General features: G+C 74.4%; 52 protein-coding genes, 1 pseudogene and 1 riboswitch (1 of these 54 only partly in view). Of the genes and pseudogenes, 24 read left to right on the forward strand and 29 right to left on the reverse strand.

From position 1 onward, the window contains the following. From ABWU78_RS07925 to ABWU78_RS07940, 4 genes and pseudogenes are all read right to left on the reverse strand, one after another. Positions 1-163 (reverse strand): annotated as a pseudogene (locus tag ABWU78_RS07925) (hypothetical protein); the annotation flags it as partial. A 212-nt stretch (positions 164-375) separates the two neighbouring features. Further along, entirely contained in the window at positions 376-936 is a 561-nt protein-coding gene (locus tag ABWU78_RS07930; protein WP_353706929.1) for a hypothetical protein, read from the reverse strand. A 918-nt stretch (positions 937-1854) separates the two neighbouring features. Continuing rightward, positions 1855-2610 (reverse strand): SAM-dependent methyltransferase, encoded by a 756-nt coding sequence (locus ABWU78_RS07935; RefSeq protein ID WP_353706928.1) that lies wholly within the window; start codon positions 2608-2610, stop codon positions 1855-1857. A 326-nt stretch (positions 2611-2936) separates the two neighbouring features. Next, positions 2937-3461 carry a DUF1992 domain-containing protein gene (locus tag ABWU78_RS07940; protein WP_353706927.1) on the reverse strand — a complete coding sequence of 175 codons (525 nt, stop codon included), beginning with the start codon at positions 3459-3461 and terminating at the stop codon, positions 2937-2939. Positions 3462-3533: 72 nt separating this feature from the next. On the opposite strand from ABWU78_RS07940, the gene ABWU78_RS07945 reads away from it, so the two are divergent. After that, entirely contained in the window at positions 3534-4136 is a 603-nt protein-coding gene (locus ABWU78_RS07945) for a TetR/AcrR family transcriptional regulator (RefSeq protein WP_439158056.1), read from the forward strand. Between the two features lie 198 nt (positions 4137-4334). Next, positions 4335-6263: a glucoamylase family protein gene (locus tag ABWU78_RS07950; protein ID WP_439158057.1), complete on the forward strand. Its 1929-nt coding sequence runs from the start codon at positions 4335-4337 to the stop codon at positions 6261-6263. 126 nt (positions 6264-6389) lie between these two features. Here the strand turns inward: ABWU78_RS07950 and ABWU78_RS07955 are convergent, their stop codons facing one another. From ABWU78_RS07955 to ABWU78_RS07965, 3 genes are read right to left on the reverse strand one after another with little or no spacing between them, the layout of a single operon-like run. Beyond that, positions 6390-7406, reverse strand: a complete 1017-nt coding sequence (locus ABWU78_RS07955; protein ID WP_439158058.1) for a LacI family DNA-binding transcriptional regulator — start codon at positions 7404-7406, stop codon at positions 6390-6392. Further along, positions 7403-8065: a hypothetical protein gene (locus tag ABWU78_RS07960; RefSeq protein WP_439158059.1), complete on the reverse strand. Its 663-nt coding sequence runs from the start codon at positions 8063-8065 to the stop codon at positions 7403-7405. The genes ABWU78_RS07955 and ABWU78_RS07960 overlap by 4 nt, the downstream gene beginning before the upstream one ends. Then, positions 8062-9012: a sugar-binding transcriptional regulator gene (locus ABWU78_RS07965; protein WP_439158060.1), complete on the reverse strand. Its 951-nt coding sequence runs from the start codon at positions 9010-9012 to the stop codon at positions 8062-8064. Before ABWU78_RS07965 ends, ABWU78_RS07960 begins: the two co-directional genes overlap by 4 nt. 151 nt (positions 9013-9163) lie before the next feature. Here ABWU78_RS07965 and ABWU78_RS07970 point away from each other — a divergent pair, with 151 nt between their 5' ends. Genes ABWU78_RS07970 through ABWU78_RS07995 form a run of 6 tightly spaced genes read left to right on the forward strand, consistent with a single transcriptional unit; the run spans position 9164 to position 15599 of the window. Continuing rightward, a complete protein-coding gene (locus ABWU78_RS07970) occupies positions 9164-10168 on the forward strand; it encodes an ABC transporter permease (RefSeq protein WP_087470399.1) in 1005 nt (334 codons plus the stop codon). Between the two features lie 26 nt (positions 10169-10194). Beyond that, positions 10195-11199, forward strand: coding sequence for a substrate-binding domain-containing protein (locus ABWU78_RS07975; RefSeq protein WP_439158061.1), 1005 nt, complete (start codon positions 10195-10197; stop codon positions 11197-11199). Position 11200: 1 nt separating this feature from the next. Next, a complete protein-coding gene (locus ABWU78_RS07980) occupies positions 11201-12760 on the forward strand; it encodes a sugar ABC transporter ATP-binding protein (protein ID WP_253051560.1) in 1560 nt (519 codons plus the stop codon). 32 nt (positions 12761-12792) lie between these two features. Further along, positions 12793-13452, forward strand: coding sequence for a KpsF/GutQ family sugar-phosphate isomerase (locus tag ABWU78_RS07985; RefSeq protein ID WP_253051559.1), 660 nt, complete (start codon positions 12793-12795; stop codon positions 13450-13452). Positions 13453-13454: 2 nt separating this feature from the next. After that, on the forward strand, positions 13455-14930 hold the full coding sequence (locus ABWU78_RS07990; RefSeq protein ID WP_439158062.1) for a xylulokinase: 1476 nt from the start codon (positions 13455-13457) through the stop codon (positions 14928-14930). A gap of 21 nt (positions 14931-14951) precedes the next feature. Continuing rightward, positions 14952-15599: a transaldolase family protein gene (locus tag ABWU78_RS07995; protein WP_439158063.1), complete on the forward strand. Its 648-nt coding sequence runs from the start codon at positions 14952-14954 to the stop codon at positions 15597-15599. Positions 15600-15697: 98 nt separating this feature from the next. On the opposite strand, the gene ABWU78_RS08000 is transcribed toward ABWU78_RS07995, so the two are convergent. The 4 genes from ABWU78_RS08000 to ABWU78_RS08015 are packed head-to-tail and all read right to left on the reverse strand — an operon-like array spanning position 15698 to position 20014. After that, a complete protein-coding gene (locus ABWU78_RS08000; RefSeq protein WP_353706917.1) occupies positions 15698-16867 on the reverse strand; it encodes a glycoside hydrolase family 1 protein in 1170 nt (389 codons plus the stop codon). Positions 16868-16890: 23 nt separating this feature from the next. Then, positions 16891-17784, reverse strand: a complete 894-nt coding sequence (locus ABWU78_RS08005) for a carbohydrate ABC transporter permease (protein ID WP_439158064.1) — start codon at positions 17782-17784, stop codon at positions 16891-16893. A gap of 1 nt (position 17785) precedes the next feature. After that, the gene (locus ABWU78_RS08010; RefSeq protein ID WP_253051555.1) at positions 17786-18709 is read right to left on the reverse strand and encodes a carbohydrate ABC transporter permease; all 924 of its coding nucleotides are present in this window, start codon (positions 18707-18709) and stop codon (positions 17786-17788) included. A gap of 15 nt (positions 18710-18724) precedes the next feature. Next, positions 18725-20014, reverse strand: coding sequence for an extracellular solute-binding protein (locus ABWU78_RS08015; RefSeq protein WP_253051554.1), 1290 nt, complete (start codon positions 20012-20014; stop codon positions 18725-18727). 142 nt (positions 20015-20156) lie between these two features. Here ABWU78_RS08015 and ABWU78_RS08020 point away from each other — a divergent pair, with 142 nt between their 5' ends. The 3 genes from ABWU78_RS08020 to ABWU78_RS08030 all read left to right on the forward strand — a co-directional run bounded on the left by ABWU78_RS08020 (position 20157) and on the right by ABWU78_RS08030 (position 25016). Further along, a complete protein-coding gene (locus tag ABWU78_RS08020) occupies positions 20157-20900 on the forward strand; it encodes a TetR/AcrR family transcriptional regulator (protein WP_439158065.1) in 744 nt (247 codons plus the stop codon). After that, a complete protein-coding gene (locus ABWU78_RS08025; protein ID WP_439158066.1) occupies positions 20897-24334 on the forward strand; it encodes a GH36-type glycosyl hydrolase domain-containing protein in 3438 nt (1145 codons plus the stop codon). The genes ABWU78_RS08020 and ABWU78_RS08025 overlap by 4 nt, the downstream gene beginning before the upstream one ends. Positions 24335-24443: 109 nt before the next feature. Further along, the gene (locus tag ABWU78_RS08030; RefSeq protein ID WP_439158067.1) at positions 24444-25016 is read left to right on the forward strand and encodes a hypothetical protein; all 573 of its coding nucleotides are present in this window, start codon (positions 24444-24446) and stop codon (positions 25014-25016) included. 15 nt (positions 25017-25031) lie between these two features. Here ABWU78_RS08030 and ABWU78_RS08035 read toward each other — a convergent pair whose 3' ends face one another. Further along, positions 25032-26150, reverse strand: a complete 1119-nt coding sequence (locus ABWU78_RS08035; RefSeq protein ID WP_439158068.1) for a 3-keto-disaccharide hydrolase — start codon at positions 26148-26150, stop codon at positions 25032-25034. A 144-nt stretch (positions 26151-26294) separates the two neighbouring features. On the opposite strand from ABWU78_RS08035, the gene ABWU78_RS08040 reads away from it, so the two are divergent. Continuing rightward, positions 26295-26951, forward strand: coding sequence for a GntR family transcriptional regulator (locus ABWU78_RS08040; RefSeq protein ID WP_253051550.1), 657 nt, complete (start codon positions 26295-26297; stop codon positions 26949-26951). A 37-nt stretch (positions 26952-26988) separates the two neighbouring features. Here the strand turns inward: ABWU78_RS08040 and ABWU78_RS08045 are convergent, their stop codons facing one another. Continuing rightward, positions 26989-27426, reverse strand: coding sequence for a hypothetical protein (locus tag ABWU78_RS08045; RefSeq protein ID WP_253051549.1), 438 nt, complete (start codon positions 27424-27426; stop codon positions 26989-26991). A gap of 198 nt (positions 27427-27624) precedes the next feature. Continuing rightward, a complete protein-coding gene (locus tag ABWU78_RS08050) occupies positions 27625-28515 on the reverse strand; it encodes a S1 family peptidase (protein WP_253051548.1) in 891 nt (296 codons plus the stop codon). A 134-nt stretch (positions 28516-28649) separates the two neighbouring features. Between ABWU78_RS08050 and ABWU78_RS08055 the strand changes: the two genes are divergently transcribed. From ABWU78_RS08055 to ABWU78_RS08070, 4 genes are all read left to right on the forward strand, one after another. Then, a complete protein-coding gene (locus ABWU78_RS08055) occupies positions 28650-29945 on the forward strand; it encodes a hypothetical protein (RefSeq protein ID WP_353706911.1) in 1296 nt (431 codons plus the stop codon). A 24-nt stretch (positions 29946-29969) separates the two neighbouring features. After that, a riboswitch (Fluoride riboswitch) is annotated at positions 29970-30044 on the forward strand. 42 nt (positions 30045-30086) lie between these two features. Continuing rightward, entirely contained in the window at positions 30087-30635 is a 549-nt protein-coding gene (locus tag ABWU78_RS08060) for a universal stress protein (RefSeq protein ID WP_353706910.1), read from the forward strand. After that, positions 30632-31069, forward strand: a complete 438-nt coding sequence (locus ABWU78_RS08065; RefSeq protein ID WP_353706909.1) for a FluC/FEX family fluoride channel — start codon at positions 30632-30634, stop codon at positions 31067-31069. The genes ABWU78_RS08060 and ABWU78_RS08065 overlap by 4 nt, the downstream gene beginning before the upstream one ends. Beyond that, a complete protein-coding gene (locus ABWU78_RS08070; RefSeq protein ID WP_353706908.1) occupies positions 31066-31443 on the forward strand; it encodes a fluoride efflux transporter FluC in 378 nt (125 codons plus the stop codon). Before ABWU78_RS08065 ends, ABWU78_RS08070 begins: the two co-directional genes overlap by 4 nt. Positions 31444-31515: 72 nt before the next feature. Here the strand turns inward: ABWU78_RS08070 and ABWU78_RS08075 are convergent, their stop codons facing one another. From ABWU78_RS08075 to ABWU78_RS08105, 7 genes are all read right to left on the reverse strand, one after another. Next, a complete protein-coding gene (locus ABWU78_RS08075; RefSeq protein WP_353706907.1) occupies positions 31516-32121 on the reverse strand; it encodes a flavodoxin family protein in 606 nt (201 codons plus the stop codon). 207 nt (positions 32122-32328) lie between these two features. Further along, positions 32329-32742, reverse strand: a complete 414-nt coding sequence (locus ABWU78_RS08080; protein WP_253051542.1) for a PRC-barrel domain containing protein — start codon at positions 32740-32742, stop codon at positions 32329-32331. After that, positions 32739-33167 (reverse strand): hypothetical protein, encoded by a 429-nt coding sequence (locus ABWU78_RS08085; protein WP_253051541.1) that lies wholly within the window; start codon positions 33165-33167, stop codon positions 32739-32741. Before ABWU78_RS08085 ends, ABWU78_RS08080 begins: the two co-directional genes overlap by 4 nt. Beyond that, on the reverse strand, positions 33164-34393 hold the full coding sequence (locus ABWU78_RS08090) for an NRAMP family divalent metal transporter (RefSeq protein WP_353706906.1): 1230 nt from the start codon (positions 34391-34393) through the stop codon (positions 33164-33166). The genes ABWU78_RS08085 and ABWU78_RS08090 overlap by 4 nt, the downstream gene beginning before the upstream one ends. Continuing rightward, positions 34390-34914 carry a hypothetical protein gene (locus ABWU78_RS08095; RefSeq protein WP_353706905.1) on the reverse strand — a complete coding sequence of 175 codons (525 nt, stop codon included), beginning with the start codon at positions 34912-34914 and terminating at the stop codon, positions 34390-34392. Before ABWU78_RS08095 ends, ABWU78_RS08090 begins: the two co-directional genes overlap by 4 nt. A gap of 77 nt (positions 34915-34991) precedes the next feature. Further along, positions 34992-36008 (reverse strand): zinc-binding dehydrogenase, encoded by a 1017-nt coding sequence (locus ABWU78_RS08100; RefSeq protein WP_353706904.1) that lies wholly within the window; start codon positions 36006-36008, stop codon positions 34992-34994. A gap of 75 nt (positions 36009-36083) precedes the next feature. After that, on the reverse strand, positions 36084-36818 hold the full coding sequence (locus ABWU78_RS08105; RefSeq protein WP_353706903.1) for an ANTAR domain-containing protein: 735 nt from the start codon (positions 36816-36818) through the stop codon (positions 36084-36086). Positions 36819-36980: 162 nt separating this feature from the next. On the opposite strand from ABWU78_RS08105, the gene ABWU78_RS08110 reads away from it, so the two are divergent. After that, the gene (locus ABWU78_RS08110) at positions 36981-37610 is read left to right on the forward strand and encodes a PAS and ANTAR domain-containing protein (RefSeq protein ID WP_353706902.1); all 630 of its coding nucleotides are present in this window, start codon (positions 36981-36983) and stop codon (positions 37608-37610) included. A gap of 75 nt (positions 37611-37685) precedes the next feature. Continuing rightward, on the forward strand, positions 37686-38351 hold the full coding sequence (locus tag ABWU78_RS08115) for a flavin reductase family protein (protein ID WP_439158069.1): 666 nt from the start codon (positions 37686-37688) through the stop codon (positions 38349-38351). A 142-nt stretch (positions 38352-38493) separates the two neighbouring features. On the opposite strand, the gene ABWU78_RS08120 is transcribed toward ABWU78_RS08115, so the two are convergent. After that, positions 38494-39366: an alpha/beta fold hydrolase gene (locus tag ABWU78_RS08120; protein WP_439158070.1), complete on the reverse strand. Its 873-nt coding sequence runs from the start codon at positions 39364-39366 to the stop codon at positions 38494-38496. Positions 39367-39531: 165 nt separating this feature from the next. On the opposite strand from ABWU78_RS08120, the gene ABWU78_RS08125 reads away from it, so the two are divergent. From ABWU78_RS08125 to ABWU78_RS08135, 3 genes are all read left to right on the forward strand, one after another. Beyond that, the gene (locus tag ABWU78_RS08125) at positions 39532-41544 is read left to right on the forward strand and encodes a BTAD domain-containing putative transcriptional regulator (protein WP_439158071.1); all 2013 of its coding nucleotides are present in this window, start codon (positions 39532-39534) and stop codon (positions 41542-41544) included. A 132-nt stretch (positions 41545-41676) separates the two neighbouring features. After that, entirely contained in the window at positions 41677-46803 is a 5127-nt protein-coding gene (locus ABWU78_RS08130) for a glycoside hydrolase domain-containing protein (protein WP_439158072.1), read from the forward strand. 200 nt (positions 46804-47003) lie between these two features. Beyond that, on the forward strand, positions 47004-47711 hold the full coding sequence (locus tag ABWU78_RS08135; protein WP_439158073.1) for a hypothetical protein: 708 nt from the start codon (positions 47004-47006) through the stop codon (positions 47709-47711). Positions 47712-47718: 7 nt separating this feature from the next. Here ABWU78_RS08135 and ABWU78_RS08140 read toward each other — a convergent pair whose 3' ends face one another. From ABWU78_RS08140 to ABWU78_RS08150, 3 genes are all read right to left on the reverse strand, one after another. Next, positions 47719-49401 (reverse strand): ATP-dependent DNA ligase, encoded by a 1683-nt coding sequence (locus tag ABWU78_RS08140; protein ID WP_353706896.1) that lies wholly within the window; start codon positions 49399-49401, stop codon positions 47719-47721. 172 nt (positions 49402-49573) lie between these two features. Then, positions 49574-50593 carry a cation diffusion facilitator family transporter gene (locus ABWU78_RS08145; RefSeq protein ID WP_439158074.1) on the reverse strand — a complete coding sequence of 340 codons (1020 nt, stop codon included), beginning with the start codon at positions 50591-50593 and terminating at the stop codon, positions 49574-49576. Continuing rightward, on the reverse strand, positions 50590-51006 hold the full coding sequence (locus ABWU78_RS08150; protein ID WP_353706894.1) for an ArsR/SmtB family transcription factor: 417 nt from the start codon (positions 51004-51006) through the stop codon (positions 50590-50592). The genes ABWU78_RS08145 and ABWU78_RS08150 overlap by 4 nt, the downstream gene beginning before the upstream one ends. A 147-nt stretch (positions 51007-51153) precedes the next feature. On the opposite strand from ABWU78_RS08150, the gene ABWU78_RS08155 reads away from it, so the two are divergent. Beyond that, positions 51154-52338, forward strand: coding sequence for an SLC13 family permease (locus tag ABWU78_RS08155; RefSeq protein WP_253051525.1), 1185 nt, complete (start codon positions 51154-51156; stop codon positions 52336-52338). 65 nt (positions 52339-52403) lie between these two features. Here the strand turns inward: ABWU78_RS08155 and ABWU78_RS08160 are convergent, their stop codons facing one another. Beyond that, positions 52404-52949 (reverse strand): GNAT family N-acetyltransferase, encoded by a 546-nt coding sequence (locus ABWU78_RS08160; protein ID WP_253051524.1) that lies wholly within the window; start codon positions 52947-52949, stop codon positions 52404-52406. Between the two features lie 179 nt (positions 52950-53128). On the opposite strand from ABWU78_RS08160, the gene ABWU78_RS08165 reads away from it, so the two are divergent. After that, positions 53129-53614 (forward strand): hypothetical protein, encoded by a 486-nt coding sequence (locus ABWU78_RS08165; protein WP_353706891.1) that lies wholly within the window; start codon positions 53129-53131, stop codon positions 53612-53614. A 36-nt stretch (positions 53615-53650) separates the two neighbouring features. Here ABWU78_RS08165 and ABWU78_RS08170 read toward each other — a convergent pair whose 3' ends face one another. Together ABWU78_RS08170 and dapA are read right to left on the reverse strand one after the other, a co-directional pair. Further along, positions 53651-53977 carry a hypothetical protein gene (locus tag ABWU78_RS08170; RefSeq protein ID WP_353706890.1) on the reverse strand — a complete coding sequence of 109 codons (327 nt, stop codon included), beginning with the start codon at positions 53975-53977 and terminating at the stop codon, positions 53651-53653. A gap of 185 nt (positions 53978-54162) precedes the next feature. Then, a complete protein-coding gene (gene dapA, locus ABWU78_RS08175) occupies positions 54163-55143 on the reverse strand; it encodes a 4-hydroxy-tetrahydrodipicolinate synthase (RefSeq protein WP_353706889.1) in 981 nt (326 codons plus the stop codon). A 72-nt stretch (positions 55144-55215) separates the two neighbouring features. Between dapA and ABWU78_RS08180 the strand changes: the two genes are divergently transcribed. Beyond that, a complete protein-coding gene (locus ABWU78_RS08180; protein WP_353706888.1) occupies positions 55216-56106 on the forward strand; it encodes a LysR family transcriptional regulator in 891 nt (296 codons plus the stop codon). A gap of 49 nt (positions 56107-56155) precedes the next feature. On the opposite strand, the gene ABWU78_RS08185 is transcribed toward ABWU78_RS08180, so the two are convergent. Continuing rightward, positions 56156-56292, reverse strand: the final stretch of a protein-coding gene (locus ABWU78_RS08185) for a YciI family protein (protein WP_253051520.1). Its footprint extends 205 nt past the window's final position; 137 of the gene's 342 nt are visible here — the last part of the coding sequence; its start codon lies beyond the right edge, outside the window — the gene reads right to left on this strand; it ends in the stop codon at positions 56156-56158.

Genomic DNA, 56292 nt, shown 5'->3' on the forward strand with positions numbered 1-56292 from the left:
GGACCGCGATGGCGGCGGGGGCGGCGGCGGTGATCTCGAAGGTCTCCTCGAAGGCCTTCACGAACTCGTTGAGCTCGATGAGGTTCAAGCCCCGAAACTGCTCGATGAGGTCGCGTGCACTCAGCTTCACATGACCACGTTCGAGGAGCGGGCCCCTACGCATAGGGCTGGGGCCGTCTGGGGGACGCCACGGAGTCTTTGCGGGTTCGGGATCGGCGCTCGGGGTTGGCGACGGCGTCTGGGTGGGGGACGGATCGGAGGCAGGTTCCGTGGCAGGGGACGGGGATGGGTCCTGGGTCGGTTCACCGCTCGCGTCGTCGCGATGGCGCTTGTCAGGCACTCAGCTCCTCGATTCTGCTGATTGATCGGGCGAACTTATCCCCTCAGCCACGCCAGCACGACCCAGACGCTCAGTTGCACGAAGCCGAGTACGACGAAGGTCGAGAAGGAGCGGTGCAGTGATTGTAGCGACGACTCGTTGGATTCGTAGGCTTCGTCGTTCAAGAGGGTGAGGGCGCGGATGTAGTCGACTTCGTTCGGGGCGCCGACCTGTGGCTCGATCCACTCGACCAAGCGTTTTCCGGACATCGCGAACGACCATTGGAATCGTGGCAGGCCCCAGCGGAGCGCGGCGAGCAGGAGAATGTGCGCGGCGAGAACGACCGATGCGATGGCGATGAGTGTCCCCAGCGCGGCGACGATGAAGAAAAGGGTGTCACGGGTCGAGCCGCTGAGGCTGGTACCGACCAGGAAAGCCGTGGCTGTCCCGACGAATGCGAGGTATTGCACGGTGCGCTGCCGCACACCCTCGAGTTGCTTCAGCTGGAACTCGAGCGCACGCGAACTCTCGGCGTAGGCGAGTTTGTACAGCTCCAGCCGTTCAGGCCGGGCCTCGCCCTGCGACCGTTCGGAACTGCCTTCCCGGGCAACAGGCACGCTCACAATCTAGTGCCTGCACGACCGTCGTGCTATGTCGTCGTCGGTGGACGCGCCGAGGTACGGCGGCCAGGACGCCTACCGGTGCCACGGGGGTGGGCCGTCGCCGTCGTTGCGGGCGCCGGCAGCCACGTCAGGGCGCTGGCTACGGATTGCCACGGTGCGCTGTGGGCCCAACGCGGTGCGCGAGTCCGTGTGCACCATTACGCCGGTGTGTGCCTTCTTCGCGCAGCAGCGGGAGTACGAGGCATCGATGCTTCGCCGCTACAACTGGTTGGGCTTCTTCGTCGCGGTTGCGTGGTCGCGTCGTTGATCGCGCTGATCGTCGCCGCCGCTGACTCCCGTGGGGGCCTCGGCGACAGCGATCGGCACGATCGTCTCGGGCGGGGCGATGAGGTTCGTACTCGATCAGAAGCGCGAGCAGCAACGACGCATCACCAGTGGATCACAACGATCAGCAAGCACGGCTGCGACTGAGAAGACACCGCCGGGTATGCGCGGGAAGGCCCAGTGTGGCGGTCGCCCCCTGCCCGGGGATCGGGCGGGCGCACTCATTGGGGTACCGGTTCTGCGCTGGGTAGGTCGAACTGCAGGTCGGCACCCCGACAATGGTGCGCGTCGCGGCTCGGGTCGCCCCCTCGTGCTCGCGCGAAGCTTCCGGCGCTGACCAGGCATGATGCAACCTACTTCGCGCACGACCCGCGCTACGCACGGGATCGTGCAAGGTAGGGCGGCGTGTCCGTGCAATCTGCGTGGCACGTCGACAGACGTGCAGCCTAGATTGCAGAGTCCTGCACACATGCTGCATGGGGAGTGCTTTGCCTGAGCAACCACAGGCGTACGCGCGACGTGTGTGGCGGCGTCCGGCAGTACGGAAGTACCGCGGCAGTCATCACGTGGCAGCGACGTGCACGCCGGTCAGTCACGCGTGCTGACGGCGACGTCGTGCAGGACGAAGGTGGCAAACCCTAGTTCGCGTCGTGCGCCGCTCAGCCAGGCATCGCGATTCTCACGTGCAGCGGCAAGTGCCTGGTCGCGATCCTCGGTCGTCGGGGCCTCCCGCACGGCCCAGTCGACGAGCGACCCGGTCCAGCTGAACTGGTAGTCGTCCCACTCGGCCAACGTGCTGACGTGCCCGTACGACGGCTCGAAGCCGTGCTCGTGGACGGCCCGCACGAAGCCGGCGAGGTCGGGATAGGCGTCGACGGAAACATCGAGCGCTGCCAGCGCAGAAGCCGACGGAGCGCCCTCCCAGATGCTGTCACCGATCAGCGCTTGGCCACCGGGGCGCAGCTGCCGCCGGACAGCGGCCAGCATGTCCTCCAGCCTGCCGAAGGCGTGGCTTGCGCCGATGCACAGCACCACGTCGAAGACCCCGTCGTCCCAGGTGGCGGCATCCGTCTCGATCCAGCGCACCCGGTCGCTCAGCTTCCGCTCCTCGGCACGCCGGGCGGCAGAGGCCGGGAGCATGTGGTCGATCCCCACGCCGGTGATTCCGGGGTGGGCGAGCAGCAGCTCCTGCAGCCACTCGCCCTCGCCGCACCCGAGGTCGACGGCGCGGGCACCGTCGCTCGGGCTCAGCCAGCCGACCAGTTCGCGTAGCCGCTCGGGCGCCACCGGCGCCCCGATCGGATGGCGCAGGTGGGCGATGTCGAAGATCTCGGAGCGTTCCATCTCGGCGACGCTACAGGCCACCGCCTACCCGCGCCGATGCCGTCTGACGAGCCATCGCCCCATGGCTCACGCGGCCACGAGACACACCCTCTTCCGCCGCCGTGGGACCGCTGAGTGCAACCAACCCTGCGCGACCCGACCGACACGCCCGAGGTCGTACGCGGCACAGCGGCGGGTCCGCGCGATCTGCGCTGCACGTCAACAGCGGCGGCCGTCTGGCGCAGGGAATCCTCGTCGCCGAGGGCGAATCCAGTGCGATGGAGCCGGCGCGTCAAGACGGGCCAGGCACGTGCGCCGAGGTGGTTGGACACGGTCGGCGACGGCGCCTACTCGGACCGTCGACGGGAGCGTCGACGGCGGGGACGCTTCGTCTCGGTCGTCTCCGCGGCTGCTGCCGCCCGTGCCTCCGCGGCGCGCGACGCGCGGCGCTGTGCCCATGCGGCGACGGTCTGGTCGACGTCCCGCGGCATGGTGACGAGGGGTGGGCCGGCGGGTGCTTGGTAGCGGCCGCGGAGGACGCGGCGGTTGAACTCCTCGACCTCGTGGCGCACGTCGTCCTCGACCCAGAGCTCGTCGAGGCGTTCGTCGAGCGCGGCGTCTTCTCTGCGCAGCTCGATGGAGGGTGGCAGCACCACGAGCCGCTCGCGCTTGACGAGGTTCTTGAGCCACCAGTCGGGGTCGTAGCGGTCGGGGATGGGGAGCGGCTTGCCGCTGCCGGGGAGGTCGTCGAACTCGCCGCGTTCGATGGCCTTGCGGATCTGCAGGTCGGCCAGCAGGGCGATCGCCACCTCCTGGTCGATGGCGACGGCGTACGGGTTGAAGAGCGCGGGGGACGGGTGCGGGTCGGCCATCGTCTCTCCCTCCCAGGGTTTGCCATACAACTGTATTGTGTCACGGGTGCTGCCAGAGGAAGGGAGTCCGGGGTGCCGAAGCTGGTGGACCACCAGGAACGCCGGGAGGCGCTCGCGCGGGCGCTGTGGCGGGTCGTCGACCAGCACGGCTGGACGAAGGCCACGATGCGCGAGGTCGCGAGCGAGGCCGGGGTCTCGCTCGGGCACGTGCAGCACTACTTCGCGTCGCGCGCCGGGATGCTGACCTTCGCGATGGAGTTCGCCGCCGAGCAGACCGCGGGCCGGGTCGCGCGGGGGCTGGCCGCGCTCGACCAGCCTCCGCACCCGCGGGACGTGCTCCGGCTGGTTCTCGTCGAGATGCTGCCCCTGGGGCCCGACGCGCGGGCGTCGAGCCGCATGAGCGCCGCGTACGTCCTGGAGGCGTTGCACGACCCGGCGCTGCGCGAGCGGGCGCGCCTCGGGCTCCGTGACGGCCGCGCCATGGTGGCGCAGCTCGTGCGCGATGCGATCACCCACGGACAGATCGCACCGGACCGCGACCCGGACGTCGAGACCGACCTGCTCCTGGCGCTGACCGGGTTCACCCCGCTGCTCGAGCTCGAGGTGATCGAGCCGCGGGCCGCGCTGGCCGCCATCGACCAGCACCTGGATCACCTCTTCCCCCGAGCCGCCTGACCGCGGCCGCCGCGAAGCCGCAGGGGGAGAGGCTCGCGTGGTGCGCGCACGGCCGCCCGTCGCGGCGGCGTCGCTCGTCGCGGCGTCGTCGCCCGACGTGGGTTCCGTTGACCCCACCCGGCACCCGGGCTACTCTCTGCGCCCCCATTCGGAAAGTGCGCCCGAAATTTCGGGGGTCGCGACACGAAGGAGTGCCTGATGGATGGAACGACCACGACCGCACGGAGCGGCGTGCAGCGCCGTCGCGGAGCCGCGCTCGTCGCGGGCGGACTCGTCGGCGGGCTGGCCCTGGCGGCCGGCCTCGCCGCTCCCGCCGCGGCGGAGAGCGTCCCGGCGGCGGGGAGCGTCCCCGCGACGGCGACGCCCGGCGTCGGGCCTGACGGCCTGACCGGCGCGCAGCGCGCGACGCTGGAGACGTACCTGGAGGACACGTACACCTCGCTGGAGGCCATGACGGACGAGGGGACCGGCCTGCCCGCGGACAACATCGAGGGTGACCTGGACCCGGCGTCGAGCAGCGCGTACACGTCGCCGACGAACATCGGCGGCTGGCTCTGGTCCACCGTCGTGGCGCGCGACCTCGGCCTGGTCGACGCCGCCGAGGCGCACGACCGCCTCGCGACGACGCTCGACACCGTCGCGTCCCTCGACCGGCACGACGCGAGCGGGATGTTCTACAACTGGTACGACCCGGCGACCGGCGACCGGGTCGAGACGTGGCCGGACAGCGGCGACGTCGTCCACCAGTTCCTCAGCTCGGTGGACAACGGCTGGCTGGCCGCGGGGCTGCGCGTCGTCGCGGAGGCGGAGCCGAGCCTCGCGGACGAGGCGCGCGCGATCTACGACGACATGCACTTCGGCGCCTTCTACAACCCGGACGCGCGTCCGGACCTCGGCGTCGGGCTGCTGCGCGGCGGGTTCTGGGACGAGGAGCCGCCCGGCTGCTCCGTGGCGGGCGACTACCTCGGCACGGGCACCGACGTCTACTACACGTGCCACCACTACGACACGACGGTCTCGGAGACGCGCATCGCGACCTACCTCGGCATCGCCGAGGGCGAGGTGCCGCCCGAGGCGTACTACGCGAGCTACCGGACGTTCCCGGACACGTGCGACTGGTCGTGGCAGGAGCAGAAGCCGATCGGCGAGACGCGCGAGTACCTGGGCGTCCCCGTCTTCGAGGGCGCGTACCGGTACCGCGACCTCGCGGTCGTCCCGGGCTGGGGAGGCTCGATGTTCGAGGCGCTCATGCCGGACATGCTGGTGCCCGAGGCGGAGTGGGGCCCGACGTCGTGGGGCGTCAACCACCCGCTCGTGGTGCGCGCGCACAAGGAGCACGGCCTCGACGAGGCCGGCTACGGCGCCTGGGGCTTCTCGCCCGCGAGCAACCCCTTCGGCGGGTACGCGGAGTACGGCGTCGACGCGATCGGCCTGCGCTCCGACGGCTACCTGTCCGACGGCGAGACCGACGTCGACCTCGGGTTCGAGGGCTGCCGCGAGGCGACGAACCCCGCGCCGGAGTTCGGCGACGGCGTCGTGACGCCGCACGCGTCGTTCCTCGGGCTCGCGTACGACACCGAGGGCGTGCTCGACAACCTCGCCCACCTCGCCGACGACCTCGGCGCGTACGGGCCGGGCGGGTTCTACGACGCGGTCGCCGTCCGCTCGGGCACGGTCGCCGAGCGCTACCTGTCGCTCGACCAGGCGATGATCGTCGCCGCGATCGGCAACGTCCTCGACGACTCGCGCCTCAAGGACTACTTCGTCGACGACCAGCTCGAGCAGCGGCTGCGCCCGCTCATGGCGGCCGAGACGTTCTCCGCCACGGCCGACCTCACGCCCGGCGTGGGCGCCGACGTCCAGGTCCAGGCGCGCTGCCTCGGCCACCGGGCGGCCGTCGCCGTCCGGGCGACGAGCACGGGGGACGGCCGCGCGGACGTCACGCTCGCCACGCCCTACGGGTCGCGGTCGTTCGACGACGTCGTCCCGCACCGCAGCACCTACCAGTCGTTCGCGGCGCGCACGGCGGAGATCCCGTCCGGCACCGCGACGGTGACGGTCACGTCCGACGACGGGTCGACGACCCAGGAGCTGTCCTACCGCTACGCGAGCGTCTCCTGCGGCTGACCGGCCGCCTGCTCGCCGGTCGACCGGCACGCGACGACGGGAGGGACGCGGACCGCGTCCCTCCCGTCCGTCGTGGTCCCGACGTGCGCCGGGGCGCGTGCGTCCGGACCGCGCGCGAGGGCCGTCTCACGACCGCGGGGGAGCGGTGGACTCCCGGACGACGAGGCGCGTCGCGAGCTCGGTACGCAGCGTGTGCCCGTGCGCGGTGCGCGCGCGGTGCACGAGCCCGACGGCGGAGGCGCCCATCTCGACGAGCGGCTGGCGGACCGTGGTGAGGGGCGGGTCGGTCCAGGGTGCGACGGGGAGGTCGTCGAACCCGACGAGCGAGACGTCGTCCGGCACGGACAGCCCCGCCTCGCGCAGCGCGCGCAGCGCGCCGAGCGCCGTGTCGTCGCTGCTCGCGAAGATCGCCGTCGGGGGGTCGTCGCGGGCGAGCAGGCGCTGCGTCCCCTCGTAGCCCGCGGGGACGCCGTACGTGCTCAGGCAGACCAGGTCCTCGTCGACGGGCACGCCCGCCTGGATCATCGCGGCGCGGTAGCCGGCGAGCCGCGCGATCGCGTTGTCCTGCTCCGGCACGCCCGTGATCGTCGCGATGCGCCGGTGCCCGAGCTCCAGCAGGTGCGTCGTCGCCTCGAGCGCCCCCTGGAAGTTCGCCGCGCCCACGCTGAGCACGTCCTCGGGCGGGCGTCGCCGCGGATCGACGACGACGAGCGGCACCCCGGCGGCCGCGAGCGTCGCGCGTGCCTCGGCGTCGGGCACCGCGACGACGCTCACGAGGCCGTCCGTGCCCCGGGCGAGCGCGTGCCGCACCCACGCGCCGCAGTCGTCGGGGTCCAGCTCCACGGACAGCACGACGTCCAGGCCCAGGCGCCGCGCCTCCGCGACCGCGCCGCGCACCACCGCCTCCGACCACGGGCCCTCGAAGTCGACGATGCGGACGTCGACGAGTCCCGTCCGCTTGGCCGTGGGAGGCCGGATCTCGTAGCCGTGGCGCCGCAGGACCTCGGCGACCCGCTCGCGCGTCGCCGCCGAGACGTCCGGGCGCGCGTTGAGCACCTTCGACACGGTCGGGACGGACACCCCGGCCTCGGCCGCGACGGCGGCGAGGGGGACGTTCCGCCGGCCGGGCCGCGCGGTGCTCATCCGGCTCCTTCGTCCCCGTCGCGCCGCGGAGCGACCTCCGTGGCGCGCGCCGCCGTCAGCCAGCCGTGCGGGTCCTCGCTCGCGACGAGGTCCGTCCCGGACACGAGCCACGTGGCCCCGGCGCGGAGCGCCTGCGGGACGATCGAGCGCGTGACGCCGCCGTCCAGGCCGACGGCGTGACCCGGGCCCGCGACCTGCCCGACCGTGGCGAGCGCGTCGACCTGGAACGTCGAGCCGGCGTGGCCGGGGGTGATCGACATGACGAGGACGTCCGTCCCGGGCTCGACCTCCGGCACCTCGACGCCGGGCGAGAGCGCGACGCCGGCGCGTGCGCCTCGCGCGCGGACGCGGTCGAGGGCGGCGCGCCAGTCGCGCGTCCCCGCGTGGACGACGACGAGCTCGCAGAAGTCCGTCCAGCGGTCGACCTCGCGCAGCGGCTCCTCGACCATGAGGTGCGCCTCGGCGGCCAGCCCGCTGGCGGCGGTCACGGCCGCCGCCTCCGCGGCGGTGAAGCCGCCCGCGGCGGCGTAGCGGCCGTCGGTCCGGTCCCAGTGGACGGTGCGGAGCCCGGCCCGAGCGAGCCGCTCGGCCTCCGCGGCGACGCGGTCGCGCGGCGTCGACCAGAACGACGCGGCGACGCGGGTGCGGGAAGCCCTCATCGGCTCGTGCCGCGCGCGACGGGCGGGAGGTCGAGCAGGGCCTCGGCGCAGCGCTGCTCGGTGACGAGGGCGGAGACGAGGCCGGACCGCGTGACGGCGTGGACGGCCGCCGCCTTCTCGTGCTCGGCGGCGACGGCGATCACCTGGGGCACGCGGGCGAGCTGGCGTGCGGAGATCGAGAGGCACCGCTCGGCGAAGTCGGGGACGAGGTCGCCCTCGGCGGTGAGGAGGATGCCCGCGATCTCGGCGCGGACGCCGCGCGCGGTGAGGTCGTCCCGCTCGTCGCGTCCGAGGACCTCGCGGAGCTGGGAGATCGGCGGGTCCCACGAGCCGATCGCGACGACCGCGACGTCGACCCGGTCGAAGAGCGAGAGCGCGCGGGCGATGTCGGGCTGGCGGCGCAGCGTCGCCGCGGTCGCGGCGTCCTCGACGACCAGGGGCGCGAAGATCGCGTGCGCGTCGCCGCCGGCGCGCAGGGAGACGCGGCGGATCACCTCGACGGGGGAGTCGGAGAGGTCTGAGCCGACCGCGCCGGTGAGCTGGACGACGGTCACGGGGGGCAGCGCGGTGAGGCGCTCCGTCATGGCGGTGAGCGTCCGTCCCCACGCGAAGCCGAGGGTGTTGCCCGGGCGCAGCGACCGGGTGAGCAGCTCCGCGGCGGCCGCGCCGACGTCCTCGCGCAGCTCGGGCACGGTGTCGCGGCCCTGGACCACGAGGCACTCGTCGAGGCCGAGGTGCGAGCGCAGGCGCGCGGAGAGGGCCGGGTCGACGACGCCGGCGTCGTCGATGGTGATGGTCACGATCCCGGCCTCGAGCGCCTGCTCGAGCATCCGGGCGACCTTGAACCGTGAGACGCCGAGCTCCGCGCCGATCTCGACCTTGGAGGCCGAGTCCACGTAGTAGCGGCGGGCCACGTGTGCCAGCTCGTGGCGCGAGAAGTCCGTCATGTCACCCATTCTTGCTCATCTGAGCGCTCGTCTGCGCATATGTTACCGATCTGTGATCGAGGCGCGTTGCTTGTGGCCTCGTGGTGTCCATACTATCGACATACGAGCAATCGCGTGCTCATATGAGCACCCGCAAGGAGGCGAGAAGTACATGTCGCGACGACGCGTCCCCGACGAGGTCGGGATCGCGGGGATCTTGGTCCTCGTGGTGGTGGTGATGAGTCTGCTGTCCCCGAACTTCCGCACCGCCGGGAACTTCGAGGTCCTGCTGCTGAACGGCGCCGTGGTGGCGCTGCTCGCGCTGGGCCAGACCTTCGTGCTGCTCACCGGTGGCATCGACCTCTCGACGGGGTCCAACCTCGCCCTCACAGGCATGGCCGCGGCGCTCGGGATGCAGGCGGGCCTGCCCTGGTGGGCCGCGACGGTCCTCGCGCTCGTCGTCGGCGTCGCGGTGGGCCTCGTCAACGGGATCTTCGTGCACTACCTGCGCCTGCCCCCGTTCATCGCGACGTTCTCGATGTTCGGCATCGCCGGGAGCATCCCCATGATCCTCACGGGCGCGGCGTCGGTCACGGTGCGCGACCCGATGTTCGCCTTCCTCGGGCGCGGCGGGGTGTTCGGCATCCCGACGCCGATCCTCATCGTGGCGCTCGTCGCCGTCGTCTTCAGCGTCCTCCTGGCGCGCACGAGCACGGGCGTCCACATCTACGCGCTCGGCGGCAACAAGGAGACGGCGCGCCTCGCGGGCATCCACACCGGGCGCACCACGCTCTTCGTCTACGCGGTCTCCGGTCTGTGCGCCGCGCTCGCGGGCGTCGTGACGACCTCGCGCCTCATGGTCGGGTACCCGTCCGCCGGCTCGGGCAACGAGCTCTTCTACTCGATCGCCGCCGCGGTGGTCGGCGGCGTGAGCCTGTTCGGCGGGGTCGGCTCGATCGGCGGCGCGCTGCTCGGTGCGGTGCTCATCGCGACCGTCTCGAACGGCATGAACGTCGTCGGCGTCGACAGCTTCTGGCAGCCCCTCGTCATCGGCGTGATCATCCTCGCCGGCGTCAGCCTCGACACCTACCGCCGCTCGCTCTCGACCACCGGGGGGAGAGGCCGCCTCTTCCTCCAGCTCCTGCAACCACGTCGCGCCTCGCGCGCCACGTCCTGACCCCCACCGCTCGAAGGAGAGTTCTCATGCGACGCAAGATCATCGTCTCGGCCCTCGCCGTGACCGCCCTCGCCCTCGCGGGCGCCTGCTCCGCCGTCGACACCGGCACCGGCGACGCGACCGGGAGCGGCTCGACCGACCAGGCTCAGACCACGCTGCCCGCGTCCTGCGACGGGGAGAACCCGTACGTCGCGGTCAGCCTCCCGAACCTCACCAACCCCTACTACGTGGCGATGAAGAAGGGCTTCGAGGACGGCGGCGCCGCCAACGGGTTCGACGTCGAGGTGCAGGTCGCAAACGACGACGACGCCCAGCAGCTCGCCCAGGTCGAGGCCATGCTGCAGAAGGACCCGTGCGCGCTCGCGCTGAACCCGGTGAAGTCGGAGCCCGCCGCGGGGATCGTCAAGGCGGCGAACGACGCCGGCGTGCCCGTCTTCACCGTGAACGTCATCGTCGACGAGGACGCGCTCGCCGCCCAGGGGGCGTCGATCGTCCAGTACCTCGGCGCGGACAACGAGGCGGGCGGCCGCGCGATGGGCGAGAAGGTCCTCGAGGACCTCGGCGCCGACGCCGCGCTGAGCATCGGCTTCATCACCGAGCCCGACGAGCGTCCGGTCGTCATCCGCGACGAGGGCTTCACCGACGCGGTGTCGGCCAACCCGAACGCCCAGGTCGTCGCCAAGGTCGACGGCAACGTCAAGCCCGACGACTCGCTGCGCGTCACGGGCGAGATGCTCCAGGGCAACCAGGACATCAACGTCATCTGGGCCTCGACCGGGCCTGCCGTCTACGGCGCGCTGCAGGCCCTGGGCAACCGCACCGACGTCGCGCTCTACGGGTTCTGCGCCTCCGAGGAGACGCTCACCGAGGTGTACCGCGGGTGCGTCGCCCAGGAGCCGGAGAGCTACGGCACCCAGGTGACCGAGCAGATCCGCGCGTACGTCGACGGCGAGGACGTCGAGCCGGAGATCCTCCTGCCGCTCAAGGCGTTCACCGTCGGCGAGACCCCTGCGCCGGGGGAGGTCGGCTGACATGACCGACGTCACGACGTCGGTCCCGCGGGGCGCCGCCGAGGGCGGCGCCCTGCGGGCCAGCGGGATCGTCAAGAGCTTCTCGCACGTGCGGGTGCTCAAGGGCATCGACCTGACGCTCGCGGCGGGCACGGTCACCGGGCTCGTCGGGCACAACGGCGCCGGCAAGTCGACGCTGCTCCGCGTGCTCGCCGGGGCGCACCCCGCCGACGAGGGCACGGTGACCGTGGACGGCCACGAGCTGCCCCAGGGCTCCCCGACCGCCGCCCTCGACGCCGGGATCTCGACCGTCTACCAGGAGCTGTCGCTCCTGCCGAACCTCACGGTCACGCAGAACGTGTTCCTCGGCCGTGAGCTGACGCGCGGCGGGGCGCTTGACCGCCGCACCATGCGCGAGCAGTCCCGCGCGCTCGCGGACCGGTTCGGCCTCGCGGTGGACGTCGACCGCAAGCTCGGCGCCTACCCCGTCGCGACCCGCCAGCTCCTCGAGATCGCGGTGGCCGTGGCGCGCGACGCGCGCTACCTGCTGCTCGACGAGCCGACGACGAGCCTCGAGGGCGGGCAGGTCGAGCGGTTCCTCGAGACCGTGCGCGACCTGGCCCGCACCGAGGGCCTCGGGATCCTGCTCGTCGACCACAAGCTCGACGAGCTGTACGCGGTCGCCGACCACGTCGTCGCGCTCGTCGACGGCGAGGTCCGCATCGCCGGCCCGGCCGGCACGGTCGACCGCCAGGCGGTCGTGCACGCGATCGCCGGGGACGAGGCGACCGCCTCCACGGGCGGGGTCACCGAGCCGGCGCACCGCACCGACGTCGTCCCGCTCGACGCGGGCGCGCGCCCGTCCCTCGTGGTGCGGAACCTGCGCACGCCCACGCTCGCCGACGTCAGCCTCACGGCCCACCCCGGCCGGGTGCTGGGGGTCTACGGGCTCATCGGCGCCGGCCGCACCGAGCTGCTGCGCACGCTCGTCGGCCTCGACAAGGTCCTGGGCGGGAGCATCGAGCTCGACGGCGCGCCGTACCGGCCCGCGGCTCCCGCCGAGGCCCAGCGGCGCGGGCTCGTCTACCTGACCGAGGAGCGCAAGGTCGACGGCATCGTCGGGGGGCTGGACGCGACGACGAACGTCGTCCTCCCGGTCCTCGACCGGTACCGCCGGCTCGGCCTGCTCGACAAGCGGCGCATGCGCCGCGAGGCGGCGGCGCTCATGGACCGCATGCAGGTGCGCGGGGACCGCGAGGGCCCCGTCGAGCGCCTGTCGGGCGGCAACCAGCAGAAGGTGCTGCTCGCCCGCGTCCTGGCGCAGGCACCGCGCGTGCTGCTGCTCGACGAGCCGACCAAGGGCGTCGACATCGGCGTCAAGACCGAGATCCACCGGCTCCTGCGCTCGCTGGCCCACGACGACGGGCTCACGGTCGTCGTCGTGTCCAGCGAGGAGGAGGAGATCCTCGAGCTCGCGGACGACGTCGTCACCCTCACGGAGGGCCGGTGCGACGGCGACGTCGTCGCGGCCGGCGACCTGTCCTCCGTGGACCTGCGGCACGCGGCCTGGAGCGCCGCGTGACCTCACCGAGAACCCCTGGACGAGGAGTACCCATGACCATCCCCGACACCACGACGCGCCGCCGTGCCGCCGTGCTCGAGACCGCCCGGGCGGTCGTCGCGCACGAGGCGCAGGGGGTCGCCGCGAGCGTGACCGACCTGGGCGACGTGTTCCTGGACGTGGTCCAGCGGGTGTACGAGTGCACGGGCAAGGTCTTCGTCACCGGGGCCGGCACGTCCGGCGCGGTGGCGCGCCGCATGGCGCACCTGCTCTCCGTGTCCGGCACCCCGTCGGTGTTCATCTCGGGCGCGGACGCGCTGCACGGCACGATGGGCGCGATGGCCCCGGGCGACATCCTCGTCGCGATCTCCCGCGGGGGTGGGAGCGACGAGATCAACGACCTGGTCGTGCGCGCCAAGGAGCGCGGCGTCGACACGGTCGTCGCGGTGACGGCGGACGCCACCTCGCGCCTCGCGCGGAACGCGGACGTCGTGGTCGAGCTGACGATGATCCCGGGGATCGACCCCGGCGAGGTCATCGCGATGGGATCTACCCTCGTGACGGCAGCGTGGGGCGACGCGCTCGCCGTGGTCCTCATGCGGATGCGCGGGTACTCGTGGGCGAACGTCCTGCACTCGCACCCGTCGGGGGCCGTCGGCAAGATCGACGAGGCGCCCCAGGAGCTGCCGCCCCTCGAACCCTACTGGAAGTAGCCATGGACCTTGTCGCAGGGGTCGACTCCTCGACCCAGTCCTGCACCGTCGAGCTGCGCCGCCGGGACGACGGCGCGCTCGTCGGGACCGCGTCGGCCCCCCATCCCCGCACCGCGCCTCCGGTCAGCCGGCAGGACCCGCGGGACTGGTGGGCCGCGTTCCGGGCAGCGTTCTCGGGCGCCCTGCGCGACGCCGACGCCGACCCGGCGCAGGTCGTCGCGCTCGCCGTCGGCGCCCAGTGCCACGGGCTCGTGCTGCTGGACCGGAGCGGCGAGCCGCTGGCCCCCGCGCCCCTGTGGAACGACACGACGGCGGGCCCGGCGGCCGCGCGGGTCGCCCACGAGTACGGGCTCGGACGGTGGATGGAGGACGTCGGCATGGCGCCGTCGTCCGCCCTGACCATCATGAAGCTCGCGCACGTGGCGGAGACCGACCCCGCGCTCCTCGAGCGCGTCGCGCACGTCCTCGTGCCGCACGACTACCTCACCTACCGGCTCACCGGGTCGACGGTCACCGACCGGTCCGACGCCGCCGGGACCGGCTACCTCGACGTCCACCGCGGCGTCTGGCGGCCCGAGCTCCTGGACCGCTTCGTCTCGCCGGACGTCGGCTGGGAGGACGTCCTCCCGACCGTCCTCGGTCCCGACACCCCGGCCGGGACCGTGCGGCCGGACGTCGCCGCCGAGCTCGGGCTCCGGCCGGGCGTCGTCGTCGGTCCGGGCGGGGGAGACCAGCACCTCGCCGCCGTCGGGCTCGGCCTCGTCGAGGGCGACCTCGGGGTCTCGCTCGGCACGTCCGGCGTCGTCCTCAGCCCGCGCCGCACGTCCGTCGTCGACCCCCTCGGCACGGTCGACTCCGTGTGCGACGCGACCGGCGGGTATCTGCCGCTCGCGTGCACGCTCAATGCCGCCAAGGTCACCGACACCTTCGCGCGGCTCCTCGACGTCGACCACGCGACCCTCGAACGCCTCGCGCTCGCCGCCCCCGTCCGGGGTGAGCGGCCGACGCTCGTCGCCTACCTCGACGGCGAGCGCACCCCGCGGCGACCGGGCGCGACCGGCGTGCTCGGCGGGATCACCGGAGAGACCACGCGGGAGGACCTCGCGCTGGCCGCGTTCGAGGGTGTCGTCGCCGGCCTGGTCGGGGCGGCCCGCGCGCTCGAGCGGGTGGGCGTCGACACGAGCGGGGAGGTCGTCGTCAACGGCGGCGGCGCCCGGTCGCTCGCGTACCGGCAGGTCCTCGCCGACGCCCTCCGCCGCCCCGTCGTGCGTCGTGCGGCCCCCGAGGCGACGGCGCGCGGGGCGTGCGTCCAGGCCGTCGCCGTCCTCGAGGGCACCACCGTGGCGGGAGTCGCCGCGTCGTGGGCGCCCGAGGTGCTCGACGCCGTCCCGCCCCGCGACGTGCCCGCGACGATCGACGCCCCCTACTACGACCTGCTCGCCACGGTCGCCGACCGGCCCCGGCCGCCCGCGGCCTGACCGCACCACCAGGGAGAACGCATGCTGTACATCGACTCCGCCGACCGCGACCAGGTCGAGCGGCTCCTCGCGACCGGCCTGTTCGCCGGCGTCACCACGAACCCGACGATCCTGCGCCGGTCGGGCCTCACCGTCGACGACGCCCCCGACGTCCACCTGTGGGCGCGCGCGGCCGGCGCGGGGACGGTGTTCCTCCAGGCCGTCGGCCCGGACGAGGCGGCGCTGGAGGCGCACGGCCGGGAGCTCGTCGGCCTCGGCCCGGACGTCGTCGTCAAGCTGCCCGCGACCCGCGACGGCCTCGCCGTCTCTCGCCGGCTGACGCGCGAGGGGGTGCCCGTGCTCGTCACGGCGGTCTACCACGCGTCCCAGGCGCTCCTCGCGGACGCGGCCGGTGCGGGCTGGATCGCGCCCTACGTCGGGCGGATGAGCGACCTGGGCCTCGACGGCGTCGAGCAGACGGTCGACCTCCACGCGACGTTGCGCGCGTCGGGCCAGGGGTGCCGGGTGCTCGCCGCGAGCCTGCGCGACACGACCCAGGTCGCGGCGCTCGCGGCCCGCGGGATCGAGGACTTCACGCTGTCCACCGCGCTCTGCGCGGCGCTCCTGGAGAACCCGGACACCGTCGCTGCGGCGGCGCAGTTCGAGACGGACGCCCGCGCGGCGGGGTGACGTCCTCCGGACGGACGACGACGCGGGGCGGGGACGATGTCCCCGCCCCGCGTCGTGACCTGCAGGAGGGTGCGGCGCGCGGCTCCGGCCGCGTCGCGTCAGTCGTCGAGCGAGACCGTGCCGCGGGCGACGCCGCCGAGCCAGGCGAGGCTGGGCTTGGGCGTGCGCTCGAAGGTCTCCGGGTCCCACGCGACGAGCCCGAACGTCGGGGCGTACGAGCCCCACTCGTAGTTGTCGAGCAGCGACCAGTGGAGGTAGCCGAGCAGCGGGAGGCCCGCCTCCATCTCGGCGTGCAGCGCGCGCAGGGCGTCGCGCGTGTAGTCGATGCGGCGCGCGTCGTCCGCCGTCGCGATGCCGTTCTCCGAGACGAGGACCGGCAGGCCGGTGAGCTCGTGCCCGAGGCGCGCGGCCTCCGCGATGGCGGCCGGGTAGTACTCCCACCCGGTGAGCGTCTTCTCCGAGTCCTCGGGGGCGGGCAGCGGCCCGTCCACGGTGATGCGCGTGCGCGTGTAGGCCTGGACGGCGACGAAGTCGTCGCCGCGCGAGGCCTCGAGGAAGACGGTCTCGCGCGGGTAGGCGTACTCGCGCAGGACCTCCTCGGCGCCGGGGTCGGCGAAGAACTGCTGCGGCGCGACGGGCCACCCGACGGGCACCCCGACGGTCCGCACGAGCTCCACGGCCCGGCGGTGCGCGGCGATGAGGTGCTCGGTCGCGACCGGGTCGGGCGCGTGCATCGTGCCGGCCTGGAGCTGCTCGGTGCCCTTGGCGGCCGTGATCATCATCGCGAGGATGTTCGGCTCGTTGATGGTGAACACGTGCGACGCGCGGTCGAGCAGCGGCAGCACGTGCTCGACGTACCGTGCGAACCGCTCGACGGACCGCGGGTCGGTCCAGCCGCCGTCCTCCGCGAACCAGCGCGGCGAGGTGAAGTGGTGCAGCGTGACGAGCGGCGTGACCCCGTGCTCGAGGCAGCAGTCGATCATGCGGCGGTAGTGGTCCAGCTCGGCCCGCGAGAAGCGACCCTCGGCCGGCTCGATGCGCGCCCACTCGATCGAGAACCGGTACGAGGTGAGCCCGGACTCGGCCAGCAGCCGGATGTCGTCGGCGTACCGGTGGTAGGAGTCGGCGGCGTCGCCCGACGGCTCGGCGAGGGTCGAGGCCGGGTCGACCTCGCGCGCCCACCAGTCGCTGTTGACGTTGTTGCCCTCGATCTGGTGGGCCGCCGTCGAGGCGCCCCAGACGAAGTTCTCGGGGAAGGTGATCGACACGGGCTCTCCTCGTCGGTCGCCGGTCACTTGATGCCGGTCATGGCGATGCCCTGCACGAAGTAGCGCTGCAGGAACAGGAACAGGATGAGGATCGGCGTCACGACGAGCACGGACCCGGCCATGAGGAGGCCGTAGTAGGTGCCGTTCGAGCCGACCGAGTACAGCGAGAGCGCGACCGGGAGGGTGTACATGTTCTCGGTCTGCGCCACGACCAGGGGCCACAGGAAGTTGTTCCACGACCCGAGGAACGTGAGGATGCTCAGCGTCGCGAGCGGCGGCCCGCACTGGGGCAGCACGATGCGGAAGAAGATCCGGAACTCGCCTGCGCCGTCGATCCGGGCGGCCTCGATGAGCGCGTCCGGGATGCCGAGCATGAACTGCCGCATGAGGAACACGCCGAGCGGTCCGGCGAGGAACGGCAGGATGAGTGCCGGGTAGGTGTTGACGAGCCCCATGTTGGACACGAGCACGAACATCGGCACGAGCGTGACGACGCCCGGGACCATGAGCGTGAGCATGACGAGCGCGAACAGCACCTTCTTGCCGGGGAACTGCATCTTCGCGAGGGCGTAGCCGACCATCGAGCAGAAGATGATGTTGCCGAGCACCACGGCGACGGCGACGACGATCGAGTTGGTGAAGTACTGCCCGTAGTTGAGCTGGGACAGCCACCGCTCGTAGTTGTCGAGCGTCGGGTTCTGGGGCCACCAGGTGATGGGCCGCTGCAGGAGCTCGCCCTGCGTCTTGAAGCTGCCGAGCGCCATCCAGATGAACGGCATGAGCGTCAGGAGCAGCCCGACGACGAGCGCGGTGTACGTGGCGCCGCGCGACCAGCGGATCGGGCGTCGTGCCCGACGGCGCGGCGCGCCCTGGGGGGCCGACGTCGCGGAGGGGGTCCGCGAGGACGTGACGGTCATGTCAATCCTCCTTCGACCGCAGCAGGCGGAACTGGACGGCGGCGAGCGCGGCGATCAGCGCGAACAGGACGTACGCGGCCGCGGAGGCGAACGCGTAGTTGCCGTAGCCGAACTGGTTGTAGACGTAGTAGCTGATGGTCAGCGTGGAGTTGACCGGGCCGCCCTTGGTCATGACGAACGGCTCCTCGAACACCTGGAGGAAGCCGACGGACAGCAGCACCGCGCCGAGCAGCAGGGTGGGGCGCATGAGCGGGACCGTGATGGAGCGGAACCGGCGCCACGAGCCGGCGCCGTCGACCTCGGCGGCCTCGTAGACGTCGCGCGGGATCGCCTGGAGCCCGGCGAGGAAGATGATCATGAGCGTGCCCATGTTGCGCCAGGCGGCCATGAGGATGATCGACGGCATGGCCCAGGTGCTGTCGTTGAGCCAGTCGGGACCGTCGATCCCGACCCAGCCGAGCACGGTGTTGACGAGGCCGGAGTCCTGGAGGATGAACCGCCACACGACGGCCACGGCGACGATCGACGTCACGACGGGCGTGTAGTAGCCGACGCGGAAGACGCTGCGGAACTTCTCGATGCCCGAGTTGAGGGCCACGGCCAGGGCGAGGCCGAGCACCATCGTCAGCGGGATGCCGACGAGGACGAAGTAGAAGGTGTTGAGCAGCGCCTTGCGGAAGAGCTCGTCCTGGAAGACGCCGGTGAAGTTCTCGAGCCCGACGAAGTTCACCGCGAACGGCGTCTTGATGTCACGGATCGTGAGGTCCGAGAACGACATCCCGAACGACGCGAGCAGCGGCCCCAGCATGAAGACCGTGAAGACCGCGACGAACGGGAGCGCGAACAGCCAGGCGACGAGCGCTTGCCGTCGCCGGTGGACGGCGCCGGCCGTGCGCCGGCGCCGTCCCTCGGTGGTGGTGGTCATGACCGACGGGTCCTGTTACCAGCCGAGCCCGAGCGTGTCGGCCTTGGCCTGGATCGCCTTGGCGGCGTCCTCGGACGTGACCTGACCGTTCGCGACCTTCTCGGCCTCGGTCTCGATCGTCGCGGAGAGCTCGTCCCAGCTCGGCACGGTCGGCGGGGCGATCGTGTTCTCGAGCTGCTCCTGGAGCACCTGCGTGCGGGGGTTGGACGTCAGGGGCTCGTAGTCCCACGCGGTGGTGAGGGCGGGAAGGTCGCTCGTCGCGTCGAACCAGGCCTGCTGCGTCTCGGGCTGGGCGAGCCAGCGCACGAGCTTCCACGCGCCGTCGGGGTTCTTGGCCTCGGCGAAGACGCCGAGGTGCCCGCCGCCGATGTACGAGTCGTTGTTCGCGGAGCCCGCGGGCACCGGGACGGTGGCGACGTTCTGCTCGACCCAGTCCTCGCCCTGGAGGTCGGCGAGCACGTTGACCATCCACGGGCCGGAGATGAACGCCGGGTCCGAGCCGTCGACGAACGCGCTGTTCTGCGAGTCGCCGTAGCCGGACAGCGGGGACAGGCCCTCGGTGAAGAACGACGCGTAGTAGTCGAGCGCGTCGACCATCGCCTGGTTGTCGAGGTCGAACGCGTCGCCGGCCTCGTTGAGGACCGAGCCACCGGCCTGCGAGTAGAACGGCAGGATGACCTGCGTGGAGTCCTCGGCGTCGCCCATGGGGAGCTGGAGGCCGTAGGTCGAGCCGTTGGCCTGCATCGCCTCGGCGAACGACGTGAGCTCCTCCCACGTCGTGGGCGCCTCGACCCCGGCCGCCTTGGCCAGGTCGGAGCGGTAGTACAGGACGCGGGTCTCGACGTACCACGGCACGCCGTACTCGACGCCGTCGGCGACGGTGGAGGCGGCAGCGCCCTCGACGAAGTCCGCGCTGTCGACGAGGCCGTCCGGGACGGGCGCGAGGCCGCCGGTGGCGACCATCGTCGGCATGAAGGACGAGCCGATCATGATCGCGTCGGGCACGGTGCCCGCGGCGACGGCGGTCTGGAACTTCGTCATGACGTCGGCCCACGGGATCGTGGTGACCTCGACGTTCGCGTCGGGGTTCTCGTCCGTGAAGCCCTGGACGAAGTCGGGCAGCTTCTCGCCCTCCTCACCCATCGCCCAGATCGTGATGTCACCCTTCGCGGGCGCGTCGTCCACCGTCGTGGTGGACCCGGCGTCGGTCTCGCCACCCGTCGAGTCGTCGTCCGCACGACCGCACGCGGTCAGGGCCAGGAGTCCGACGACGCCGATGGCGACCGCCTTGCGTCCGAGCTTCATGAGCAATCCTCCTCATCGAGCAGTCGGCTCGTCTGGTGTGAGCCGCTGTGGAAACTACCTTAGCGTGCGCTCGGTTAGTATTTTCAACCGGGGCGTCCAGGCCGTACCGTTGGCGCCGAGAGACTGGGCGAAGGAGACGGTGATGAACGAGAGCGACTCCGCAGGTGGCGGCGCCACGACGGGGACGGCAGGGGGCGTGGGCGGCCGTGCGACGACGACGACCGGGACGCGTGGCACGACGGCGGCCGGCCTGCCCGACCGACGCATCGTCCGGGGCGAGCAGCGCCGTCGCGAGATCCTGCGCACGGCCGTCGAGGTGTTCGGCGAGCAGGGCTTCCGCGGCAGCTCGCTGCGCGAGATCGCGGCGCGCGTCGGCATCTCGGAGGCCGGGCTCCTGCACCACTTCGGCAGCAAGGCGGGCCTCCTGACCGCGACGCTCGAGGAGCGCGACCGGCGCGACCTCGTGCGACGCACCGAGGACGAGGCCGCGGGCGCCGACCTCCTGACGACCATCCGCGACCAGGTCCGGCGCAACGCCGAGACGCCGGGTCTCGTCTCGCTGCACGTCGTGGTCGCCGCCGAGGCGACGGACGCCGCCCACCCGGCCCACGACGTCGTGCGCGACCGCTACCGCGCCCTGCGCCACCAGGACGACACGCGCTTCCAGGACGCCGTCGCGCGCGGCGAGCTGCGCCCCGAGGTCGACCCGCAGGCGATCGGCCAGCTCTTCTCCGCCGTCATGGACGGCCTGCAGCTCCAGTGGCTGCTGGACCCCGACAACGTCGACATGGTCGCCCTCTTCGACCAGTTCCTCGCGCTGCTGCGCCCCGAGGGCACGACCCCCGCAGCACCCGAGACCCGCACCACCGAGCAGGAGACCGCGTGACCCTCACCGCCAGCCCCGCACGCACGACCCCCCTCGCGGGCGCGACGCTCGCCTCGGGCGAGCTGACCGTCGAGCTCACCGGCGGGGGTGACGTGCGCGCCGTGAGCACGGGCGGCCTGCTCGTCAACCAGTACCTGCCGGGCGAGCACGACCGCATGCCCGGCGGCGTCCTGCTGCGCGCGACCCGCGCGGACGGCGGCGTCGAGGTCGCCCGGCTCACCGGGTCGGCGCCCGCGGTGACGTCGGTCGAGGTCGGCACCGACCGGGTCGTGTGGGCGGGCGAGGCGCTCGGGCTCGCCACGCGCGTCGCGCTGACGCTCGACGGACGCACGCTCGTCTGGCGCGTCGACCTCACGGCCGGCGCGAGCACGCCCGCGGACGCGCGCTACGACGTCGTGCACGCGCAGGACCTCGCCCTCGCGCCGCCCGCGGCGGCGCTGTCGAGCGAGCCGTACGTGTGCCAGTACCTGCTGCACCGCGCGATGGAGCACCCCGACGCGGGCACCGTGCTCGTCAGCCGGCAGACCATGTCCGCCCAGCCGCGCCTCCCGCTCGCCGTCGCGTTCCTCGTCGAGGGCGCCGTCGCGCACCTCACGGACTCGCTCCAGGTCTTCACGGCCCGGACCCGGCGCGACGGCGTCCCGCACGGCCTGCTCGGTCCCGTGGACTCCGGCGTGCTCCAGTACGAGTACGCGATGCCGACCCTCGTCTCGCGCCCGCTCGACCTGTCCGGCGGGACGGCCCGCGTGCACGCGGTGACCGTCGTCGACCCCGACGCGCCCGGCCCGCTCGCCGCGCACCTCGACGAGGTGGCCGGCTGGGCGGCGGCTGCGGTCGCCGCCGCCGCCGACGAGCGCGCGACCACCCCGCTGCCGCGGACCGAGTCCGTGCTGCGCGACGCGCCGCTCCTCGCGGGCGACGAGCTCGACGAGGCCGGGCTGCTCGCCGCCGTCGGGCTCGGCGCCGACGACGTGCTCCTGCCCGAGCGCGACGCCGACGGCACGCTGCTGTCGTTCTTCACCGCGGACGGGACGCACGTCGTGGACGCGCGCAAGGACACCGTGACCGAGCGCTCGCACGGGCACGTGCTCAAGGCGGGCGACGACGTGCTGCCCACGGACGACGTGCTCTCCACGACGGCGTTCGCGCCGGGCGTCTTCGCGTCGCACGTCGTGCTCGGCAACACCACGGCGAACCGCCTCGCGACCGTGCACCGGCACCACCTCAACCTGCTCCGCAGCAGCGGGCTGCGGGTCCTCGTCGACGACGGCCGCGGCCCCCGGCTGCTCGGGCTCCCCTCGGCGCTCGTCCTCGACGTCGGCGGCGTCCGCTGGGTCTACGAGACGCCGCTCGGCCGCGTGGACGTGCGGACCGTCGCGCACGACCGCGAGAACCGCATCGACGTGGACGTGCGCTGCGACCGGCCGCTGCACGTCACCGCGACGCTCGAGCTCGACGACGAAGCGGGCGGCTGGGTCGTCGAGCACGTGGCCCCGACGGCGGACGCGGGCGAGGCCGTCGTCGTGCACCCCGTCCCGGGCGGCGACGTCGACGCGCACTACCCCGACCTGCGGTACGTCGTGTCGTCGAGCGCGTCCGTCGTGCTCGACCCCGAGCACCCGGCGGGCGCCCCTGCCGGGACCGCGCACCGCCTCACGAGCGCGACCGACACCGGTGCGCTCCGGCTCGCGATCACCGGATCGCTGGACGGGGCCGACGCCGCGCTCGCGCTCGCCGCGCCGGCGCACGACCCGCTCACCGACGTCGACGCGACCCTCGCGGGCCACCTCGCGACCGTCCGCGGGGTCGTGCGCGGCCTGCGGTTCGCGCCCCACGCGGAGCTGGAGACGCAGGAGCTCGACCTGCTCGTGCCCTGGTACGCGCACGACGCCCTGATCCACTTCCTCGTCCCGCACGGCCTGGAGCAGTACTCGGGCGCCGCGTGGGGCACGCGCGACGTGTGCCAGGGACCGTTCGAGCTCGCGCTCGCGGGCGGGCGGCACGACGTCGCGCGCGCGATCGTGCTGCGCGTCCTCGCGCACCAGCACACGTGGGGCGAGTTCCCGCAGTGGTTCATGTTCGACGCCTACGGCGAGCGCTACAACGACTCGTCGCACGGCGACGTCGTCGTGTGGCCGCTGTTCGCGCTCGCGCAGTACCTCGACGCGAGCGGCGACCTCGCCGTGCTCGACGAGCCGGTCCCGTTCTGGGACCACGCGCACCGGCGCCCGGCCGCGTCCGGGCCCGACGCCGCGGCGACCGTGCGCGACCACGTCGCGCGCCTGCTCGACCACCTCGACCGCGACCGCCTGCCCGGCACCGCCCTGCCCGCGTACGGCGAGGGCGACTGGGACGACACGCTCCAGCCCGCCGACCCGCGCATGCGCACGGACCTCGCGTCCACGTGGACGTCCGCGCTGCTCGTGCAGGCCGCCGAGCTGCTCGCCCGCACCACGTCCGGCGGCGACGACCACGCCGCGCTCTCGCAGCGCGCCGGGGCACTGGCCGCCGAGGTCCGCGCCGACCTGCGCGAGCGCGCGCTCGTCGACGGCGTCATGGCCGGGTACGTGCGGCACGGGTCCGACGGCGACGAGCTCGTGATCCACCCGTCCGACACGGTCTCCGGGATGCGGTATCGCCTCATCCCCATGACGCAGTCGATCATCGCGGGCATCCTCACGCCCGAGGAGGCGGAGCAGCACGAGCGCCTCGTGGTCGAGCACCTCCACTTCCCCGACGGCGTGCGCCTCATGGACCACCCCGCCGCGTTCGACGAGGGCGTCCCGCACACGTTCCTGCGGGCCGAGCAGGCCGCGAACGTCGGCCGCGAGATCGGGCTCATGTACGTGCACGCGCACATCCGCTACGTCGAGGCGCTCGCGGCCCTGGGCCGCGGCCGCGCGCTCGACGAGCTGCTGCGCATCAGCCCCGTCGACCTGGGCAGCCGCCTCGCGCACGCCGCGCCGCGCCAGCGCAACGCGTACTTCTCGTCGAGCGACGCCGACTTCCCGGACCGCCAGAGCTTCGCGCGCGACTTCGACCGGCTGCGCGACGGGACCGTGGGCGTCCGCGGTGGCTGGCGCGTGTACTCCAGCGGGCCGGGCATCTACCTGCGTCAGCTCGTCCAGGGCGTGCTCGGCCTCACGGAGCGCTCGGGGTCGTCCGGCGCGCTCGTCGTCGACCCCGTGCTGCCCGCGGCGGCCGACGGCCTCGCCGTCGACCTCGAGCTCGCCGGACGGACGCGCCGGGTCGTCTACCGGGTCGTCGAGCCGGGCGAGCGCGTGCGGGTGCGCGCGGGGTCCGACCTCGGCACGCTCGCCGACGTCACCACGACCCCGCGGGCGGGCGACTACCGCGAGCGGGGCGTCGTCGTCGCGACGGGCGACCTGGGTGACGCGGGGCTCGTCGAGATCACGGTGCCCGCGGGCTCGTAGGCCGCGAGATCTCGCCGTCCCGAGCCGTTCCCCGCGCGGGGGCCGGAGGCGCTAGCCTTCGGACCACGCCGCCGTCGGGACGGCGTCACCCGCGACGAAGGAACACGCCGTGAGCCAGCCTCCGTACCAGCAGCACCCGGGCGGCGACGCCCAGCAGCCCCCGCAGGCCCCCGGGCCGTACGGGCAGGGCCAGCCCGCCTACGGGCAGCCGGCCGCTCCCGGTCCCTACGGGGCGCCGGCGCCGTACGGGCAGGGCCAGCCCGCGTACGGACAGCCCGCGCCGCCCGAGCAGCACCAGCCGGCCTACGGGCAGATGGCGCCGCAGGCTCCTCCCGTGGCGCCGTACCCGCCGCAGGGGCAGCAGCCCTACGGGGCGTCGTACCCGCCGCAGGGCCAGCAGCCGTACGGCGCCCCCTACGGCCAGCCCGGCTACGGCGCGTACGCGCCCGCCGGCCCGCAGCCGATGACGTGGCGCACGATCCTCGCGTACGTGTTCAGCCCGATCGCGGTGTTCTTCCTGCCGATCGTGTTCGGCGTGCTCGCGATCGTCTTCTCGGCGATCGCGGTCCGCCGGAACGAGAAGACGGCGAAGATCGCGCTCGGGGTCGCGATCGCGTGCACCGCGGTGGGCTTCATCCTGGGCGCGATCAGCGGCTACCAGGCGGCCAGCCAGTACTTCTGACGCCGCCCGTCCTTCTCAGCCGCAGTCGACCCCCGCGTACGGCGTCTCCACGACGACCGGGCCGTCGTCGGTCGCCACCGTCAGCGTGGCGGTGCCCGCGTCGACCGACGCGGCCCTCGTGCTGAACGACTGGTAGGCGTTGCGGCCCGGCCGGACGTCGGCGAACGAACGCTCGCCCGCGGCCGTGCCGAGCGTGACGTCCACGGCGTCCTCCCCGACGTTCAGCGCGCGCACGGCGACGTGCGCCGTCCCCGCCAGGCAGCGCGCGTCCACCTCGACGTGGACGGGCGGGAGCTCGCGGACGCGCACGTCGCGGTAGGTGACGACGTCGGGCGCGGACCCGTGCGCCTGCAGGCCGACGTACCCGACGAGGCCGCGGCTGCTCGAGTCCGGGTCGAGCGGGCGGTCGGGGAACGGGACGCCGGGCAGGTTCTCGTACTCGTTGATGACGACACCGTCGCGGATCACCGTGTAGTGCTGCCCGACGACGCGCACCTCCAGCTCGTTCCACGTGCCCTTCGCGGTGGGTCGGGCACGGTCGAGCCCGATGTCGGCGAACCCGTAGACCGAGCCCGTCTTGCGCGGGTCGTTCGACCCTCCCTCGGGCGAGTCGTTCACCTGGATCTCGTGACCGCAGTTCACGGCGATCCAGGAGAGGTTGCCGGTCTCGTTGCCGTTGAACGTCGTCGGGCACCCCTCGACCGGCCCGGAGAGGTCCGGGAACCGGACCTGGACGCCGCTGTTGGCGCGCGCGTCGCCGGGCGCGTCGTCGCGGAACTGCACGACGAGCGAGAAGTCGCCGTACTGCCGCACCGGGTACCAGAGCGTGCCGAACCCGCCGCCCGCGCCCGCCCGGGAGCGGATCGTGCCGTCGTCGAGCAGGTCGAACCCGCCGTCGCCCGCGTACTCCCAGGCCGCGAACGACTCGGCGGTGCCGTCGAAGATCACGTCGTACCCGTCGTCGGGCGCCGCGGCCACGGCCGTCGTGGTCTCCTGCGCCGTGGTCCTCTGGGCCGCGGGCACGACCGCCGCGGCCGGCGCCGCGAGCGCGACCCCGACGGCGAGCGCGGCCGCCCCGGCGAGGCGGACGCGGTGCGCCCGACGGAGGACGGGGGGACGGGTGATGCTCGACATCGGAACTCCCTCGTTCGACGCGTGTCCCTCCACCCTCGCACGGATGCCGGGCGCTCTCCACGGCACGGAGAGCGAGCGCGCACCCGGGGCCGCGCCCCGTCCGCACCCGCGTGCGCGCGTCGGGCGCGGTGGGAGAATCGACCGGTGTCCGGAGCCGAGGAGCGAGTGCTGGAGTCCGCCCGGGTCGCGGCGACGCTGCGCGACGAGATCCTGGACGGGGTGCGACGCCCGGGGTCCCGGCTGGTCGAGCGGGACCTGGCGGCCGACTTCGGCGTGAGCCGCATCCCCGTGCGCGACGCGCTCAAGGCGCTCGAGGGGGAGGGGCTCGTCGTGCTGCGGCCGCACACGTGGGCCGTCGTCCGGGAGTTCTCCGACGCGGACCTCGCCGACCTCGACGAGGTGCGCGAGGTCCTGGAACCGCTGGCGTTCCGTCTCGCCGCCGAGCGGCACGGCGCGGAGGGCCTGGACCGGCTCCGACGCGCCCTCGCGCGAGAGCAGGAGGGCGCGCGCACCGCCGACAGCATCGGGTCGCGCCGGTCCGCGGCGGACTTCCACGAGATCGTGACCGAGCTCGCGGACAACCGGCTCCTGCGGGACATGATGCAGGGCATCCGCAGCCGCGTGCGGTGGGCGTTGTCGCAGCACGACGACCTCGCGCACGTGACCGAGGAGCACGCGGAGCTGTTCGAGGCGGTCGCGGCGCGGGACGGCGAGCGGGCGGCGGCGCTGGCGGAGGCGCACGTCGACAGCAGCCGGCGCGAGCGCGCTGCGCACGTCGCGGCCCTGCGCTCGGGGGGCTGACGGGCCCGTCGACGGGACCGTGGGCTCGGCCCGGGGCTCAGACGGGGCCGACGGTCCCGTCGTGCGACGTGGCCGGCCGGGCGGGGATCTCGGTCGCCTTCTGCCACGACCCGACGAGCCGCCCGTCGCTCGTCTCGAGCCGGAACGGCGCGAGCGGCAGGTTGCCCGCGCGGCGGCGAGCGCGGAGCACGTCGATCGCGTCCTCGTCGCTGTCGGCGCCGAACGGTTCGCCGCGGCGCGCGCCGGTGGCGGTGACCACGCGGTAGCGGGTCATGCTGTCGTCGTCGTGGTGCACCTCGTCGGCGAGCGCGGCGACCTCCTTGGCGACCTCGAGGTTCGGCAGCGCGACCCAGGTGCGCTCCGGCCCGTCGAGCGTCCAGCCGTCGGTCTCGTCGCGCCGGATCACGTACTCGCGCGACGCGCTGCGGGCGCGCCACGTCGCGTCGTCTTCGGCAGTCCAGGTGAGTGTGTTCATGAGCGCTGGTGCGGGTCGGACGGCGGTCCGGTCTCTCGTCGGTCGAGCGGTAGTTCCCCCTGTCCGTCGTCCGGTGACCCACCCGCAGCGTACGCTGCCCGCCCCGCGGGCGTGTCCACCCTGGGGAGGAGATCACCCGTCGCGCAGGTCACACGCCGTCCGTCGCACGGACGACCCGCCGCGGCGGGGTGGCCGGTGTCAGGAGCCGAGCGGGGCGACGGGCGCCCGCCAGTCCGTGCCGACCGGGATGTTCTTCACGGGTACCGCCAAGGCGTCGCCGCCGCCGAGCCACGGCATCCCCGGCGCGAGGGTGCCGAAGCCGGGGCGGCCCTGCGACGGCCCGAACGCGGGGAGGTGCGCGCCGTAGATCGCCAGGGTCTCCTGGATGGGCCGGTAGCACCCGGTCCGGGTGCTCGGGTCGTACGCCTGGATCGTGCCGAGCGCGCGCAGGCCGGTGGCGTCCGAGCGCCAGACCGGGGCGCCCGCGTCGCCGAGGTCGGTGCGCATGTCCGTGCAGAGCAGCGTCATCCCGCGGAACATGACCGCCCCGGTGATCCGGCCCTCGGTCCAGCCGGTCCCGATCCCCATCTTGCCCACGAGCATCCCCCGCGTCTGCGCCGCGGACGCGGTCCATCCCACGACGCGGCCGTCGCCCGGCGTCCTCCCCGTGAGCGGGTCGCGGACGATCTGGTACGCGTCGTCCCCCGGGACCTCGCGCACGAGAGCGTTCCCGTCGGGGTAGTTCTGGGAGAACGTCCACCCGTAGAGGCGGTCGCTGCCTCGCACGGACGAGAAGATCACCGAGCAGGCTCGCGGGCCGAGGAGGAAGGTCCCGCTGTCACCGGCGACGGCGTAACCGCCGGTGCAGGCACCCTCGTAGCCCCCGGACGCCGTCCCGCCGTTGCTGAAGATCATGGGGTCGCCGGGTCGGAAGACGTACCCCCCGGCCGGCGTGGCAGTGACCCCCGCGGCGGTGGTGACCGTGCTTCCGCTCGCCGCGCCGACGTCCTGCCCGAGCGCCGTCGCGGTGCCCAGGCCGAGCGCCAGGGCACAGATCGTGGCGAGCGTCACGCACAGTCGTCTCCTCATGGACCGATCCTGGCGCCCCGACGGTCCTCTTGCCAGGGGTGGCACCCGTGCGTCGTGGGCCGCGGGGGCTGGTACGCCCGCGCGAGCGACTCCGCTACCCTGCACGAGCCGCCTGCGACGAGAGGACCCGTCCGATGTCCCACCCCACCGACCCGAACCACCCGGTCGACGACCACACCGTCATGCGGCCGCCGCGACGGTACGGGGACGACGGCGGGACGGGCTCGGCCGGACCGGGGCCGTCCGCACCCGGCTACGGGTACCCCCACGCCCAGGCGCCCTACGACACCGACCCCTACGGCACGGGAGGACGCCGCGCGCCGGGCGGGCCCGGCGACCCCCACGCGACGCTCCCGCCCGCGGACACGGGGGCGACCTGGCCGCCCGCGGGAACCGCGCCCGGGTACGCGCCGCCGCCCGGCGCTCCGTACGGCACCTCGACGGCCCCGTACGGCGCCCCGACGACCCCGTACCCGGGCCCGTCGGGCCACGCCTACGGCGCGCCGGACGACGCGACGGTCGTGCCGGGCCCGCCCGCCCCGCCGTCGGACCCCTACGGCTTCTCCCCGTACACGACGCCGCCCGGTCGCGGCTCGCGGAAGTGGCTCGTGCCCGTCCTCGCGGGCGTGGGCGCGTTCGTGCTCGTCGCGGGCGGCCTCGGCGTGTGGCTCGCGGTGCGCGACGACGCGTCGCCCGCCCCGGAACCGACGACCGCCGAGCAGGCGCCCGCGACGGAGGCCCCGGCGGAGCCGGAGGAGACCGACGAGCCGGAGGCCACCGAGGAGCCGGTGGACACCGACGTCACGGACGACGAGCCGTGGCTCGAGCAGCAGTACCGCGCGGGCGCGGAGATGGACCCGGAGTCGGGCCCGGCGCTCGCGCCGATGTCGTGGGACTACTTCTCCGACAACGACTACCTCGTCAACGAGGACCGCATCGCGCTCGTGGCGCGGCGGGACTTCGCGTGCGACGACCTGCCCGCGATCCCCGCCATCGAGGCGATCGCGGGCTCGTGCCAGGCCGGGTTCGAGGCCCGCGTCGTGTCGGACGACGGCCCGACCCTCGCGCTCGACCTGGTCCTGGTGGACGTCGGGTCGGAGGAGGAGGCCGAGCGCATCGCCGCGGCCTTCAACGCCGCGCCGGAGGGCGACCCCCTCGCCGACACCTCGGGACCTGCGCACCCGACCCTCGCCGCCGCGGTGCCGCAGCCGGGGTTCCAGGGCACGTACGCGCTGCTCGACGACGGGGACTCGCCCGGGGTCATGTTCAACACCGGGACCGTCGTCATGATGTACCGGCTCGGCATCGACGACGGGCTGGAGCGCGACCAGATCCTGCCCGTGGCGCAGGCCGTCGGGTTCGTCATCACGGACCACGAGCTCGCCAAGTCGTTCGGCGAGAAGAAGTGGCTGGACACCAAGGCCGGCTGAGCGCTCGGCGGCCGGGCTGGTTACCCTGGGGGCGGTGATGGATCCCGCCGGGGCGTAGCCGCCCGAACCGCCGCCAGGGCTGATGGTTCCTGCCTCGTCGCACGTCGGCGGGCAGGGTGCTGCCCGCGGGAAGAGGTCCGCATGAGAGCCAGACCCGTGCCCCAGCCCGCGCTCGACCGCATGGTCCCGTTCGCAGGACACCCCGTCGTCGTCGGTGTGGCCCCCGGCGGGGACCCGCTCGTGGTCCGCACGGCCGCGGCCTGGGCGGACGCCGCCGGGTCCCGCGTGGTCGCCGGGTACGCCGACACCTCGCGCCACGTGGTCGCGGAGCACCCCGACGGCTCGGTGACGCACGCGCCGCTCGACCCGGACTCCGCCGACGACTCCTGGCAGGAGGTCGAGGCCCGGCTGCGGGCCGAGGCCGAGGAAGCGCTGCGGGGCACGGGCGTGGCGTGGGAGCTGCGCTACCTCGCGGGTCGCCCCGACCGCGCGCTGACGCACCTCGCGCGGGCGGTCGACGCCGCGGTGATCGTCGTCGGGACGCGCGCGCCCGGGTCGACCGCCCACCTGCGCGAGCTCGTCGAGGGGTCCGTCGCCGCGCACCTCGCCCACCACCAGCACCGGCCGGTGCTCACGGTCCCGCTCGCGGTCGTGGACTGGAAGGAGCTCCGCACGCCGTGGGAGAAGTGAGACGACGGACGCCGCTCCTCGCGCTCGCGGGCCTCGTCGCGGCCGGGGGAGCGGTCGGCACGACGGCGCGCGCGCTCCTCGAGCAGGCGTTCGCCCCGGCGCCCGGGTCGTGGCCGTGGACGACGTTCTGGATCAACCTCGCCGGGTCGTTCGTGCTCGGCGCGCTGCTCGAGACGCTGCTCCGCTCGGGACCGGACGCCGGGTGGCGGCGGGGCGTGCGGCTCGGCTGCGGGACCGGCGTGCTCGGCGGGTTCACGACGTACTCGACGTTCGCCGTCGAGGTCGAGCGGCTGGCGAGCGGGGGGCACGCCGCGCTCGGCGCGGCGTACGCGCTGGGGAGCGTCGCGCTCGGCGTCGCGGCCGCGGCAGGCGGGATCGCGCTCGCCGCCGTGGCCCGACGGCGGCTGGTCGCCCGGGGCGGTGGGGCGCGGTGACGGGCGTCCCCGAGCTGGTGCTCGTCGCCCTCGCCGGCGGGCTCGGCGCGGCGTCGCGGTTCCTGCTGGACACGCTCGTGGCCCGGCACAACCGGTGGTCGACGCCGCTCGGCACGGTCGTCGTGAACGTCAGCGCGTGCTTCCTGCTGGGGCTGCTCACGGGCTGGGGCGTGACGCACCCGGGCCACGGCGACGTCGCGGCGGTGCTCGGGGTCGGCTTCCTGGGCGGCTACTCGACGTTCTCGACGGCGTCGGTCGAGGGCGCGCGCCTGCTGCTCGCGGGCCGCGGTGCCGTCGCGCTGCTGCACGCGCTCGGGATGCTCGCCGTGTGCCTCGCGGCCGCGGTGGCGGGGATCGCGGCCGGGGGTGCGTGAGCGGGCGTGATCGATGCGACGCACCGCCGGCTCGCGGCGATCAAGCGCATCGCGGAGTCGTAGGCCGGGCGATCACGACCCCGGGGCGGGGACGGGGTGCTCCTGGAGCGCCGTCGCGACCGCGTGCAGGTTGTGCGCCATGAGGCGGCCCGTCTCTCGCGCCCACTCGTGGCCGTGGCCGGTCTGCACGTAGTCCGGGCCCGGGCCGGGACCCTGGTTCCAGTAGGTCCAGGCCTGGCCGGGGATCGTGTAGCCGATGTCGGCGAGCGCGCCGCTGACCTCCGAGATGACGTGGTGCGCGCCGTCCTCGTTGCCCGTCACCACCACGCCCGCCACCCGGTTGTAGGCGACCGGCGCGCCGTCGGGCCCGTCCTCGGAGAGCATCGCGTCCATGCGCTCGAGCATGCGCTGGGCGACCGACGACGGGCGGCCCAGCCACGTGGGCGTGAGGACGACGAGGATCTGCGACGCCAGCAGCCGCTCGTGCACGCGCGGCCAGTCGTCGCCCGCACCGGCGTCGGTGACGACGCCCGGCAGGACGTCGAGGTCGACGAGCCGCACGTGCTCGACCTCGACGCCGCGGTTCTGCAGCGCCTCGGCGACCACCCGCCCGAGCGCCTCGGTGTTGGACGGCTCCGGGGACTTCTTGAGCGTGCAGCTCACGAACAGCGCCTTCATGGGTCCTCCCGTGTCGCCGGGCAGGGCGACGGTGTCCTCGTGCCTCCGCCCGGACGGCTGACGGCGGGTGGCTTCACCGTCCCGTCCAGCGTCACGGGGCCCCGGCCCGCTCGCAACGCGCCGAGCGCTGCGCCCCGGGCGGGCGCCGCACGCGGAGGTGCCTCTCCCGACCGGGAGTGCCTCTCGGGCCGGCCGTCGCGCCCGACGTCACGGCAGGGCGGCGTCGTCCTGCCGGTACCCCGGCGCGAGGCGGACCTCGCCCTGCCCGACGGCGGCGACGTCGTCCCACGGCACGAGGAACGTCCCGCGGTGCCGGCGACGCACGAGCTGCGGGACCGGCCACGGAGCGGTGACGCCCGTGCGTTCGTACCCGAGGAACGACCCGCCCGTGCGCGGGCTCACGAGGATCCCGACGACGCGCGCCCGCCCGACCCGGCTGCGTCGCCGGACGCTCGCGCTCAGGGCACGGTCCTCCGGGTGCGCGTCGTCGGGGTCGTCCCCGGCGTCGGACGGGCCGCCGTCGGGCAGCGTGTCGAGCGCGAGCCGGACGTCCACGAGGAAGCCGAGGCCCTCGCCGTCCGGGCCCAGGACGTGCGCGTCGAGCAGGTCGCCGAGGATCACGGTTCCTCCTCGGGGTCGTGCCGGCCGCCGGGGACGCGGCCGACGACGTGCTCGCGCAGCCAGTCCTCGGTCCAGTGCAGGTCGAGCGAGTCCGCGCGGACGGTGAGCTCGAGCGCCGTCCCCACGTGCCCGACGTCGGCCCACCGGACCCGTTCCCAGCGTGACGCGGGCGGTCGGCCGCCGAGGAGGCGCGTCACGAGCACCGGGCCGGTGAGGATCGCGCCGACCTCCGCCGGCTCGCCGGGCACCGCGTCGCGCGGCCCGTCGTCCCGAGCGCTGCCGTCCGCGCCGTCCGTGGCGACGAGCTCGAGGTCGTCGACGGTCGTGACCGGCTCGCCGTCGACGTCGAGCACCTGGCGGCTCAGCAGGTGCAGGCGCGCGTCCACGACGCGCACCCCCGTCGGCGTGGAGGCGTCCCGGCTCATGACCCCGCTCCCGTCGCGATCATCAGGGGTATCGCCGCGACGGCCGCGGCGACCACGATCACCAGGTACACCATGCCCAGCGCGTTGGTCGCGCGCCCGTTGACGTGCTCGCCCATGTACTCCGGGTCGTTCGCGACGAGGAGGATCGGCACGTACGTGAGGGGCAGCGCGACGGCGGAGAACACGACGGACATCTCGGTGACCGCCACCGGGTCGACGCTCGTCATGAGGATGGCGACGGCCAGGAGCAGCGCGACCACCATCGTGACGTGGAAGCGCGCGGCGCGGGCCGGGCGGCGGAACTTCCCCCACGACCAGCCGAGGTACTGCGCGAGCGTGTACCCGCTCGACAGCGCGGTCTCCAGCGCCGCGCCGAACGTCGCCGCGACGATCCCGACGATCACGACCGCGAGCAGGAGCGTCCCGCCGGCCTCGGCCACGGGCAGCACGATCTGCGACAGCGACGACACCTCGATGCCCGCCGGCAGGAGCACCACGGCCGCGCACGCGGCGATCGCGACGGACAGCAGCCCGCCGAGCGGGAACCCGACGAGCACGTTGACCCGGTTCTGCGCGAGGTCCTTCGCGGTCCACCCCTCCTCGACGGCGCCGGACGAGAAGAAGAACACCTCGTACGGCGTCATCGCGGCCCCGAACAGCGCGACGGCGTAGTACCAGTACGTCGCGACGTGCTCCGTCGCCGGGGGAGAGGGCGGCACGGCCTGGCGCAGCAGCTCGCCCCAGTCCGGGCCGAGCAGGAAGAGCGCGACCCCGAACCCCACGAGCAGCAGCCCGAGCAGCCCCGCGACGTTCTCCATGACCTGGAACTTCACGCGCCACAGCACGAGCCAGACGGCGAGCGCCGCCACCGGGACCCACAGCCGCGGCTCGACGCTGCTCGCGAGGTGCAGCGCGAGCGCGATGCCGCCCACCTCGGCCGTGAGCGTGAGCAGGTTGATCGCGAACGACGACGCGAGGTTCGCGCCCGCCGCGCGGGGGCCGAGGCGCTCGCGGATGATCTCGAACGTCGCGCGCCCGCTCACCGCCGCCACGCGGCCGGACATCGACGCGAACAGGCAGATGCCGACCACGCCGACGACCACGACCCACACGAGCGACAGCCCGAACCGCGACCCGACGACGGCGTTCGTGACCAGGTCCCCGATGTCGACGAACCCGCCGATCGCCGTGAGGATGCCGAGCGCGACCCCGAGGAGCCGCTTCACGCGCCACCCGCCAGGGCCAGGGCCGTGTCCACGTCGTCGGCGGCGCGGGCGAGGTCGGCCTCGAGCTCGGACGCCGTGAGGGGGACCCCGCCGGCCTCCGACAGGTCGCCGCCCGCCTCGCGCGCGACCCACGCGCGCGCCGCGACCACCTCGCGCGTCGCGTCCGCGACGGCCACCAGACCGGCGTCGCGCTGCGCGGACGACACGTCGTCGGGCGGGACGAGGGTCGTGAGCGCCGTGGTGGACTCCTCGAGCACGCGCACCTGGTCCAGCACCGCGGCGTCCGCGACGGGCGTGGTGACGCGGTCGGCGTCGAGCAGGCGCACGGTGAGCCGCGTCGTCTCGACCGCCGACCCGGCCTGGGCGAGCGCGTCGGCCACGGCCGCGGTCGCCTGCCCGGGGTCCTGCCGGCTCACCGTGCAGCCCGCGGTCGTCCCGAGCACGAGCACGAGCGCGAGCACGAGCGCGTGCGCGTGCCTCGGCACGGCCCCGGAGCGGGTGATGCGCGCGCGACGTCCCACGTCAGCGATGGTCCCGCCGGGAGCCGCTGCTCGCACACGGACGGCCTCGTCGGTGGCGCGGGCGTCCGTGGCCGGCGTCAGGGGCGCAGCAGGGACTTGATCGCGCGGCGCTCGTCCATCGCGGCGTAGCCCTCGGCCGCGTCGTCGAGCGACAGCTCGAGGTCGAACACGCGCGCGGGGTCGATGCGACGCTCGAGGACGAGGTCCATCAGCTCGGGCAGGTACCGGCGGACCGGCGCCGGACCGCCCGACCAGTGCACGTGCCGGTAGAACATGTCGACGACGGGGAGCTCGACGCCGTGCGGCAGCCCGACGACGCCGACGTGTCCGCCGGGGCGCACGGCCCCGAGCGCCTGGGCCACCGACTCCGGCGTGCCGACCGCCTCCACCACGCCGTGCGCGCCGAGCCCGTCGGTGAGATCCAGGACGCGCGCGACGCCGTCGTCGCCGCGCTCGGCGACGACCTCGGTCGCGCCGAACGCCCGCGCGAGCTCCTGGCGAGGCGCGTGCCGGCTCATGGCGATGACCTGCTCCGCCCCGAGCTGCGCGGCGGCGAGGACCGCGAGCAGGCCGACGGCGCCGTCGCCCACCACCACGATCGACCGGCCCGGTCCCGCCTGCGCCTCGCGGGCGCCGAACCAGCCGGTGCCCAGCACGTCGGACGCGGTGAGCAGCCCGGGCAGCAGGTCGTCGTCGGGACGTTCGGGCGTCGCGACGAGCGTCCCGTCGGCGAGCGGGACGCGCAGCAGCTCGGCCTGGGCGCCGCGCACGGGCTCCCGGTGGACGCACGACGTCTGGTAGCCGGCGCGGCAGATCGGGCACGTGTTGTCGGACGCGAAGAACGACCCGACGACGAGCTCTCCCGGGCGCACGGTCCGGACGTCGGCGCCCACCTCCTCGACGGTGCCGACGTACTCGTGACCCATCGCCACGGGGTGGTCGATCGGGTTCGCCCCGCGGTACGTCCACAGGTCCGAGCCGCACACGCACGCGGCCTCGACGCGCACGATCGCGTCGGTCGGTGCGAGCAGTCGCGGGTCGTCGCGCTGCTCGACGCGGACGTCGTACGGGGCGTGGATGACGGTCGCGCGCACGGCGGCTCCCCTCGGGCGGACAGGACGACGCCGTCGAGCCTAAGGCTGCCCGGCCGGGCCCGCTCGGGTCGTGCGTCAGGGCTCCTCGGCCCGCTGCGTCCGGACGGTGTCGCTCGCGTCGTACGTGAAGCTCAGGCGTCGTCCGACGACCTCCTCGGCGACCTCCTCGAGCGTGGCCGACCGAGCGAAGGCGTGAGCCCGGAGCACGGCGAGCGCGTCGCGGGGCGCGACCCGGAGCTGGACCGTGACCATCCCCGTCGCCTGGTGCACCTCGGCGCGCGTCGACCAGTCGAGCGACTCCAGGTCGGCCAGGAGCGACAGCCCGACGACGTCAGCGAGGAACTGCACGTCGCCCGCCTCGCGCGCGAGCGTGGTGGAGGCGGTGAACAGGCTGAGCACCCCCACGACCTGGCCACCGGCGTGCATGGGGACGGCGTGGTACGTGGCGGGCCCGCTGATCGGTCCGACGACGCGGGAGAACACCGGGAAGGCGCCGCCGTCACGGCTCCCGTCGGCCTCGCGCACCACGACGCGGTCCTCGGCCAGCGCGAGCTGGGCTGGCCCCTCGCCCAGGGTCTCCTCGAGGTCCTCGACGCGCGCCGCGACCCCGTCGGCCGTGGCGACCGTGAGCCGCTCGTCCGCCGTCGCCGCGACCGTCAATGCGGCGCTCTCGGCGCCGAGCGCCGTGGCGCACGCCTGACACATGCGCTCGGGCATCGGCAGGTCGCCGTCGGCCTCGGCGAGCGCTCGGACGAGGAGGCCCAGCAGCTCCGACGCGCCCACGTCCGCCTCCGTCCGGTCCTCGTGCACCTCGTCCAGTTTTCCACCACCCCGGGCGCTCGCTCGGCGACCCACCTGCACCGTCGGAGCACCGTGCAGGCGGCGGGTTGCAGAAACATCGCGTCGGACTACAGTCCGGGTCTTGAGTCTGGACCTGGCTCACGACCCGCTGAACCACGACGGAGACGACCCATGTCCCTGGAGGATCACGCCACGCTGCACCCGCTGTCCCTCGCCGACGACACGACCCTGGGGCAGTACCGGGTCGACCTCGCGACCGACACCTGGTGGTGGTCGGCCGAGACGTACCGCCTGCACGGCTTCGAGCCGGGCGACGTCGTGCCGACGACGTCGCTCGTGCTGGCCCACAAGCACCCCGACGACCGTGAGCGCGTCCGGGACGTGCTGGAACGCGCACGGCGGGACGGCGCACCCTTCTCGAGCCTGCACCGCATCATGGACGCGCGCGGCAGGGAGCGTGTCCTCGTCGTCGTCGGCCAGGGGCGGCGCGACCGCGACACGGGTCGGGTCGTCGAGCTGCTCGGGTACTTCGTCGACGTGACGCGACCGGTCCGTGCGCAGGCCGGACGCCAGGCGCAGCGGGATATCACGGCCGCGGCCGACAGCCGGGGCCCGATCGAGCAGGCGAAGGGGGTCGTGGCCGCGACGCTCGGGGTCCGGCCCGAGCAGGCGTTCGCGCTCCTCAAGCGCGCGTCGAACGAGCGCAACGTCCGTCTGCGCGAGCTCGCGCGGCAGGTCGTCGAGGAGGGCACGCGGCCCGACGACGACCGCGCCGACCGGGTCGCCGTGCTGTTGTCGTAGGCGCCGCCGTCGCGCCCCGGACGCGACGTCCGACGGCCGCCAGACGTCGCGTCCGCGCGCGGCGAGGCTGGGTCCGTGACCACCACCTCGACCCGCCCCGCCCCGTCGCACGTCGTGATCGACCCGGGGATCCTGTACTTCGGCACGCCGGTCGCGCTGCTCAGCACGGTGAGCACCGACGGCCGCGTCAACCTCGCCCCGATGTCGTCGGTGTTCTGGCTGGGCCGCACGGCGGTGCTCGGCCTCGGCGCGCGCTCGCAGACGGCGCTGAACCTCCTCGCGACGGGCGAGGTCGTCGTGAACCTGCCCTCGACGGCCGAGGTCGACGCCGTCGACCGCCTCGCCCTGACGACCGGGCGGGACCCGGTCCCGGAGCGCAAGGCGTCCGTCGGGTACCGCTACGAGCCGGACAAGTTCGCGCGTGCGGGGCTGACGCCCGTCGCGTCGGACACGGTCGCGCCGCCGCGCGCCGCGCAGTGCCCCGTCGCGGTCGAGGCGCGGCTCGTGCACGCCCACCCGCTCGGGCGCGACGATCCCGCCCGCGCCGGGTCGCTCGTCGCGTTCGAGGTGCGCGTGACGCGGGTGCACGTCCACGAGAGCGTCCGCATGCCGGGGACCGCGCACCGCGTCGACCCCGACCGGTGGCGTCCGCTCCTCATGAGCTTCCAGCGGTTCTACGGCCTCGGGCCCGAGGCGCACCCGTCGCGCCTCGCGACGATCGACGAGGACTGGTACCGCTGAGACGGACGCGCGACAGGTGCGCGAGATCGGCCCGAGCGTCCGAGATCGACCCTCAGGGGGTCGACCTGACGACGGGTGGGTCGATCTCGGGGTGGGGCCCGGGGCTGACGTCCGCGGCAGGACGGACCGCGGGGCCGCCCGGTCAGCGCCGGCCGAGCGCCCGCACGACCGCCGCGACGTCGGCCGGGGCCTCCTCGGCCATGAAGTGGCCGGCCGTCGTCGTGAGGTGCTCCAGGTCCGGTGCCCAGCGCCGCCAGACGCCCGCGGCGTCGTACCCGAGCTGCGCGCCCCAGTCCTGCTGCACCACGGTGACCGGCATGGCCAGCCGGTCCCCGGCGTCGAGCGACGCCTGGTCGTGCTCGACGTCGACGGTCGCCGTCGCGCGGTAGTCCGCGACGATCGAGTCGACGGCGTCCCGGCTCGCCGCGAGGTAGTGCGCGCGGACGTCCGCGGGGATCGACGCGGGGTCCTGGGTCCACGCGTCGAGGAAGGACCCGAAGAACGCGTCGGCGCTGTTGCGGATCATCGCCTCGGGCAGGCCCGGCGGCTGGGCCATGAGGTAGAGGTGGAACGCGACCGCGGCGTCCACGCCGTGCAGCACGCCCCACGTGTCGAGCGTGGGCACGACGTCGAGGATCCCGAGGTGGCTCACGCGGTCCGGGTGGTCGAGCGCGGCGCGGAACGCGACGAGCGCACCCCGGTCGTGGCCGACCAGGGCGAACCGGTCGACGCCCAGCGCGTCGGCGAGCGCGACGACGTCGGCGCCCATGGTGCGCTTGGCGTAGACGTCGGGCGTCGTCGCGGCGGGCTTGGCGCTGTCGCCGTACCCGCGCAGGTCGGGTACGACGACACGGTGGTCGCGCGCGAGGTCCGGGGCGACGTGCCGCCACATGTGGCGGGTCTGGGGGAAGCCGTGCAGCAGGACGACGGTCGGGCCGTCGCCCGCGGTCTCCGCGCGCAGCGCGACGCCGGGCGCGACCTCGACGGTGCGGGTCTCGAAGCCGGGGATGTGCATGGGTGGGTCCTCTCTCGGGTGGTTCGGGCCGCCGGAGGTCGTGCCGGGCGGCTCGCGACCATCCTCGGAGCGGCGGATCAGCGTCTGATCAGTGCCGCGCGCCGCCCGGGCCGCGCGCACGCCGCCCTCGTCGCCGCCGCGGCACGGCCCGGCGAGAATGGCCGGGTGGTGGAGCTGCGCATCGAGGTGCTCGGGCCGGTCCGGCTGCTGCGCGACGGCGCGGAGGTCGACCCGGGCGGGCCGCGTCAGCGCGAGCTCCTGGCGCGGCTGGCGGCCGCACGCGGTCGTCCGGTGTCGTTCGAGCGGCTCGCGGCGGACCTGTGGGACGACGACGCGGAGCGCGACCTCCGCGCCCGGCGCGGTGCCCTCGCGACGTTCGTCGGCGACCTGCGCCGTCGCCTGGAGCCCGAGCGCGCACCGCGTACGCGGCCGCGCGTCCTCGTCACCGAGCACGGCGGCTACGCGTTGCGGGTCCCGGACGGCGCGCTCGACGCGGCGCGCATCGAGGCGGCCGTCGCCCTGGTCGGTGGACGCACGACGCACGGCCTGGCCGCCGCGGCACCCGGCGCCACGCCGGGGCTCGGGGTCGGGGACGCGCCGTCGGACACGCGTGCGCTGCAGGACGCGGTCGCGGCGTGGCGCGGGGAGCCGTACGCCGACCTGCCGGACCGCGCGTGGGTGCGCGCCGAGCGGCGGCACCTCGCGGAGGTGCACGCGCGGGCGGTCGAGCTGCTCGCGGAGGCGCTGCTCGCGGACGGGCGCCCGGGCGAGGCGGTCGCCGCGCTCGACGCGCACGCCGCCGCGCACCCGTGGCGCGAGCACGCGTGGGCGCTGCTCGCGCTCGCGCTGTACCGCGAGGGCCGCCAGTCCGACGCGCTCGACGTCGTGCGCCGGGCGCGTCGTCGGCTCGCCGACGAGCTCGGCCTCGACCCAGGACCGGAGCTCGTGCGGCTCGAGCGCGACGTGCTCGCCCAGGCGCCGTCGCTCGACGGCCCGACGCCGGGCCCCCGCCTCGCCGTCACGGCCCCGACCTCGCGCGCCCAGCTGCGGTCCACGGTCGACGTCGCGCGCACGCTCGCGATCGCCGGGGGAGACCACCTCGCGACCGCACAGCAGCAGCGGGTCGCCGCGGCGCTCGCGGCCGAGGCGACGGGCGACCCGGTGCTCACCGCGCGCACGGTCACGGCGTACGACGTCCCGGCCGTCTGGACCCGGAGCGACGACCCCGAGGCGGCCGCCGCGCTCGTCGGCGTGGCGCGGCGCACGCTGTGCCGCCTGGGCTCCGAGGCGAGCCCGGTGCTGCGGGCGCGCCTGCTCGCCGTCGTCGGGATCGAGCACCGCGGGACGCGCGACGCGTGGGCCTGGGCCGCGGCCCAGGACGCGGTGAGCGTCGCGCGCGCCGTCGGCGACCCGGGGACGCTCGCGCTCGCGCTCAACGCCCGCTTCCTCCAGTCGTTCCAACGCCCGGGCGCGGGCGCCGAGCGGGAGACGACCGGCGCCGAGCTCGTCGAGCTCGCCGCCGCCCACGACCTGCCGACGTTCGCGATCCTCGGGCACCTCGTCCGGATGCAGGCCGCCGCGGGGGCCGGGCGGTTCGGCGACGCCGACGCCCACGCCGCCGCGGCGGAGGACGTCGCGGCCGGGTACGAGTCGCCCGTCGTCCCCATGCTCACGGCCTGGTACCGGGCGATGCGCGACGCCGAGACCTCCGCGCCCGACGCTGCGGCGCGCGCGTACCGGGCCGCCGACGACCTGCTGGCCGGGGTGCGCATGCCGGGCGTGCGCGACGGGTTGCTCCCGCTCGCGCTGCTCACGGTGCGGCTCCGCCACGGCCGCCCGCTCGCCGGGCTCGGCGACGCGGGACCGTACGCGCCGTGGGTCGCGCCGCTGCTCGCGCTCGACGCCGGCGACCGCGAGGCCGCCGCCGACCTGGTCCGCGTGGCACCCGAGCCCCCGGCCGACCACCTGCGCGAGCTGCGGTGGGCGCTCGTGGCCGAGACCGCCGTCCGGCTGGGGGACGCGCGCCTCGCGCGTCGTGCGCGGGACGCGCTCGCGCGCACCCCGGACGAGCTCGCGGGAGCCGGGTCGGGGCTCGTGTCGCTCGGCCCGGTCCGGGCGTGGCTCGACCGTCTCGGCCCGGTCGCGGACGGTGCGAGCGGGCGCCCGGGCGGCGGGTAGCGCCGCGGGGACGACCGTCCGTCGGGCAGGTGAACTTCGGGGGCGGGGTCTTGAGGTCGGCGGGGACGACACGTACCGTGAGGGCGGCGAGGCGGAGCAGCCTCGGCACGACCCCCCCCAAGGAGAACTCTCGTGGCCAGACCATCTGCCGCGCGTCTTGACAGCGCTGTCGGACGACGCGGGGCCAGCCCGACGTCCGACCCCCATCCCCGACGAGGCCGCAGCCGGCTCGGCGGAGCCCTCGCCGGGGCTCTGGCCGCCGCGCTCGCCGTCGGCGTCCTGCCGCCCGCTGCCGCGGTCGCGGCCCCCGTGGTGCCCGCCGCCGAGAGCGACCTCGCGTCGCTCGTCGACGTGTTCGTCGGCACCGAGGGCGACTACGGCAACGACATGCCCGCCGCGCAGGCGCCCAACGGCCTGGCCAAGGTGAACCCGCGCACGACGCCGGGGCGCAACAACACCGGCTACGACTACGCGCAGTCCAAGATCTCGGGCTTCACGCACACCAACCTCGACGGGGTGGGGGGCTCCGGCGGCGGCGGTGACATCCTCGTGGTCCCGACCTCCGGGTCGTACACCGCGCGGCCGGGCACGGGCACGTACGCGCACACCTTCTCGCACGACGACGAGCAGGCCGGCCCGGGCTTCTACTCCGTCGGGCTCGGCAACGTCGCGGGCAAGGACGGCGCCATCGCGGCCGCGCCGGGCACGATCGAGGCCGAGGTCGCGGCGACCACGCGCTCGGGCGTGCACCGCTACGCGTTCCCCGAGGGCTCGACGCCGAGCCTCGTCGTCGACCTCGAGACCAACAACACGAGCCGCCGCTCGTCCTCGGTGCAGGTCGAGACGCGCGCGGACGGCACCGTCGAGCTGTCCGGCCAGGTCACGGGCTACTTCTACAACGCCGCCTACACGCTCTACTACACCGCGCGCACGCTGCAGCCCGCGACGGTGCAGACGTGGGGCGACGACGACAAGCTCGTCGACGCGACGTCCCAGGACGGCGTCGACACGGGCGCGATCCTCACGTTCGACCCGGCCGACGCGGGGGACGTCGGCCTGCAGGTCACGCTGTCGCCGGTGAGCGTCGAGCAGGCGCGGACCGACCAGGCGGTCGAGCTCGGTGACCTGTCGTTCGACGCGATCCGCGACCGGACGCGCGCCGAGTGGAACGCGACGCTCGGGCGGGTCGCGATCGACGCCTCGACGGCGACCGACCCGACGGGCGAGCTCCAGAAGCTCTTCTACACGCACCTGTACCGCATGTTCGCGATGCCGATGAACGCGACGAGCACGTCCGGCACCTATCGCGGCGTCGACGGCGCGGTGCACGCGGCGCAGGGCTTCACGTACTACGACTCGTGGGCCACGTGGGACGACTTCCGCAAGTTCTCCGTCATCGCCTACATCGACCCGGCGCTGTACCGCGACATGGTGCAGTCGCTCGTCTACCTGTTCGCGGACGCCGAGGCGACCGGCACGGGCAGCGGCCTCGGCGGGTTCGTGCACTCGGTCCCGACGGTCCGCTGGGAGCGGTCGTCCGTCGTGGTCGCGGACGCGATCGCCAAGGGATTCGACGGGTTCGACCGCCTCGACGAGGCGTACCCGGCGCTCAAGCGGCTCGCCGGGCAGTACAGCGCGGACGAGCTCCAGCGCGGGTACGTGGCGGGCAACCCCGGCGCGTCGGTGCAGCGCGGCTACGACCAGTACGGCCTGTCCGTGATCGCGGACGAGCTCGGCCTGACGGACGAGGCGCAGACGATGCGCGAGCAGGCGTCGTGGCCCATCGAGAAGCTCACCAAGCCGGGCGCGTGGACCGCGGCCGACGGCACGCAGGTCGGCCTCCTCACCCCGCGCGCCGCCGACGGCTCGTGGCAGAGCGCCGACTACGCGAAGTTCGAGGCCGCGAGCCTCTACCAGGGCACGCTCTGGCAGTACCACTGGTACGACGCGTACGACATGGACGCGCTCGTCGAGGCGATGGGCGGCCCCGAGGCGGCGCGCCTCGCGATGCGCCACATGTTCGGCGAGCACGCACCGGACGACGGCAAGGCCATGCTCCACTCGAACGCCAACGAGATCGACCTGCAGGCGCCGTACCTCTTCAACTACACGGGCGAGCCGAGCCTCACGCAGAAGTGGGCGCGCGCGATCTACACGAAGGAGACCTGGAACAGGTACATCGCGACCGGCTCCTCCAGCGCGGTCCCGAGCGGCGGCGGGGAGTTCACGCCGCCCGTGAAGACGAAGGTCTACCAGCTCGACCCGCGCGGGATGCTCCCCACGATGGACAACGACGCGGGCACGATGTCGACGATGTTCGTCGCCGCGGCCGTCGGCCTGTTCCCGGTGACCGCCGGGTCGGACGAGTTCCAGATCGGTTCGCCGTTCTTCGACTCCACGACCATCACCTACGACGACGGCAGCGCCTTCACGGTCACGGCCGACGGCGTCTCCGAGGACGCGTTCTACGTCCAGTCCGCGACGCTCGACGGCGCACCGTTCGGCAACACGTGGGTCGACTACGCGACCGTGATCGGGGGCGCGGACCTCGCGTTCCGCATGGGCGAGCAGCCGAGCGACTGGGGCACGGACACCGAGCCCGCGTTCTCGATGAGCACCGCCACCGACGAGCCCGCCGAGGGACCGCGCGTCAGCGCTGACCCCACGACCGTGCAGACCGGCGACGGCGGCGTGCTCGACGCGACCGTGACGCTCACGCTCGACGGCGCGCGGTTCGCCGCGCCCGCCGGCACGGACCTCGTCGCGGGCGGGGCGGCGAACGTCGTCGGGCTGCCCGACGGCGTCACGGCGGCCGTGACGGTCGCGTCGCCGACCGCGCTCACGGTCTCCCTGACGGGGACGGCGTCCGCCGACGCGCGCTTCTACGTCCACCTGGGCGACGGTGCGCTTGCCGACGGCGTCGCCGCGTCGTCGCTGCGCGGACAGGGCGTCTCGGTGCTCTCCCCGCTGCGCCTGTCCGTGGCGTCCGCCGAGCGCGACGCGCTCGCCGGGCTCGTCGACGACGCCGTGCTCGTGCGGCACGGGAACTACTCCTCGGTGACGTTCGACCGGTTCTCCACCGCGCTGACCCAGGCGCAGGACGCCCTCGCGGACGAGGCCGCGACGAGCATCGCGCTGCGGTTCGCGGCAGACCGGCTCGGCGCGGCGATCGACGCGCTCGACCTCACGGGCGGCGGCTACCGCACGCTCGAGGCCGAGCAGTCCGAGGCGTGGTCGGGCGGTGAGCTGAAGAACGAGGCGAACAGCTCGTCGGGCAACCTCGGCGGCGTGCGCTCCGGGTCGTGGGTGCAGTACCGCGACATGACCTTCGAGACCGCGGCCGGGGACACGCCGCCGCGCTTCCTCACGGTCCGGTACGACACGAGCTTCGCCCCGACGGACACGCCCAGCACCGTGCGCGTGCACGCCGGTGACGTGAACGGCCCCGTGGTCGCGACCGTGGACCTGAAGGGCACGAGCGGCTGGGGCAAGTACACCGAGGTGACGGCGGAGCTCGGCGATGTGCAGGCGCTCGTCGACGCGAAGGCCGTCACGTTCGAGCTGCTCGCGCCGTCCGGGCGGAACTGGGTCGGCAACTTCGACTGGTTCCGGTTCAGCGCCGAGGACCCGACGGCCCCGGGCCAGCCGGGCGAGTCGCCGGCCGTGACGATCGAGGCCGAGGACTGGACCGCGAACTCCGGTCGCGGGCTCAAGAAGGAGTCCTCGACGTGGACGAGCGGGCCGGTGACGAACGTCGGCGGCACCGCGGACGGCGACTGGATCGCCTACGGCGAGGTCGACCTCGGTGAGCTCCCGCTCGGCGAGCTGTCGGTCCACTACGTGCACAACTCGAACCGGTCCGGGAACAACTCGGCGCTGTCGGTGTACCTCGACGCGTTCGACCCGGCGAACCCGGGCGAGCCGTTCGTCACAGTGCCGCTGCCGACGACCGGTTCGAGCTGGACCGCCGACGGGACGGCGACCGTCGTCCTGCCGGACACGGTGCAGGGGACGCACGAGGTGTTCGTGCGCCTGTCGACCGAGGCGTACGCCGACCACCCGTACGTCGCGAACCTCGACAGCCTGACGTTCGCGCCGGGCGGCCCGACGTCGGTCGTCGTCGAGTCCGAGGCCTGGACCTCGAACTCGGGCCGCGGGCTGAAGAACGAGAGCTCGACGTGGACGAGCGGGCCGGTGACGAACGTCGGCGGGACCGCGGACGGCGACTGGCTCGCGTACGGCGAGATCGACCTCGGCTCCGCCGCGCTCGACCAGCTCTCCGTGCACTACGTGCACAACTCCAACCGGTCCGGGCGCAACTCCGCGCTGTCGGTGTACCTCGACGCGTTCGACCCGGCGAACCCGGGCGAGCCGTTCGTCACCGTCCCGCTGGCCAACACCGGGTCGAGCTGGACGACGGACGGCACGGCCGTCGTCGACCTGCCGACCACGGTCCGCGGCAAGCACCAGGTGTGGGTGCGCCTGTCCACCGAGGCGTACGCCGACCACCCGTACGTCGCGAACCTCGACAGCATGCGGTTCTTCACCGACGCGTACGAGGTCGAGGTCCCGCCGACCGACACGGCCGCGCTCGCGGCGTCGGTCGAGGACGCCGCGGCGTTCGAGGCGGAGATCGAGCGGTACGGCCGCATCGACGCGGGCGTCTTCTCGCGCGAGCTCACCGCCGCGCGGTCGCTCCTCGCCGACGCCGGCGCCGCCCAGGCGCAGGTCGACGAGCGGGCGCGCCGTCTCGGGCTGGCGACCGACCAGCTCGTGCCGGCCGAGCGTCGTCGGCTCGAGAACCTCGTGACGAGCGCGGAGGCCCTGACCGACGACGGGTACAGCCCCGAGTCGTGGCAGGCGTTCCGCACGGCGCTCGCCGCGGCGACCGAGACCCGGGACGACGCCGCCGCGTCGGACGAGGCGCTGCGCGACGCGCGCCTCGCGCTCCAGGGCGCGATCGACGCCCTGGAGGAGCCGGCGGACGTCGAGCTCGTCGAGGTCACGCTCAGCCCGCGCTGCCTGGCCGGCAAGCCGTACGTCGCGGTCCGCGCGGTGAACGTCTCCGACGCCGCGGTGGACGTCGAGCTCGCCTCGGCGCTCGGGGCCAAGACGTTCACGGACGTCGCGCCCGGGGCGAACGCTTACCAGTCGTTCGCGGCCCGCGGCGTGACCGGTGACCTCGTGGTCACCGTGACCGCCACCGGTCCCGACGGCGAGCAGACGGTCCAGCAGACGGTCACCGTCCCGACCTGCTGACCCGCACCCGACGTGCCCGCGTCACGGCCTCGTGCCGTGACGCGGGCACGGTCGTCTCCCGGGACGGGCGGGGTTCGGGCGTGCGGAAGAATGCGCGGGGGTCGGCCCCGGTCGAGGGCCGGGACGGGGAGGCGTGCGATGGCGGTCGTCGTGTTCGGAGCGCCGGGTCGCGGCGCGGCGCGGGTCAGGACGGCGCGCCCGTGAGCCCGCGCGGCGGCTGGTGGCCGCTCGGAAGGCGAGGGGAGGAGCGGCCCTCCGCCGAGCAGGCCGCCGCGGCCGAGGCGCAGACGCGCCTGCTGGGCGTGCTGGCGCAGGAACTGGCGGCGGCCCAGACCGAGCCGTGGGACGAGCTGTCGTACCGCGCGTTCGTCGTGGCCGACCGGACGCAGTCGCACGTGTCGCTCCGCGGCGCGTGGCCACCGCCCCTCGCGCAGAAGCCGACCTCCTCGACGTTCGCGGAGGCGCTCGCCGAGCTGCGGGCGGCGACGGCGGCGCCCGGCCGGGGGGCCTGGTTCACCATTTCCATGACGGTGCGCGCCGACGGCGAGGTCGACGCGTCGTTCGACGTCGACACCGAACCCGGCTTCCTGCCCCCGGCCGGCCCCGCCGACTTCGCCCGCGACCTGGAGCGGTTCCCGCGGTCGGTCGAGGCGCAGCCGACCTGGCTGCGCGAGCGGCTCTCGTGGGCACGGCTGACGCCCGAGCAGAGGTCACGCGCCGAGGCCGGGGTGGGCGCGCTCCAGCCGTACCCCGCGATCGGCGGGAGCCGACCGCTGTTCACCGTGACGGTGATGCCGGAGGACGACGTCGTCGACGTGCTCGACCACGCGACCGGCCGGCGAGCGCTCGTCGACCGGGACGGCACCGTCCGGCTCGTCGCGCCGGACCCCTCGGCCCGCCCGCGCTGACCACCCCCTACCGCACGAGCGCGCGCACCGCGTCGATCGTGTCGGCCTCGTCGGCGGTCTTGTCGTCGCGGTAGCGCAGCACGCGCGCGAACCGGAGCGCGAGGCCGCCGGGGTAGCGGGTGGACCGCTGGAGCCCGTCGAACGCGATCTCGACGACCTGCTCTGGCCGGACGTGCACCACGTACCCGTCGTCGGACGTCTCCAGCTCGCGGAACCGGCGCGTCTGCCACTCCAGCATCTCGTCCGTCATGCCCTTGAACGTCTTGCCGAGCATGACGAACCCGCCGTCGGGGTCGCGCGCGCCGAGCCAGATGTTGGACAGCCACCCGCGGCGGCGGCCCGAGCCCTGCTCGACCGCGAGCACGACGAGGTCGAGCGTGTGCCGCGGCTTGACCTTGACCCAGCCCGCGCCGCGCCGCCCGGCCGCGTAGGGGGTGTCGAGCGACTTCACCACGACGCCCTCCTGCCCCTCGGCCACCGCGCCCTCGAAGAACGCGGTCGCGGCGTCGGGGTCGGCGGTGACGAGGCGCCGCACGGCGTGGGGGCCCGCCACGTCGTCGAGCACCGCGAGCCGGTCGCGCAGCGGCTCGTCGAGCAGGTCGCGGCCGTCGACGTGCAGCGCGTCGAAGAAGAACGGCGACAGCTCGAGCGACGCCGCGAGCTCGGCCTCCTCGGCAGCGCTCCGCTCGCCCTGGGTCGCGGAGCGGGCGGCGGTCTCCTGGAACGGGCGCGGGACGCCGTCGGGCCCGACGACGAGCGCCTCGCCGTCGAGCACGAGCGCCCGGGCCGGGAGGGACCGCGTCGCGGCGACGATCTCCGGGACGCGCTCGGTGATGTCGTCGAGCGAGCGCGTGAAGACGCGCACGTCGTCGCCGTCGCGGTGCACCTGGATGCGGATCCCGTCGAGCTTGACGTCCACGGCCACCGCGGTGCCTGACGGCGGGTGCTCGCCCCCGGCATCGTCGTCGCCGTCCTCGGCGGCCGCCCCGGGTCCGGCGCCGAGCTTCTCGAGCGCGGCGCCGACGTCGGGCGCCGACTGCGCGAGCATCGGCCGGACGGGGCGGCCCACCGTGAGCCGGAACGTCGCGAGAGCCTCGGTCGCGGACTCGGGGCTCCCGGCCGTGAGCGCGGCGCGCGCGACCGGTCCCGTCGCGCCCGCGAGCATGACCGCGCGACGCACCGCGTCGGCGGGTACCCCGGCGGCCTCCGCGACGGCGTCGACCACGACCGAGTCGAGCGCGCCCTGTCGCAGCTCGCCCGAGACGAGCCCCGCGAGGAGCGACTGCTCGCGCGCCGTCGCGGCACCGAACAGCGCCGCGGCCTCGGCCTGGCGGGCCGTCGCCGAGCCGGGGCCGGAGAGGTCGGCCATGTGCGCGAACGCGGCATCGACCGCGGTCAGGGTGAGGCTCGGCTCCTCGGCCGGGGTGGGCAGGTCGCGCAGCGAGCGCCACCCGAGTCCCGTGCGCCGCTGGCGCAGCTCGCCCGCGAGGTACGCGACGGCGATCTCGACCTCGTCGCGCCCGCTCCCGCCGTCGGTACCGTCCGCGGTGCCGGCCGTACCGGCCGGGCCGGCCGGGCCGACGTCGGCGGCGACGCGGCGCAGCAGGTCCGCGATCGCCGCGCGCTTGGCGAGGCGCGAGCGGGTGGCGGCGACGGCGTCGGACGTGGCGGCGACCTCGGCGAGCAGCATGCTCCATCCTCACGCCGACCACCCACGTCCGCCCGTGCTCCCGCCGGTGCCGAACCCGGGGTCCCTCCCGACGATCGCCGCCCCGTGGGGAGGAACCCCGGGTTCGGCGGCCCAGGGGAGCGCCCAATCGGGAGCGAGCCCCGGTTCGGCGGCGCGGGACGCCGGCGGCCGGTCAGCGGGCGGGCGCCACTACGACGTCGACCGTCCCGACCGACGGCAGCGCGCCCCGCAGCCTGGCCTCGGCTGCGGCCGAGGTCCGGTCGGCGACGGCGACCGGCGTCTGCGGCGGCACGAGGACGCGCGCCTGGACGGCCAGGCGGTGGCCCGACCAGCGCAGCCGGACGTCGTCCACACCCTGCAGCCCGTCCACGCCGTCGAGCGCGTGGCGCGCCCGGTCCGTGAGGTCCGGGTCGACGCCGTCGAGGAGCCGGCGCCCGACGTCGCGCGCGGTGCCCCACAGCAGCACGAGGATCGCGGCGGTGATGAGCAGGCCGACGAGCGGGTCCGCGAGGGGGAGACCGGCGAGGACGCCGAGCGCGCCGAGCACGACCGCGAGCGACGTGAACCCGTCGGTGCGCGCGTGCACGCCGTCCGCGACGAGCGCGGCGGAGCCGATGCGGCGACCCACCCGGATGCGGTACACGGCGACCGCCTCGTTGCCCGCGAAGCCGACGATCCCCGCCGCGATCACCCAGCCCAGGTTGTCCACAGGTTGGGGATCCGCGAGGCGTCGCACCGCCTCGTTGCCCGCGACGACCGCCGAGAGGGCGATCATCGCGACGATGAACAGGCCCGCGAGGTCCTCGGCCCGGCCGTAGCCGTGGGTGTACCGGCGCGTCGCCGCGCGGCGGCCGAGCACGAACGCGATCCACAGCGGCACGGCCGTGAGCGCGTCGGAGAGGTTGTGGACGGTGTCCGCGAGCAGCGCGACCGAGCCGCTGACCGCGACGATGCCGAGCTGCGCCAGCGCCGTCGTGCCCAGCACGACGAGCGACACCTTGACCGCCCGGATGCCCTGCCCGCTCGCGACGAGCTCGTCGTCGATCGAGTCGGCCGCGTCGTGCGAGTGCGGCACGAACACCTCGTGCAGCCAGCCGCGCAGCCCGGCCCGGTGATGATGGTCGTGGTCGTGGTCGTGGTCGTGGTCGTGGTCGTGGTCGTGGTCGACGGCGGCCGGGCGGGTCGTGCTCATCGGTCCGCCGCCGTGGACGTGGCGGTCCCGGCGGCGGGGGAGGAGCCGTCGACCGTGGCGTGCGCGTCGTCGGCGTGGTGCGCGGGGTGGTCGTCCACGGCGTGCTGCGCCTGGAAGACGGCCTGGGTCACGAGCGTCCGCGCGTGCTCGTCGACGAGCGAGTAGAAGACGCGGTTGCCCTCCTGCCGGGCGCGGACGATGCGACCCCAGCGCAGCTTGGCGAGGTGCTGCGAGACCGCGGTCGGCGACTTGCCGACGATCTCCGCGAGCGCGTTGACCGGCAGCTCGGTGTCGCGCAGGGCGAGGACGATCCGGACGCGCGTCGCGTCCGCGAGCAGCGAGAACACCTCCGCCGCGAGCTCGACGTACTGGCTCTCCACCCCGAAGGTGCACGCCTTCATATCTTCACGCATACGCAGATACTAACGGAGAAAACGCGACCACGAGGCCGAACCCGGGATCGCTCCCCACCGGCGCGGCGTCGTGGGGACCGACCCCGGGTTCGGCGGTTCGGGGGCGGCCCTGATCCGTGGCCGTGTCGCGGGACTTACGATCGCGACGTGAACGCCTCGGGAGCACCGGCGCGCCGCCGTGTGCCGCTGTGGCTCGTCGCGGCGGTGGTCGTCGTCGTGCTGCCCGCGACCGGGCTGCTCCCCGCCGCCGACGCGCGCGACCTGCTCGCGCGGACCGGCCCGGTGCTGGTCTTCCTGCTCGCGATCACGGTCGTCGCCGAGCTGTGCGCGGGCGCGGGCCTGTTCGACGCCGTCGCCGGGCGGGCGGCGCGGCTCGCCCGGGGGCGGCGGCTCGCCCTGTGGGGGCTCGTCGTGGTCCTCGCGACGGCGAGCACGGTCGTGCTGTCGCTCGACACGACGGCGGTGCTCGTCACGCCCGTCGTGCTCGCCCTCGCGCGCCGCACGGGCACGAGGCCCCTGCCGCTCGCTCTCACGGTCCTCGCGCTCGCCAACACGGCGTCGCTGCTCCTGCCCGTCTCGAACCTGACCAACCTGCTCGCGGCGCACCGGTTCGGCTCCGGGTACGTCGGGGTGATGTGGGCGCCCGCGCTCGCGGTCCTCGCCGTCACGATCGTGGTCCTGCTCGTGCTGCACGGCCGTGACCTGCGCGGACGCTTCACGCTCGGGGGAACCGGCCCGACGCCGCCCGACCAGGTGCTCCTCCGGGTCACCGCCGCCGTCGTCGCGCTCCTCGCGGTCGCGTTCGCGGTCGAGCTGCCCGTCGCGCCGACGGCGCTCGCGGGCGCCGCGGTCCTCGTGCTGGCGACATGGTGGCGGCGCGTGCAGCCCCTCGTGCCCGTGCGGGAGATGCTGCCGTGGCGGTCGGCGCTCGTCGTCGCCGCGCTGTTCGTCGTCGTCGAGACGTGGCACGCGCACGGGCTCGGCGACCTCCTCGCCGCCGTCGCCGGCACGGGCACCGGCCCGGGCGACCTCGCGCGGCTCGCTGCGACCGGCGTCGTCGCGGCGAACCTCGTCAACAACCTGCCCGCGTTCCTCGCGCTGCTGCCCGCGGCGGGGGAGAGCGTCGACCGGCTCGCGACCCTGCTCGTCGCGGTGAACGCCGGGCCGCTCGTCACGCCGTGGGCGTCGCTCGCGACCGTGCTGTGGTGGCAGCAGTACCGCCGTCACGCGTTCGAGCAGGGGCCGCCGCCCGCGTGGCACGTGGTCCGGCAGGGCCTCGTGCTCGCGCCCCTGACGGTCGCTGCGGGCGTCGCCGTCGTGGCGTTCGGCTAGGCAGAGGGGCGCGCTCGGCGCCCGGGTGGCGTCCCGTCGTCGTGCGCACGCCGCACGGCCTCACGTCACAGGCGGTCGAACGGGGCGGCGTAGGTGAACCGGCCCGCGTACTCGTCGCGCCACGCGCTCAGGGCGCGCGCCTGGAAGTAGTCCCCCCACGCCGGCTCGGGAGCCTCGATCCCGAGGGCGCTGGCGGGCACGAACCCGAACCGGGAGTAGAGGGCCGGCTCCCCGAGCAGCACCACGACGGGTTCCGCGAGGGCGTCCGCCGCGCCGAGGATCGTGTGCATCAGCGCGGAACCCACTCCGCGCTGCTGGTGGTCGCGACGGACGCTGAGCGGCCCGAGCCCCAGCGCCGGCCGGTCCCCGAGCCGCCCGCGGGTGGCGACCACGTGACCGACGACCTGCGGGTCGGGCAGTCCGGTCTCGGCGACCAGCGACAGCTCCGGGATCCACCCGCCGTCCTCGCGCAGCCACCCGACCAGGGTGGCCTCGCCGGGTGCGCCGTCCGGCTCGACGGACGGGGCGGCGTGCTCGACCGCGGAGAACGCGTCCGCGGTGACCGCCCGGATCGCCGGGACGTCGGACGGGCGCTCGCGTCTGATCAGCATGCCGACACTCTCGACGCGTGCGCACCCGGGGGCAACGGAAAATCGCCACCGAATGCACCGTCACCGTCCGAGGCCATCTGGTTCTCCGAGCGCCCTGGGGGTGGCCCACCCCGGCGGCCCGTGGAGTCTCGGCACGGCCTCGGGCATGATGCGTGGCAGGTCGACGACGGGGAGGACGCATGGAAGAGCGAGACGTCGACGACAGGCCGTGGCCGGCACGACCACGGGGCCCGCGCCCGCCGGTCTGGGTCGGGACGGCCGCCGTCGTCGTCGGGGCGCTCGTCGTCGTCGTGGCGCTGGTGTCACGGCTCTCCGGCGGTGGTCGAGACTGCCCGGCGATCGCCTATCCCAGCCTCCTCGAGGTCGTGCTGACGGGAGAGACCGCCGACGTGGCGCACGTGCAGCTGAGCAACGGCGACGGCGAACCGTGGTACCCGCCGCTGCCGACGGATCCTGGGACCGCAGAACCCGCACTCTCGCCGGGACGGGAGGGGGACACCTGGACCTTCACGTTCTCCTCCCCGAGGAACCCGATCGGGCTCCGTGCGCTCGACGCCGCCGGAGTCGTCGTCGCCGAGACGAAGAAGTCCGTCGAGATGGTCCGCACCGGAGGGTCGGAGGCGTGCGGTGGTCCGATGCAAGGCCGCATCGGCTGGGCGCTCTGACGCCCACCTCGCGTGCCGGCGTCGGGGGAGCGGTCGCTACGTCGAGACCGCCAGGCACCCGTTGGTCCAGTCCCAGTCGCTCGCTGCCCGCTCGGCGACGTCACCGCCCGCGTCGTAGGCAGCGCTGACCTGCTCCGGGGGCAGGCTCGTGCGGATCGTCGGACCCCCGCACCCGCTGCCGATGAACGCGCCGTCGCGCTCGATCCACAGGCAGAAGGCAGTGTCCGCCTCGAGCGACTCGGCGAGGAAGAACGCGTACCCGTCCTGCTCGTGGAGAAGCCGGGTCTCGCCGATCGATCCCGGGTCGACGTCCGGGGAGCTCAGGTCCACCGAGTCCTCCGGCCCGGCCTCCGTGGCCAGCACCCGGGACGGGTCGCAGGCGGAGGTCCCGGTCCCGCAGGACACGGTGGCAGCAGCGGTGATCAGTACGAGCGCCACCGGAAGCACCGCTCGACGTCGCGAGCCGAGGTCTCGGCGCAGGCTCGCGAGTAATCCGATCGCATGCATGTCGCAACGATACTGGAATCGATCGTCATGATCGAGGAAGGTCACCTCCCGACCGGCCGCGCGTCCTCGCGTGTGCCGCGCGGTGGTGCGTCGGTGGTGCGCCGGTGGGCCGAGGCCGCCGCCGGTCCGGCTGCCCGGAGGGAGCCCAGCAGTGCGTCGCGGGACGCGAGGGCCGCCGAGAGCGCGTCCAGGGACGCCGGGAGCAGCGGGAGCCGCACGCGAGGGCTGGCGATCCGGCCGTCGGCGGCGAGGACGGCCTTGATCACCGCGGGATTGGGCTCGGCGAAGAGGGCGCGCGTGAGCGGGACGAGCGCGTCGTGCACCGTGCGGGCCCGGTGCGCCGGGCCGTGCCGCCAGGCCTCGATCAGCTCGGCATAGGCGCGCGGGGCCACGTTGGCGCTCGCGGTGATCGCGCCGCGGGCGCCGAGGGAGATCAGCGGCCCCGCGTACAGGTCGTCGCCGGCGAGCACGGACACGTCGGGCCGCAGGGCGCTCAGGAACGCGACCGTCGTGTCGTCGATCGAGCCCACCGTGTGCTTGAACCCGGCCACGCCGGGCAGGTCGGCGAGCCGGTGGAGCGTGTCCGCCGTGAGGGTCAGGCCCGTCCGGTACGGGACGTTGTAGACGACCAGCGGGACGGGGGCCGCCGCCGCGAGGCGCCGGACGTGCTCGACGACGCCCTCCTGGGAGGGGCGCGTGTACGACGGGACCGCGACGAGCGCGGCCGTCGCCCGGGGGTCGAGGGCCGTGATGAGGTCGACGGACGCGGCGGTGCTGCTCGTCCCCGTGCCGACGACGAGGTGCCGGTCGCGTCCCGCGCAGACCTCGGCGCAGACGTCGACGACCTGACGCGCCTCGGCGCGGGTCAGCGTCGCCGGCTCTCCGGTCGTGCCCAGGGCGACGACGCCCGCCGCGCCCTCGTCGAGGACCGTGGCGGCGAGCGTCGCGAGCGCGTCGAGGTCGAGGCGGTCGTCGTCGGTGAACGGGGTGACCAGGGGGACGTAGAGACCGGAGAGCTCCATGACGGCCACTCTGGGCCCGCCGCCACGGTCGGGTCTAGTTCCTGTTCGTGCGGCATGCCGTAAGTTCTCCTTATGCTCGACGTCCGCAGGCTCCGGCTGCTCCGGGAGCTCTCGCACCGGGGAACCATCGCGGCGGTGGCCGAGGCGCTCACCTACACGCCGTCGGCCGTGTCGCAGCAGCTCTCCGCGCTCGAGCGCGACGCCGGGGTGGCCCTGCTGGAGCGGTCGGGCCGCCGGGTCCGGCTCACCGCGGCCGCCGAGCGGCTCGTCGAGCACACCGAGAAGATCCTGGAGATCCTCCGCGAGGCCGACGCGGACCTCGCCTCGGCCGCCACGACGCTCCGCGGGACGCTGCGCATCGGCGTCTTCCCGACCGCCGTGCCGACCCTGCTCACGCCCGCGGTCGTGCGCCTGAGCTCCGACCACCCGGGGTTGCGGCTCCTGGTCTCCGAGCTCGACCCCGCGACGGTCCCCGCCGCGCTGCGCGGGGACGCGGTCGACGTCGCGCTGGTCCAGGAGTACGACCACGTCCCGCTCACGGTCGGGCCCGGCGTCGAGACGGAGCCGCTGCTGGAGGAGACGGTCCACCTGGCCGCCCTGGACGCCGGGTCGCTCGCCGACCGTCGCGACGCGCCCTGGATCGCCGGGACGCCCGGGACCCTGTGCCACACGCTGACCGTCAGGGCCTGCGAGGCCGCGGGCTACGCCCCCGGCATCCGTCACCACGCGGACGACTTCGGTGCGGTCCTCGCGCTCGTCGCCGCCGGGCAGGGCGTCGCGCTCGTCCCGGACCTCGCGGCCGGGAACCCTCCCACGGGCGTGGTCCTCACGCCGCTCGCCATCCGGCGTCGGACCTCGCTCGCCTACCGTCGCGGGACCCGGGCGCACCCGGAGGTCGCCGCCGCACGCGCGGCGCTGCACGCGGCCGTGGCGACCGCCGGACTCACGCGCACCACCGGGTAGCAGCACGAGGATCGCCGGCGCCGGTGCGCACGGCCGCGCCGGGGAGCCGTCAGCTCTCGGGGTCGTCCTGGAACACGCGCACCTCCTGGCGGCAGCGGCAGGCGACGGCGATCTTCGCCGCCCACCGGAGCGCGTCGTCACGCGTGGGTACGTCCAGCACGGTGTAGCCGCCCTCGATCCGGGCGG

The organism is Cellulosimicrobium sp. CpK407 (genome assembly GCF_051844275.1).
Classification (GTDB): Bacteria; Actinomycetota; Actinomycetes; order Actinomycetales; family Cellulomonadaceae; genus Cellulosimicrobium; species Cellulosimicrobium cellulans_G.

Coding starts and splice junctions, on each gene's coding strand:
- ABWU78_RS07935 (WP_353706928.1), bottom strand. CDS start 2,610: ATGGAACGCTCCGAGATCTTCGACATCGCCCACCTGCGCCATCCGATC.
- ABWU78_RS07940 (WP_353706927.1), bottom strand. CDS start 3,461: ATGGCCGACCCGCACCCGTCCCCCGCGCTCTTCAACCCGTACGCCGTC.
- ABWU78_RS07950 (WP_439158057.1), top strand. CDS start 4,335: ATGGATGGAACGACCACGACCGCACGGAGCGGCGTGCAGCGCCGTCGC.
- ABWU78_RS07955 (WP_439158058.1), bottom strand. CDS start 7,406: ATGAGCACCGCGCGGCCCGGCCGGCGGAACGTCCCCCTCGCCGCCGTC.
- ABWU78_RS07960 (WP_439158059.1), bottom strand. CDS start 8,065: ATGAGGGCTTCCCGCACCCGCGTCGCCGCGTCGTTCTGGTCGACGCCG.
- ABWU78_RS07965 (WP_439158060.1), bottom strand. CDS start 9,012: ATGACGGACTTCTCGCGCCACGAGCTGGCACACGTGGCCCGCCGCTAC.
- ABWU78_RS07970 (WP_087470399.1), top strand. CDS start 9,164: ATGTCGCGACGACGCGTCCCCGACGAGGTCGGGATCGCGGGGATCTTG.
- ABWU78_RS07975 (WP_439158061.1), top strand. CDS start 10,195: ATGCGACGCAAGATCATCGTCTCGGCCCTCGCCGTGACCGCCCTCGCC.
- ABWU78_RS07980 (WP_253051560.1), top strand. CDS start 11,201: ATGACCGACGTCACGACGTCGGTCCCGCGGGGCGCCGCCGAGGGCGGC.
- ABWU78_RS07985 (WP_253051559.1), top strand. CDS start 12,793: ATGACCATCCCCGACACCACGACGCGCCGCCGTGCCGCCGTGCTCGAG.
- ABWU78_RS07990 (WP_439158062.1), top strand. CDS start 13,455: ATGGACCTTGTCGCAGGGGTCGACTCCTCGACCCAGTCCTGCACCGTC.
- ABWU78_RS07995 (WP_439158063.1), top strand. CDS start 14,952: ATGCTGTACATCGACTCCGCCGACCGCGACCAGGTCGAGCGGCTCCTC.
- ABWU78_RS08005 (WP_439158064.1), bottom strand. CDS start 17,784: ATGACCGTCACGTCCTCGCGGACCCCCTCCGCGACGTCGGCCCCCCAG.
- ABWU78_RS08010 (WP_253051555.1), bottom strand. CDS start 18,709: ATGACCACCACCACCGAGGGACGGCGCCGGCGCACGGCCGGCGCCGTC.
- ABWU78_RS08015 (WP_253051554.1), bottom strand. CDS start 20,014: ATGAAGCTCGGACGCAAGGCGGTCGCCATCGGCGTCGTCGGACTCCTG.
- ABWU78_RS08020 (WP_439158065.1), top strand. CDS start 20,157: ATGAACGAGAGCGACTCCGCAGGTGGCGGCGCCACGACGGGGACGGCA.
- ABWU78_RS08035 (WP_439158068.1), bottom strand. CDS start 26,150: ATGTCGAGCATCACCCGTCCCCCCGTCCTCCGTCGGGCGCACCGCGTC.
- ABWU78_RS08045 (WP_253051549.1), bottom strand. CDS start 27,426: ATGAACACACTCACCTGGACTGCCGAAGACGACGCGACGTGGCGCGCC.
- ABWU78_RS08050 (WP_253051548.1), bottom strand. CDS start 28,515: ATGAGGAGACGACTGTGCGTGACGCTCGCCACGATCTGTGCCCTGGCG.
- ABWU78_RS08055 (WP_353706911.1), top strand. CDS start 28,650: ATGTCCCACCCCACCGACCCGAACCACCCGGTCGACGACCACACCGTC.
- ABWU78_RS08060 (WP_353706910.1), top strand. CDS start 30,087: ATGAGAGCCAGACCCGTGCCCCAGCCCGCGCTCGACCGCATGGTCCCG.
- ABWU78_RS08075 (WP_353706907.1), bottom strand. CDS start 32,121: ATGAAGGCGCTGTTCGTGAGCTGCACGCTCAAGAAGTCCCCGGAGCCG.
- ABWU78_RS08085 (WP_253051541.1), bottom strand. CDS start 33,167: ATGAGCCGGGACGCCTCCACGCCGACGGGGGTGCGCGTCGTGGACGCG.
- ABWU78_RS08110 (WP_353706902.1), top strand. CDS start 36,981: ATGTCCCTGGAGGATCACGCCACGCTGCACCCGCTGTCCCTCGCCGAC.
- ABWU78_RS08120 (WP_439158070.1), bottom strand. CDS start 39,366: ATGCACATCCCCGGCTTCGAGACCCGCACCGTCGAGGTCGCGCCCGGC.
- ABWU78_RS08140 (WP_353706896.1), bottom strand. CDS start 49,401: ATGCTGCTCGCCGAGGTCGCCGCCACGTCCGACGCCGTCGCCGCCACC.
- ABWU78_RS08145 (WP_439158074.1), bottom strand. CDS start 50,593: ATGAGCACGACCCGCCCGGCCGCCGTCGACCACGACCACGACCACGAC.
- ABWU78_RS08150 (WP_353706894.1), bottom strand. CDS start 51,006: ATGCGTGAAGATATGAAGGCGTGCACCTTCGGGGTGGAGAGCCAGTAC.
- ABWU78_RS08160 (WP_253051524.1), bottom strand. CDS start 52,949: ATGCTGATCAGACGCGAGCGCCCGTCCGACGTCCCGGCGATCCGGGCG.
- ABWU78_RS08165 (WP_353706891.1), top strand. CDS start 53,129: ATGGAAGAGCGAGACGTCGACGACAGGCCGTGGCCGGCACGACCACGG.
- dapA (WP_353706889.1), bottom strand. CDS start 55,143: ATGGAGCTCTCCGGTCTCTACGTCCCCCTGGTCACCCCGTTCACCGAC.
- ABWU78_RS08180 (WP_353706888.1), top strand. CDS start 55,216: ATGCTCGACGTCCGCAGGCTCCGGCTGCTCCGGGAGCTCTCGCACCGG.